The sequence below is a fragment of the Paenibacillus sp. GCM10027628 genome (assembly GCF_042676385.1).
Taxonomy (GTDB): Bacteria; Bacillota; Bacilli; order Paenibacillales; family NBRC-103111; genus Paenibacillus_E.
This window is the reverse complement of sequence record NZ_JBHTHA010000083.1, coordinates 1-43,576: the sequence shown is the minus strand read 5'-3', so window position 1 is coordinate 43,576 and position 43,576 is coordinate 1. Positions and strand designations below refer to the sequence as shown.

General features: G+C 48.8%; 43 protein-coding genes. All 43 read right to left on the bottom strand.

Features of this window, described 5'->3' with window-relative positions:
• Positions 1–258 precede the first annotated feature (258 nt).
• Entirely contained in the window at positions 259–1,755 is a 1,497-nt protein-coding gene (gene lysS, locus ACFQZT_RS33230) for a lysine--tRNA ligase (protein ID WP_379307418.1), read from the bottom strand.
• Between the two features lie 112 nt (positions 1,756–1,867).
• Complete coding sequence (gene greA / locus ACFQZT_RS33225) at positions 1,868–2,344, bottom strand: transcription elongation factor GreA (RefSeq protein WP_379307414.1); 477 nt, start codon at positions 2,342–2,344, stop codon at positions 1,868–1,870.
• A gap of 240 nt (positions 2,345–2,584) precedes the next feature.
• Positions 2,585–3,613: a tRNA dihydrouridine synthase DusB gene (gene dusB / locus ACFQZT_RS33220; protein ID WP_379307412.1), complete on the bottom strand. Its 1,029-nt coding sequence runs from the start codon at positions 3,611–3,613 to the stop codon at positions 2,585–2,587.
• Positions 3,614–3,618: 5 nt separating this feature from the next.
• Entirely contained in the window at positions 3,619–3,831 is a 213-nt protein-coding gene (locus tag ACFQZT_RS33215; RefSeq protein ID WP_367818657.1) for a helix-turn-helix domain-containing protein, read from the bottom strand.
• Entirely contained in the window at positions 3,813–4,325 is a 513-nt protein-coding gene (gene folK, locus ACFQZT_RS33210; protein WP_379307410.1) for a 2-amino-4-hydroxy-6-hydroxymethyldihydropteridine diphosphokinase, read from the bottom strand. Before folK ends, ACFQZT_RS33215 begins: the two co-directional genes overlap by 19 nt.
• Entirely contained in the window at positions 4,326–4,691 is a 366-nt protein-coding gene (gene folB, locus ACFQZT_RS33205; protein ID WP_379307409.1) for a dihydroneopterin aldolase, read from the bottom strand. It lies immediately after the preceding gene.
• Positions 4,692–4,715: 24 nt separating this feature from the next.
• Positions 4,716–5,534: a dihydropteroate synthase gene (gene folP / locus ACFQZT_RS33200; protein ID WP_379307408.1), complete on the bottom strand. Its 819-nt coding sequence runs from the start codon at positions 5,532–5,534 to the stop codon at positions 4,716–4,718.
• Positions 5,535–5,556: 22 nt separating this feature from the next.
• Positions 5,557–6,423 carry an aminodeoxychorismate lyase gene (gene pabC, locus ACFQZT_RS33195; protein WP_379307407.1) on the bottom strand — a complete coding sequence of 289 codons (867 nt, stop codon included), beginning with the start codon at positions 6,421–6,423 and terminating at the stop codon, positions 5,557–5,559.
• Positions 6,424–6,430: 7 nt separating this feature from the next.
• Positions 6,431–7,012: an aminodeoxychorismate/anthranilate synthase component II gene (gene pabA, locus ACFQZT_RS33190; RefSeq protein ID WP_379307406.1), complete on the bottom strand. Its 582-nt coding sequence runs from the start codon at positions 7,010–7,012 to the stop codon at positions 6,431–6,433.
• 37 nt (positions 7,013–7,049) lie between these two features.
• On the bottom strand, positions 7,050–8,597 hold the full coding sequence (locus ACFQZT_RS33185) for an anthranilate synthase component I family protein (protein WP_379307405.1): 1,548 nt from the start codon (positions 8,595–8,597) through the stop codon (positions 7,050–7,052).
• Between the two features lie 176 nt (positions 8,598–8,773).
• Positions 8,774–9,715 carry a cysteine synthase A gene (cysK, locus tag ACFQZT_RS33180; protein WP_379307404.1) on the bottom strand — a complete coding sequence of 314 codons (942 nt, stop codon included), beginning with the start codon at positions 9,713–9,715 and terminating at the stop codon, positions 8,774–8,776.
• 113 nt (positions 9,716–9,828) lie between these two features.
• Positions 9,829–10,779, bottom strand: coding sequence for a peptidylprolyl isomerase (locus ACFQZT_RS33175; protein ID WP_379307403.1), 951 nt, complete (start codon positions 10,777–10,779; stop codon positions 9,829–9,831).
• Between the two features lie 36 nt (positions 10,780–10,815).
• Positions 10,816–11,682 (bottom strand): Hsp33 family molecular chaperone HslO, encoded by an 867-nt coding sequence (hslO, locus tag ACFQZT_RS33170; RefSeq protein WP_379307402.1) that lies wholly within the window; start codon positions 11,680–11,682, stop codon positions 10,816–10,818.
• A gap of 23 nt (positions 11,683–11,705) precedes the next feature.
• A complete protein-coding gene (locus tag ACFQZT_RS33165) occupies positions 11,706–12,470 on the bottom strand; it encodes a type III pantothenate kinase (protein ID WP_379307401.1) in 765 nt (254 codons plus the stop codon).
• Positions 12,467–13,336 carry a carboxylating nicotinate-nucleotide diphosphorylase gene (nadC, locus tag ACFQZT_RS33160; RefSeq protein ID WP_379307400.1) on the bottom strand — a complete coding sequence of 290 codons (870 nt, stop codon included), beginning with the start codon at positions 13,334–13,336 and terminating at the stop codon, positions 12,467–12,469. The genes ACFQZT_RS33165 and nadC overlap by 4 nt, the downstream gene beginning before the upstream one ends.
• Before the next feature lies 1 nt (position 13,337).
• Positions 13,338–14,942, bottom strand: coding sequence for an L-aspartate oxidase (gene nadB / locus ACFQZT_RS33155; protein WP_379307398.1), 1,605 nt, complete (start codon positions 14,940–14,942; stop codon positions 13,338–13,340).
• A 175-nt stretch (positions 14,943–15,117) separates the two neighbouring features.
• A complete protein-coding gene (nadA, locus tag ACFQZT_RS33150) occupies positions 15,118–16,056 on the bottom strand; it encodes a quinolinate synthase NadA (protein ID WP_379307396.1) in 939 nt (312 codons plus the stop codon).
• A gap of 202 nt (positions 16,057–16,258) precedes the next feature.
• Entirely contained in the window at positions 16,259–18,223 is a 1,965-nt protein-coding gene (ftsH, locus tag ACFQZT_RS33145) for an ATP-dependent zinc metalloprotease FtsH (RefSeq protein ID WP_379307394.1), read from the bottom strand.
• Between the two features lie 96 nt (positions 18,224–18,319).
• Complete coding sequence (hpt, locus tag ACFQZT_RS33140) at positions 18,320–18,859, bottom strand: hypoxanthine phosphoribosyltransferase (RefSeq protein WP_379307392.1); 540 nt, start codon at positions 18,857–18,859, stop codon at positions 18,320–18,322.
• 92 nt (positions 18,860–18,951) lie between these two features.
• Positions 18,952–20,367 (bottom strand): tRNA lysidine(34) synthetase TilS, encoded by a 1,416-nt coding sequence (tilS, locus tag ACFQZT_RS33135; RefSeq protein ID WP_379307390.1) that lies wholly within the window; start codon positions 20,365–20,367, stop codon positions 18,952–18,954.
• Positions 20,368–20,398: 31 nt separating this feature from the next.
• Complete coding sequence (locus tag ACFQZT_RS33130; RefSeq protein ID WP_379307388.1) at positions 20,399–21,307, bottom strand: protein kinase domain-containing protein; 909 nt, start codon at positions 21,305–21,307, stop codon at positions 20,399–20,401.
• The gene (locus ACFQZT_RS33125) at positions 21,291–22,010 is read right to left on the bottom strand and encodes a vWA domain-containing protein (protein ID WP_379307416.1); all 720 of its coding nucleotides are present in this window, start codon (positions 22,008–22,010) and stop codon (positions 21,291–21,293) included. Before ACFQZT_RS33125 ends, ACFQZT_RS33130 begins: the two co-directional genes overlap by 17 nt.
• 241 nt (positions 22,011–22,251) lie before the next feature.
• Positions 22,252–24,744, bottom strand: coding sequence for a stage II sporulation protein E (gene spoIIE, locus ACFQZT_RS33120; protein ID WP_379307386.1), 2,493 nt, complete (start codon positions 24,742–24,744; stop codon positions 22,252–22,254).
• Positions 24,745–25,064: 320 nt separating this feature from the next.
• Entirely contained in the window at positions 25,065–25,640 is a 576-nt protein-coding gene (locus tag ACFQZT_RS33115; RefSeq protein ID WP_379307384.1) for a S1 domain-containing RNA-binding protein, read from the bottom strand.
• 109 nt (positions 25,641–25,749) lie between these two features.
• On the bottom strand, positions 25,750–26,070 hold the full coding sequence (locus tag ACFQZT_RS33110; RefSeq protein WP_379307382.1) for an FtsB family cell division protein: 321 nt from the start codon (positions 26,068–26,070) through the stop codon (positions 25,750–25,752).
• 16 nt (positions 26,071–26,086) lie between these two features.
• Positions 26,087–26,662, bottom strand: a complete 576-nt coding sequence (yabQ, locus tag ACFQZT_RS33105) for a spore cortex biosynthesis protein YabQ (protein WP_379307380.1) — start codon at positions 26,660–26,662, stop codon at positions 26,087–26,089.
• Positions 26,659–26,946, bottom strand: coding sequence for a sporulation protein YabP (yabP, locus tag ACFQZT_RS33100; protein ID WP_379307378.1), 288 nt, complete (start codon positions 26,944–26,946; stop codon positions 26,659–26,661). The genes yabQ and yabP overlap by 4 nt, the downstream gene beginning before the upstream one ends.
• A 156-nt stretch (positions 26,947–27,102) precedes the next feature.
• Positions 27,103–27,366, bottom strand: a complete 264-nt coding sequence (locus ACFQZT_RS33095; RefSeq protein WP_188178322.1) for an RNA-binding S4 domain-containing protein — start codon at positions 27,364–27,366, stop codon at positions 27,103–27,105.
• Entirely contained in the window at positions 27,366–27,638 is a 273-nt protein-coding gene (locus ACFQZT_RS33090) for an HU family DNA-binding protein (protein WP_163953595.1), read from the bottom strand. The genes ACFQZT_RS33095 and ACFQZT_RS33090 overlap by 1 nt, the downstream gene beginning before the upstream one ends.
• Before the next feature lie 155 nt (positions 27,639–27,793).
• The gene (gene yabN, locus ACFQZT_RS33085; protein ID WP_379307375.1) at positions 27,794–29,311 is read right to left on the bottom strand and encodes a bifunctional methyltransferase/pyrophosphohydrolase YabN; all 1,518 of its coding nucleotides are present in this window, start codon (positions 29,309–29,311) and stop codon (positions 27,794–27,796) included.
• Between the two features lie 372 nt (positions 29,312–29,683).
• A complete protein-coding gene (locus ACFQZT_RS33080) occupies positions 29,684–30,586 on the bottom strand; it encodes a lipid II flippase MurJ (protein WP_379307373.1) in 903 nt (300 codons plus the stop codon).
• A 255-nt stretch (positions 30,587–30,841) separates the two neighbouring features.
• Complete coding sequence (locus tag ACFQZT_RS33075; RefSeq protein ID WP_379307371.1) at positions 30,842–31,432, bottom strand: oligosaccharide flippase family protein; 591 nt, start codon at positions 31,430–31,432, stop codon at positions 30,842–30,844.
• Positions 31,433–31,611: 179 nt separating this feature from the next.
• Positions 31,612–32,154 (bottom strand): stage V sporulation protein T, encoded by a 543-nt coding sequence (spoVT, locus tag ACFQZT_RS33070; protein ID WP_379307369.1) that lies wholly within the window; start codon positions 32,152–32,154, stop codon positions 31,612–31,614.
• A gap of 247 nt (positions 32,155–32,401) precedes the next feature.
• A complete protein-coding gene (locus tag ACFQZT_RS33065) occupies positions 32,402–33,520 on the bottom strand; it encodes a peptidylprolyl isomerase (RefSeq protein ID WP_379307367.1) in 1,119 nt (372 codons plus the stop codon).
• Complete coding sequence (gene mfd / locus ACFQZT_RS33060) at positions 33,501–37,028, bottom strand: transcription-repair coupling factor (protein WP_379307365.1); 3,528 nt, start codon at positions 37,026–37,028, stop codon at positions 33,501–33,503. The genes ACFQZT_RS33065 and mfd overlap by 20 nt, the downstream gene beginning before the upstream one ends.
• A 109-nt stretch (positions 37,029–37,137) precedes the next feature.
• Entirely contained in the window at positions 37,138–37,365 is a 228-nt protein-coding gene (gene fin, locus ACFQZT_RS33055) for an anti-sigma-F factor Fin (RefSeq protein WP_189017083.1), read from the bottom strand.
• A gap of 132 nt (positions 37,366–37,497) precedes the next feature.
• Positions 37,498–38,058, bottom strand: coding sequence for an aminoacyl-tRNA hydrolase (pth, locus tag ACFQZT_RS33050; protein ID WP_379307363.1), 561 nt, complete (start codon positions 38,056–38,058; stop codon positions 37,498–37,500).
• A gap of 441 nt (positions 38,059–38,499) precedes the next feature.
• Positions 38,500–39,141 (bottom strand): 50S ribosomal protein L25, encoded by a 642-nt coding sequence (locus tag ACFQZT_RS33045; protein WP_379307361.1) that lies wholly within the window; start codon positions 39,139–39,141, stop codon positions 38,500–38,502.
• Positions 39,142–39,276: 135 nt separating this feature from the next.
• Complete coding sequence (gene glmU, locus ACFQZT_RS33040; protein WP_379307359.1) at positions 39,277–40,671, bottom strand: bifunctional UDP-N-acetylglucosamine diphosphorylase/glucosamine-1-phosphate N-acetyltransferase GlmU; 1,395 nt, start codon at positions 40,669–40,671, stop codon at positions 39,277–39,279.
• Positions 40,672–40,769: 98 nt separating this feature from the next.
• Positions 40,770–41,054, bottom strand: coding sequence for a septation regulator SpoVG (spoVG, locus tag ACFQZT_RS33035; protein WP_036655543.1), 285 nt, complete (start codon positions 41,052–41,054; stop codon positions 40,770–40,772).
• A 118-nt stretch (positions 41,055–41,172) separates the two neighbouring features.
• A complete protein-coding gene (locus ACFQZT_RS33030) occupies positions 41,173–41,556 on the bottom strand; it encodes a RidA family protein (RefSeq protein ID WP_379307357.1) in 384 nt (127 codons plus the stop codon).
• A 3-nt stretch (positions 41,557–41,559) separates the two neighbouring features.
• Positions 41,560–42,396, bottom strand: coding sequence for a pur operon repressor (gene purR, locus ACFQZT_RS33025; RefSeq protein ID WP_379307355.1), 837 nt, complete (start codon positions 42,394–42,396; stop codon positions 41,560–41,562).
• Between the two features lie 185 nt (positions 42,397–42,581).
• Positions 42,582–43,436, bottom strand: a complete 855-nt coding sequence (gene ispE, locus ACFQZT_RS33020; protein WP_379307353.1) for a 4-(cytidine 5'-diphospho)-2-C-methyl-D-erythritol kinase — start codon at positions 43,434–43,436, stop codon at positions 42,582–42,584.
• Positions 43,437–43,576: the final 140 nt, after the last annotated feature.

The window sequence follows — 43,576 nt, the reverse complement described above, 5'->3', positions numbered from 1 at the left end:
AGAGTCGATTGCTCGACTTGCTTCTTCACTCGTTGTTCAGTTTTCAAAGAACAATCTTGCTTGTCTACCCTGCTCTCTCTCGAAAGCCGGAAGACTAATATACCACATTCAAAAATCTTTTGCAACTTGTTTTTCTCAAGTTACTTTCGCTGCCTCTCAGCGGCGACATTTAATAAGATACCACAGACGGGATAAACAATGCAAGTGTTATTTTAAAAAAATTCGGGACGCCCTTTGGCGCCCCGAATTATAAGGATTTTACTCGCTTTGACGTTCGCGCATTAATGGGAATAACAGTACGTCTCGAATCGATGGAGCGTTCGTCAAGAGCATGACCAGACGGTCAATACCGATGCCAAGTCCGCCTGTAGGCGGCATACCGTACTCCAGTGCGCGGATGAAATCATCATCCATTTCATGAGCTTCATCATTGCCCTGCTCTTTTTCACGAAGCTGCGCTTCAAAGCGCTCTCTTTGATCAATAGGATCATTGAGCTCAGTGAAGGCATTTGCATGCTCACGCGCTACGATGAAGAGCTCGAAGCGATCCGTGAATCGTGGATCTACCGGATTCTTTTTGGCTAATGGAGAGATTTCTAATGGGTGTCCGTAAATAAAGGTCGGCTGAATCAGCGTTTCTTCAACGAAAGTCTCGAAGAACTGGTTCAAGATATGACCGAATGTCATGTGAGGCTCTACCGGAACTTTATGTTCTTTGGCCAAACGATGCGCTTCCTCATCGGACATATGGACACTAAAGTCCACGCCTGTGACTTCTTTGACTGCATCGACCATGGACACACGTCTCCAACCAACCGCTAGATTGACTTCGTGCTCGCCATATTGAATCGTTGTCTTGCCGAGAACCTCTTGAGCGATATGCGCAATAAGCTCCTCAGTGAGCTTCATAATGTCTTTGTAATCCGCATAAGCCTCGTACAACTCGATCATCGTGAATTCCGGGTTATGACGCGTGGATATCCCCTCATTGCGGTATACACGGCCGATTTCATAAACTTTTTCCAAACCGCCTACGATCAGGCGCTTTAGATGAAGTTCGATAGCGATACGCATGTATAGCTGCATGTCGAGAGCATTATGGTGGGTAATAAACGGACGCGCTGATGCACCGCCGGCAATCGCATGCAAGGTCGGCGTTTCAACTTCCAGGTACCCCAAAGAATCCAGGTAACGGCGCATCGATTGAATAATGCGGGAACGAAGAATAAATGTTTGCTGAACGTCCTGGTTCGTGATCAAATCCACGTAACGCTGGCGGTAGCGAAGCTCAACATCGCTGAGTCCGTGAAATTTATCAGGCAGCGGGATTAAGGATTTAGTCAGAACTTCAAGAGATTTCACCTTAATAGAAGTTTCACCGGTTTTGGTTTTGAATACGACACCGCGAACGCCTACCATATCGCCTAGATCAAGAAGATCAAAAGCTTGATATTTATTAGCGTCTACCGAATCTTCACGAACGTAAATTTGGATTTTGCCGGAAATGTCCTGAAGATGGGCGAAACTGGCTTTGCCCATGCCTCTTTTTTGCATGATCCGACCAGCAACGGAAACCTCTATAGGCTCCGCATCAAGTTCTTCCTTGGTTTTATCGTTATACGTATCAAGGATCTGCTTAGCCGTATGCGTTCTTTCGTATTTGCTTCCAAAAGGATCTACGCCTAATGCGCGAAGCTCGTCCAATTTGTTGCGGCGAATGACTAGCAATTCATTTAATTCTAGTTCCTGGCTCATCATTTCATCTCCTAGGTATTATTAGCAGCTTTCACGGATTATGGAATTTTACCGGGTAAAAAACCGGAAAAAGCTTCCTTCCGGAAGCTTTCCAAAGAAACGCGGCTGCAGATTACTTTTTAATATCGATAATTTGATACTGAATGACGCCTGCCGGTACGTTAACATCAACGGTCGCACCCTTTTGCTTGCCGAGAATGGCTTTGCCTACTGGGCTCTCATTAGAAATCTTGTTCTGGAACGGATCGGATTCCGCAGTGCCTACGATGTTATACTCTACGAAATCACCGAATTCCAAATCCTTCAGCGTCACAATCGATCCAACGCTTACCGTGTTGATATCTACATCATCGTTATTAATAATCCGCGCATTGCGCAGCATTTTTTCAAGAGTAATAATTCTTCCTTCAATAAAAGCTTGTTCATTCTTCGCGTCTTCATATTCGGAGTTCTCCGAGATATCGCCATAACCGATGGCTACTTTGATTCTTTCCGCGACTTCACGGCGTTTCACCGATTTCAGATGCTCAAGCTCTTCCTCCAGCTTTTTCAAGCCTTCTTGTGTAAGAATGACTTCTTTTTCACTCATTCCCAACTGATCTCCCGTCGTGTGAAAGATTTTCATATCGTTGAATCAATGCTTCCTGCTAGGAGTTTGGTCTATAAAAAGAGCTGATTCAAGTAGTATGAATTCACTATTAGTTAATATATTAGCTTCGTGCCTCAAGATGACACCGCTGTCGTTCACTATATGCGGGAACATACATTAATATTGACTGATTATATTGCAACGGTTTCAAAATGTCAATCTAAGCCAGTGCTTCATTTTTTAATGAAGTACTGCGCTTTCATGAGCCGAAGCGGACACGGAATGTGCCTCCAGATTCTCGACATATTCGTTCAAAACCCGCACCATTTCGTCCCGTTTCACAAGTTCCATAATGACGTCTTTGACACGAGCTGCGCCTTGCAAGCCTTTGAGGTACCAAGCCATGTGTTTGCGCATTTCCTTCACAGCTACATGCTCGCCCTTCAAGGCAACAAGTCGATCCATGTGGAGGATCGCGATACGGATCTTTTCCTCTGCCGTCGGTTCAGGAGGCAGTTCGCCTTTAGTCAGGTATTGCACCGTACGATACAGCATCCACGGGTTACCCAAAGCACCGCGTCCGATCATGACGCCGTCTACTCCTGTATGGTCGAGCATACGCTTCGCATCTTCCGGAGTCACGACATCGCCGTTACCAATGACAGGAATCGACAACGCCTGCTTCACATCGCGAATGATATCCCAATCAGCTTTGCCGGTGTACATTTGCTCGCGGGTACGACCATGCACGCTGACCGCGCTGCCGCCGCCTCTTTCAACGGCTTTGGCATTTTCTACAGCGTAAATGTGCTCGGAGTCCCAGCCGATACGCATTTTGACCGTGACCGGCTTGTTCACTGCCGCCACAACGGTAGCGATCATTTCTTCGATTTTGTCAGGTTGAAGAAGCCAGCGTGCGCCTGCGTCGCATTTCGTGATTTTGGGCACAGGACAGCCCATGTTGATATCTATAATATCAGCGTTCGTATGCTGATCGACGACTTTCGCCGCTTCGACAAGCGTCTCGGTATCTCCGCCGAAGATTTGAAGGCTCAGCGGTTTCTCCCGATCATCCACATACAGCATATCCATCGTACGGGAGTTGCCGTGGACGATCGCCTTATCGCTGACCATTTCTGCACAGACCAAGCCCGTGCCGAATTCCTTGGCAATCAGCCGGAACGCTGGGTTACAAACGCCAGCCATTGGCGCCAGCACCACTTTATTGGGAGCTTCGACATTACCGATTTTTAGACCCGAAGATTCCATTCTACTCACCTCGCTACCGCAGCGACCAATTCATCGGGCTCGATGTTCAGCACTTGCGAAATTTTATTAATGATTTTGCTATCCGGTTTACGTGTACCCCGTTCTATTGCGCCCAAAATCGCGATCGATACGCCGAGCATATCGGCCAATTCGTTTTGGGTATACCCTTTTAATTTGCGAAAAGCGCGGATGCGCTGAGCTACTGAGCTTTTTTCCATAAAACGACGCCTTCCTTTCCTTCCAGTTTCTCCAATTGGGCGGTGATGAATTCAAATGCTGCATCTTGCCGATTGTAGAGAACCTCTGCGAGAGGAACTAACACAAAAGCCCGCTCATGCATTCGCGGATGCGGAATGATCAAGTCGGGGGTTGAAAGCCGTTCTTCGCCGTACAGGAGCATATCCAGATCAATCGTTCTTGGGCCCCAGCGCAAATCCCTGGTTCTGCCCAACCGCTGCTCGATGGCAAGCATGGTAGTCAGCAGTTCATCAGCAGGCAACGTCGTGGAGATTTCTATAACCATATTCAAAAATGCCGATTGATCAACATAACCTACTGGGTCTGTCTCAAATATGCTTGATTGCGCGGTAACCTTGATCCCGGCATGTTCGTTTAACGCTACAATGGCTTGCTGCAGATAGAGCTCACGATCATCTATGTTCGATCCTAATGCCACATAAGCTGTTATTGCTTGTCGTTCTTCGGCTGTCATTCACTTGGCCCGCTTTCGGTTAATCTCTACCGTAACTCCATCAAATATCACAGGAAATGGCGGATGCGGCTTAATGACGCGAACCGTCACTTCATTGATACTAGTATAAGTATGCAGAAGCTCGGATGCAATATTTTCTGCTAGTGCTTCAATTATTTTGAAAGTGCGGCCCTCGACAACCTCTTTGACTTTAAAAAAGACCTCGGCATAGTTGATCGTGTCGTCGAGATGGTCCGAATGGCCCGGTTTATCAAGCGGAACAAGGAGTTCAACATCGACGTAGAACCGCTGACCGAGTTTGTTTTCTTCTGCGAAAACACCATGATTTCCGAAAAACTGCATGCGGGAGAGTGTGATTTTATCCATATAATGGAGACCTCCTGGAGTAGGTTAATTGCGAATGATAGCATCAGTCATGACCGCAACCCGCTTCATCGACCGAATATCGTGTACTCTGATGATGCCGCAGCCTTGAGCAATACCAAGCGCGACTGTGGCCGCCGTACCTTCCAACCGTTCGTTAGCGGGTACGCCTCCGAGTGCGGTACCGATCATACTTTTGCGCGACGTGCCGAGCAGGACCGGCAGACCGATATCCACGATCTTGCGGAGACGGTTCATGAGAAAAAGATTTTGTTCGTATGTTTTAGCGAAGCCGATACCGGGATCAAGGATGATGTTCTCGATGCGAACCCCAGATCGCCTTGCAAGGTGAATGGATTCCTGTAGATCGGCAAGAACGTCGGAGAGAAAATCGGTATAGTCCATGTTTATGCGATTATGTGTGATGATGAATGGACAATCGTACTGTGCGGCTACTTCGGCCATACGGGGATCAGCTTTACCGCCCCAAACGTCGTTGATGATATGAGCCCCAGCTTCCAAAGCTTGTTTGGCGACCTCTGCTTTATATGTATCTATAGAAATAGGTACGTCAATTTCTTGGCTGAGCGCTTGAATAACGGGAATAACACGTCGCAGCTCTTCCTCTTCTGTAACAAGCGCCGAGCCCGGGCGTGTGGATTCACCGCCGATATCAATGATGTCCGCGCCTTCGGCGATCATTTGACGAGCTCTTTGAACAGCGGTCTCAATGGACAGGTACTGACCGCCATCTGAAAAGGAGTCCGGCGTTACATTCAGAATTCCCATGATGATCGTGCGATCGCCGATAGGCAGCTCATGTCCTCTGCAGGATAACATTTTCATATCTGATCACTTCCTAATATGATTAACGGTTGTTATATAATTCGATAAGTCGGCGTGTTATTGGGCCTGCTTGCGGGCTTGTGCCTATTGGATGCATTTGTCCACTGGGAGTGTACAAAGTTGTGATAGGGACAATTTCCTGGATCGAATTCACGATGAACACTTCATCCGCATCAATCAGATTTTCCCACGTGTACAACCCGTCTTGGGCGCTGATATGGTTCGCTTGAGCGAGTCTTAGAACGTAAGCTCTAGTAATTCCGGGTAGAATGCCCGTATCTAGCGACGGCGTGAACAGAATGGAATCTTTGGTAAAAAAGACGTTACTGACGATGCCCTCCGCCACATAGCCATCCTCGGTAAGCATCAAACCTTCGGCACCTGCGGCCCACTCGTAGTTCTGCAGCTCCCTCTTGGCGAGAATGTTGTTCATATAATGAAACGACTTGAATCGATACAAACCTTCAGGTGTATTCCGAGGCAGTTTCAAAAGCTGCAGCGCTTTGCCTTGCTCGGATATATTTGCGTCCTTTGAAGGCAGCGCCTTGATGTATATGATTTCGTTCGGCTTCTGGTAGGCGCCGGAAGGAAGTCCAAGTACGTCCACGCCTGCAGATACTGAATAACGGATATAAGCGTCGCTAAGGTTATTTGCTTCGAGGAGCTTGAAGATGAGATGCTGTATGCTCTCGATATCAGGCTCGTAGGCAATGCCAAGTTCCTTGCATCCTTCTGTTAAGCGATGAAGATGCTGGGTAAGAAGAAATGGCTGCCCCCCGTATGTGCTAAAGGTCTCGAACAAGCCGAGTCCGTAAAGAAAACCGTGGTCGTAGACCGAGACCACGGCTTGTTGTTCCTCATATAAAGAACCATTGATGCTAATTATCATGAATGGATTACGCTCCTGTTTTTGCTGTACGGCGCAAGAAATTGCGAAGAATTTGATGTCCGTGGTCGGTAATGATCGATTCCGGATGGAACTGAACACCCTCGATCGGATATTCTTTATGTCTAATTGCCATGATCTCGCCCTCAGCGGTACGAGCGCTCACTTCCAGGCAATCCGGCAGCGTCTCGGATTTCACGATGAGCGAATGATAACGCGTTGCCGTGAATGGAGACGGCAGTCCTTCAAACAATGTTTTGCCATCGTGGAAAATTGGTGAGGTTTTGCCGTGCATCAGACGCTCTGCGCGAATTACATCGCCGCCAAACGCTTGTCCGATGGACTGATGGCCCAGACAGACGCCGAAGATTGGGATTTTGCCCTTAAAATGATCGATGAGCGACAGGCTGATGCCTGCTTCATTTGGGGTACACGGACCCGGTGATATTAAGATATGGTCGGGCTTCAGCGCCTCCACACCTGCTAAATCAATTTCGTCATTCCGGCGAACGACGACTTCTTCCCCGATCTCTCCTAAATACTGAACAAGGTTGTACGTAAATGAATCATAATTGTCGATCACTAAAATCATGCTAAGCTCCCCTTTCGTCTCGTCAGCCCTTTGGGCTTCACGCTCGGCTCATGCTCCGCTCGCTAAATTCTATGGCTTTCCACATCGCTTTGGCTTTGTTCAAAGATTCCACATATTCGCGCTCAGGTATGGAATCAATTACGATGCCTGCCCCTGCCTGAATATGCCCCATTCCTTGAACGGCTACCAGCGTGCGTATAATAATATTAAATTCCATATTGCCGTTATAGTCAATCCATCCCATGGACCCTGTATATGGGCCCCGGCGGACCGGCTCGAGTTCTTCGATAATCTCCATGGTGCGGATCTTCGGCGCGCCGGTTATGGTACCGCCCGGGAAGGTCGCGGCGATGACGTCGTAGGCATCCTTGCCTTCGGCGAGCTCGCCGACGACTTCGGAGACGATGTGCATGACATGGGAATAGTACTCGATGACCATGAAGTCCTTGACGCGTACGGATCCGAATTTGGAGATCCGTCCAAGGTCGTTGCGCTCGAGATCGACCAGCATGACGTGCTCGGCGCGCTCTTTTTCGTTGTCGATGAGCTCGCCGGCCAGGCGCAGGTCATCCTGCTCGTCCTTGCCGCGCGGGCGGGTGCCCGCGATCGGCCGCGTGCGCAGCACGCCGTCTTCGAGCTGCACGAGCAGCTCCGGCGAGCCGGACACAAGGGCGAAGTCCGCGAAGCGGAGGAGCCCCATGTACGGCGAAGGATTTACGACGCGCAGCGCCTCGTAAATCTCTTCCGGCGTCGTGTGCAGCCGGCGGCTCTGCCGCACGGAAAGGTTGACTTGGAACACGTCACCTTGCGAGATGTAAGCCTGGATGCGCTCTACCGCAGCCATGAAATCCACTTTACCGAAGGCGGGCTGGATGCCTTCGATGCGCTCTACATCGATGTGCAGCTGCTCGCGCGCCATCGCTGGCTTGTCGCCGGCGGATAGCGCTTGCGCGTCTCCGCCAGACCAGTTGCTTGCGCGAATCGCATGCCAGCGATTCAGCATTGCTTCTGCGCGCTGATGAGCTTGCTCATACAGCTGCCGCAGGTAGGCGTCGTCCCCCTTGCGATCCTCATCAAGGGGGGTATGCACCGCGATGTATAGAGCTTGATCGACGTGATCCAACGTCCATACCTCATCGTACATCGCAAAGCTGTAATCCGGAATCGGGAGATCGTCCGCCGCCCGTTCCGGCAATTTCTCTATGGAGCGAATGACATCATAGCTCCAGTAGCCGACACAGCCGCCAAGAAACTTTGGCGCTCCCTCTGCCTTAGGACTACGGTAAGGAGCCATCCATTGCTTGACGACATCGAGAGGGGATCCGGCCAATGTTTGCGCGGGAACGGATACGGATATTTCCGCCTCCATCCCCTTTCCGCGGATCACGGATATAGGGCGAAGACCGAAAAACGTATATCGTCCGCCTTTTCCGCTCTCCAGCACAAAAGAGTCCGGCGCCGCCTCCTTCCACGCTTCCTGCCAAGAATGGATCCGATCGTCCGCAAGCCCCAGTTTAATGACATAAGGAAGCATTGTATATGCAGAGGACCAAGTGCGCCACTGCTCTATTGTTGTTAGGATCAATTTATGCCCTCCTGAAAACTTTTTATTCCGATGATTCGCATACAATGCTTGCCTGCATGTGACTTATTCGCAGTTCGTATTCCATATAGTTGTCCATAAGTATACTCCAACGGTTCCCGGAAAAAAAGCCCCCAGCTGCGTCTGCGGCTGGAGGCTCTCTATGAAGCAACGAATGCTTATTGCTCTTCGAATTGATACAACGGCGTACTGAGGTAACGCTCACCATTACTAGGAATAATGGCGATGACGCGTTTGCCAGCGCCAAGTTCTTTAGCTACTTTCAACGCTGCGAAGATCGCTGCGCCGGAAGAGATACCGCCAAGGATACCTTCTTCTTTCGCTACACGGCGGGAAGTTTCGAATGCATCGTCGTTCTCAACCGCGATAATTTCATCGTAGATGCTTGTGTTCAAGATATCCGGAACGAAGCCCGCGCCGATCCCTTGAATTTTGTGAGGACCTGGCTTACCGCCGGAAAGTACCGGAGAAGCTGAAGGCTCAACCGCATAAATTTTAATGCCTGGGAAGTTTTCTTTGAGCACGCCGCCTGCACCTGTAATGGTACCGCCGGTTCCAATACCGGCCACAAATGCATCCAGCTTGCCGTCGTGGCCTTTAATCGCTTCAACGATCTCAGGACCGGTTGTTTCGCGATGAATTTTCACGTTAGCCTGGTTTTTGAACTGTTGCGGAATGAAATAGCTTGGATTCTCTGCCTGAAGCTCTTCAGCGCGGCGAATCGCACCTTTCATACCTTCCGCTCCCGGTGTAAGCACCAATTGGGCACCGTATGCGCGAAGCAGGTTGCGTCTTTCCAAACTCATCGTTTCCGGCATAACGAGAATTGCTTTATATCCTTTAGCGGCTGCAACCATAGCCAATCCGATTCCAGTGTTACCGCTAGTTGGCTCGACAATCGTATCGCCTGGCTTCAGCTTACCCTCTTGCTCAGCTACTTCAATCATAGAGATGGCAATCCGGTCTTTTACGCTTGCTCCTGGGTTCTGGTACTCAAGTTTCACATAAACTTCTGCACTGCCTTCAGGAACAACACGGTTTAAACGAACGAGCGGTGTATCCCCAATCAAATCAGTAATGCTTTGCACTAATTTTGCCATGCTCATTTCCCCTCCAGATTGAGTAAACTATGATTTCCGAGTTATTTAGTCGGTATTAATACCTACATCTTATCAATGCACCTACGGGGTTGTCAATCATTTTTCACAGCTACTTATTGAAATAAAGGGTCCACAATCTTAACATTCCATTTGTTCCGAATACTAGTGACATAATCTTTCAAAGGCGGCGCCTCCTGCAAAGCAAGCTCTCTTCTCACATTCTCACGAATAAAAGCTTTATCAGGGTTTGCCTTCTCTCGCCGATTTTTCAGCTTCACAACTGCAAAGCCTTGCTGCACCGGAACCGGCTTGCTGACTTCGCCCACTTTCAACTGCTTAGCCGCTTCTAAAACAGGTGCCGCGATAAAAGGGTCGTCTCCCTCTATCCAGCCTAAATCCCCGCCGCTGTTATTGGTGGCATCGTCCAAGGAACGATCCCTAGCCAAAATTGCAAAATCCTCTCCCTTCGCCAATTCCGCCAACACCTTATTGGCCTGCTCTTTCGTGGATACAATAATTTGCTGAATGTTATATTCCGTCTCCTGCTTGAACTCATCAGGATGGGACTTGATATATTCATCCACTTTAGCATCGGAAATGACGATATTACTCGTTGCGAGCTTTTCTAATAACAACTTATTGCTTACATCTTCTCTAATCTCTTCCTTAGACATCCCCAGTTGGCTCTTCATCGATGCATAAAACTGATCTTCGCTTTCGTACCCCTGCTGCATGCGCTTCAATTCACGTTCGATTTCGGCGTTTCCAACGGTGGTTCCCGTTTGACTTCCTTCCAGACGTATCGCTTCACGATCCAGCATCTGATTGAGCAGCTCTGTACCATAATGACGTTCCAGCGCCGTTTGCAGCTCTTGAATGGTGATTTCGCGACTTCCTATCGTGGCTACTACCCGTTCTTGGTTCTTCCCACTCGGCTGCGGCGGCTCGGTTGGATGAGATGTTTCCGGCTGGTTCGTGGAACGTGCGATCAATAAGGATGTAAGCACAAGAATACATACGGCCAAAATGCCGATGATTCCCCATAATCGCTTTACGTTCCGCATCCTGACTCCCTCTTTGCTTCCATAATCCTGCTTGCTTTACAGGTCGATCATCCGCTGCAAATCTTCACGATCGTAGCGATAAGCTTCATTGCAGAAATGGCAAACGACTTCGGCGAATCCATCATCGTCAAGAATTTCTTGCAATTCGGCTTTGCCTAAGGATATCAACGTTTGCTCCACCCGTTCACGACTGCATTTGCAGCGGAATTTGACGTCCATCTGATCCAAAATCTGTACGGAAGGAAGCACGGTCTGCAGAATTTCCTCCAAATTGAGCCCGCCATCGAGCATACTTGTGAATGAAGGGATACGCGCCAGCATATCCTCAATCTCTCCGATCTCTTCATCCGTCAATCCCGGAAGCAGTTGAATGACAAAACCGCCAGAAGCTTTAATGGAATGATCCCTATCGACGAGCACTCCGAGTGCAACGGCAGATGGCGTTTGCTCCGACTTCGCAAAATAATAAGTGAAGTCCTCCGCTAACTCACCGGAAATAATAGGTACACTGCCCTTATAAGGTTCTTTTAACCCCAAATCCTTTGTTATGTATAAAAATCCTTCCGTCCCGACAGCCGCCGAGACATCCAGCTTTCCGCTCGCCTTGAGAGGCGGATCCACAAGCGGATTATCCACATAACCACGAACCTCGCCCTTGGCATTCGCATCGACCACGATTTGGCCGATCGGCCCGTCGCCTTTCACCTGAATAATCAGATGTTCATCGCCTTTCAGCATAGCGCCCAGGAGAAGCCCGGCAGCAGCCGTTCTTCCTAAAGCTGCGGTAGCTGTGGGCGTCGTTTGGTGTCTGCGGCTAAGCTCTTCAGTAATGGCTGTCGTTTGTACTGCAAAAGCACGGACTCTTCCTTCGAGCGCCGTTCCTCGTATTAAATAATCACTCATGATGGTCCCTTTCTTGAACAGCACTAGGCATTTTTCTCATAAATCATTTGTAAACCTTGCAAGGTAAGCAATGGATTCACGATCTGAATCGTACGGGATTCGCTAGAAATCAGCTCCGCTAGTCCCCCTGTTGCAATCACGGTCGGATTAACATTGAACTCCTGCTTCACGCGCTCTACAATGCCGTCTACTTGACCGACATATCCGAAAATAATACCGGCTTGCATCGCAGCCACCGTATTGCGGCCAACGACGCTTTTCGGCTTGACAAGCTCAATTCTCGGCAGCTTAGCTGCCTTTTGATACAAGGCTTCGGTCGATATCCCGATTCCCGGCGCGATCGCGCAGCCTACGAGCTGCTGCGAAGGATCAATGTAGTCGTAGGTAGTCGCCGTACCGAAATCGACGATGATACAAGGAGCACCATACAGCTCAAGCGCAGCAACTGCATTGACGATCCGATCCGCGCCTACTTCCTTCGGATTGTCTACACGTACATTGAGCCCCGTCTTGATACCCGGACCAACAACGAATGGCGTTCTTTTTATATAGTGTAAGCAAAGGTTTTCCATTACATTCATAAGTGGCGGAACAACGGATGAGATAATTACGCCTTCCACATGTGAGAAGGTGATTCCAGAATGCTGAAACAAACTGTGCAGCAGCATCCCGTATTCATCTACCGTTGCTGAACGATTCGTGCTGATCCGCCAGTGATGAAGCAAGGTACGGTCCCGGTACAAACCGAGCACGATGTTGGTATTGCCCACGTCGACGACAAGTATCACAGCGCAGTCTCCTTCCGCTCATTCAAGTCGAGACTGATATCCAGCGCGGCCACCGAGTAAGTCAACCTTCCTACTGAGATCACGTCAACACCCGATTCAGCCATCTTTTTGATGGTCTGCAGCGTAACGGAGCCGGAGCCTTCTACTACAATATGCGGTGCTTTGTTTTTAATTATTGAAACTGCTTCTTTCATCTTCTCAGGCACCATATTATCGAGCATAATAATGTCCGCGCCTGCTGTTAACGCTTCTTGGAGCTGATCGAAGTTCTCGACTTCCACTTCAATCTTCATCGTATGCGGGATCTGCTTACGTGCTGCTTGGACGGCTTGCGTAATGCCTCCGGAGCCCTTGATATGGTTATCCTTAATCATGACCGCATCGTATAGACCAAATCTATGATTGTGTCCACCGCCTACACGCACTGCATATTTCTCCAGCAATCTGTGACCAGGGGTCGTTTTTCTCGTATCGACAAGCCGGGTTGGCAATCCTTCAAGCGCTTCGACAAATTCATGTGTCTTGGTCGCAATGCCGGATAATCGCTGCATGAGGTTTAGGCTTAATCTTTCACCCAACAAAATGCTTCGCGTGTTTCCTTCAACCACAGCTAGTACAGTCCCTTTCTTAACAGACGATCCTTCCACGGCTTTCGGTTCAAATTGAAGAGCCGGGTCTACGACGCTAAAAACTTCTTTGGCAATGGGCAAACCGCAGAGTATCCCGTCTTCTTTGACGTGGATAATCCCTTTGGACTCATGCTCCAAAGGGATTGTTGTTAGGGTCGTCACATCGCCTGTACCGATATCTTCTTCTAACCATTGCCGTATGTTTTTACGAATAAGCTCCATGTTCAAATCCAGCATGTCAAATCCACTCCTCAACCCTATCTTCCCCGCGCTTGAAGACAATATGCTTCTTCCAGTGGGAGTCGTCTCGTTCCGGGAAATCTTCGCGGTAATGGCCGCCGCGGCTTTCTTCGCGCTGCAAAGCAGCTGTCGTTGTCAGCAGTGCGCAATTGAGCAAATTCGCAAACTCATAATCTTCGCGTTTTGTCATTTGCGTATCATAGATCGTCAACTGTCGCGCTAATTCATCGTAACCTTTTTGCAAGCCCTTGGCTGTGCGGTATATTCCTGCATAACGGAGCATCGTTTTTTGCAATTTCAGCTTCTTCTCGACAACAGCTTGCTTCGGACTCTCGGTTCTTGGCGACTCCGTCCGCAAAACGGGATTACCTTGCAATGGCGACAACTCTTGAATACGCTCAATAATGCGTCTGCCAAAAACGATAGCCTCGGAGAGCGAATTACTGGCCAAACGATTGGCTCCGTGAACGCCTGTCGAAGATACCTCGCCGCATGCAAATAGCCTACGCACGGCTGTTTCTCCGTGAAGGTCTGTTTTCACACCGCCCATCATGTAATGCGCGGCGGGCGCTACCGGAATCCAGTCCGTGGTCATATCCAAACCGTAATTTAAACAATATTCATAGATCGTTGGAAACCGATGTTTGATCAGTTCTTCCGTTTCGTGCGTAATGTCCAGATATACAAAAGTAGATTTATTGATCTCCATCTCGTCAACAATGGCACGAGCAACTACATCCCTAGGCGCTAGTTCCAATTGGGGATGGTACTTCTCCATAAAACGCTCACCTTTGATGTTGCGCAAATAGGCGCCCTCGCCGCGCACCGCTTCGGAAATGAGAAAGCGCGGAGCGCCCGGATAACACAGCGCCGTAGGGTGGAATTGGATGAATTCCACATCCTGAATGTGCGCGCCGGCGCGATAAGCAATAGCAATACCATCGCCCGTGGCGATGTCGGGGTTGGTCGTGTAGCGGAACAGCTGTCCCGCCCCGCCGGAGCAAAGAATCGTTGCGCTGCCGCGGACAAACACTCGCTGGCCGTCCGGCTTCTGTACAAGTGCGCCGTAACACTCGCCGTCCTGCGTAATGAGGTCGATCACGAAGTGATCGTCCCAAATCTCAATGTTCGGATCCAGCTTCGTACGCTTCGAAAGAGCTCGTACAATCTCAGCTCCTGTAGCGTCGCCGTGAGCATGCAAAATACGGCGCTGACTGTGAGCGCCTTCCTTCGTCAATGCAAACTCCCCATTTTCAAGGTCAAATTGGGTGCCCATGCGAATTAAATCCTGGACGCCGTTTGGTCCTTCATGGACCAGTACATCGACAGCTTCAGGTGAACAAAGTCCTGCCCCGGCAATTAGTGTATCCTCTTTATGGTATTCCGGCGAATCCTCGTCGGAGATCACGGCAGCAATCCCCCCTTGGGAGTACCGCGTATTGCTATCGAGGAGCGACTTTTTAGTAATCATCATCACTTTTTTGCTTTCACTTGCGCGAAGGGCGGTGAATAATCCAGCGATCCCTGCGCCAATAACGATCACATCTGTATGTACGTGAGGAATGGAATCTAAGTCTACATCTACAAGGTATCTAGGAAACATGCCGCTTCACCTGTTTCTAACAAAATTACCCCACAAAGGAGGAATGCCTCTGAAGCCTATTCCGGGTACTTTGCGGGGACCCCCAAACATTACCCCACAAAGTGAAGAATGCCTCCGATGACTAATCCGAATACTTTGCGGGGACCCCAAAACTTTAACAAGAGAGTAGCGCATGCTACTTAACTTGTAACATGCGCTCTAAGGACAATCTTGCTTTTTCAGCTACATCTTCAGGTACATAGATTTCTGGCTGCATCGTTTCCAAGGCTTTAACAATCTTCTTCAAATTGTTGACCTTCATATTCGGACAGACCAAGTATTTCGTAGCAAAATGGAACTGCTTGTTCGGGCTGTCTTTACGCAACTGATATCCGGTACCATCTTCTGTGCCGACAATGAACTCTTGGCAATCAGATTCGCGGCAGTATTTGATAATCGCCGTTGTACTGCCAACAAAATCTCCTAATTTCACAACCTCTGGGCGGCATTCCGGATGTACGACAAATTGTGCATTCGGGTACTGTGCACGCATTTCTTCCACATCTTTAACTGTCAGCATATCATGCGTGTTACAATAACCTTCCCAGATGATGATCTTTTTGTTTGTGAATTTTGATACATAGTCGCCCAAATTTTTATCCGGTACCCAGATAATTTCATCTGAATCGACGGATTCGATAACTTTAATCGCATTCGCAGACGTACAGCAAATATCCGTTTCGGACTTCACCTCAGCCGAAGTGTTAATATAAGCTACAACTTTGGCATTCGGATGTTGGCGCTTCAAGGCGCGAAGGCCCTCCACATTAACCATATCAGCCATCGGACAACCGGCACGCTCGTCTGGAATAATAACGGTCTTGTTTGGAGCCAGAATTTTGGCGCTTTCCCCCATAAAATGCACACCGCAGAATACAATCACGTCTGCGTCAGTTTCAGCCGCCTTCTGCGCAAGCAAGAAGGAATCCCCCCGGAAATCGGCAACCTCTTGAACTTCATCTCTTTGATAATAGTGAGCAAGAATAATGGCATTTCGTTCTTTCTTCAGCTTCAACAGCCGCTCTTTGAGCTCGCGGTTCTGCTCGGCTTTTCTTTCTAAAGCTAGAGCTTCCATGAAAGGTTCCTCCCCTATGTGGGACGTAAAATATACTCGCTGTCTATCTCATGATTAGTATGATCAAATGGCTCTAAAATTAGAGATTTACAACTAATTTACACATATCCGCATCCCCTGTCAATGCGCAAATCTACCGAAAAAACCAGAAAATCCGGGTACACCTGACGTGTACACCGGATTTACGACCTGCCCTTGCATGTTACTCTTCGGATTGATCCGGATTGTCGTTCGGATCCTTCTCTTTATCTTTATCAAACTCCAGCTTATTGCTTTCGTTTTCTTGGCTTTGCCCTTGAATGTTCACTTTGACTTCTTCGTCGTCAGCGCCTGCATCCAATCTGCCTTTTTCCAACAGCGCGATAATTTCGTCTTTGTCGAGTGTCTCTTTCTCGAGCAGCGTCTTCGCAATCAAATGAACCTTGTCGGCATGCTCCGTCAAAATCTCACGAGCGCGTTCATAACAGCCGCGGATCATGCTTTGCATTTCTTGGTCGATCTCATAGGCAATCGCATCACTATAGTTCTGCTCATGTCCGATATCACGGCCCAAGAACACTTGACCTTGGGTGTTCCCAAATTGCATCGGTCCAAGCTTATCGCTCATTCCGAATTCCATAATCATGCGGCGAATGATGCCAGTAGCTTTACGGAAGTCATCGTAAGCGCCCGTTCCGATTTCGCCGATGTACAGTTCCTCGGAAACACGACCGCCCAATAGTCCGGTAACTTTATCAAGCAGTTCTTTCTTCGTTTGAACGAGACGGTCTTCGCCCTCTTTGGGCAGCATCATCACATAACCGCCAGCGCGTCCGCGCGGAACGATTGTAACTTTGTGCACCATATCCGCATTCTCGGCATAGTAACCGATGATTGCGTGTCCGGATTCGTGGTAAGCGACAATGCGCTTCTCACGATCGCTAATAATGCGACTTTTCTTCTGCGTACCGACAATAACGCGGTCGAACGCTTCTTCGATCTCGGACATCGAAATATCTTTGCGGTTGCGGCGAGCCGCGATCAAAGCGGCTTCATTCAGCAGATTTTCGAGGTCTGCGCCTGTAAATCCAGTTGTATAGCGGGATAATGCTTCCAGCTTCACATCTTTCGCCAAAGGCTTGTTGCGTGCATGTACTTTCAGTACTGCCTCGCGGCCTTTCACATCCGGACGGTCAACTGTTATCTGACGGTCAAAACGTCCCGGACGCAGCAAGGCAGGGTCCAAAATATCCGGGCGGTTCGTTGCTGCGACAATGATAATTCCTTCGTTCGCGCCAAAGCCGTCCATTTCTACGAGCAATTGGTTGAGCGTTTGTTCACGCTCGTCATGTCCGCCGCCTAAACCGGCGCCGCGTTGACGACCCACTGCATCGATCTCATCGATAAAAATAATACAAGGCGAGTTCTTCTTCGCATTCTCGAACAGGTCGCGCACACGGGATGCACCGACACCGACGAACATTTCAACGAAATCAGAACCGGAAATGCTGAAGAACGGCACGCCAGCTTCGCCGGCGACAGCTCTTGCGAGCAGCGTTTTACCGGTACCCGGAGGCCCGTTAAGCAGAACCCCCTTCGGAATTCTAGCGCCTACGGCTGCAAACTTGCGCGGGTCCTTGAGGAATTCAACGACTTCAACCAGTTCCTGCTTCTCTTCGTCAGCCCCAGCTACGTCCTCGAAGGTTACGCGTTTTTTCTCTTCATTATATAAGCGAGCACGGCTCTTGCCAAAATTCATGACTTTGCCGCCGCCACCTTGCGCCTGATTCAACAAAAAGAAGAACAGGATGAAGATGATGACAAAAGGAATAATGGAAGTGAGGAAGCTAATCCACACGCTATCCCTTTGCATAGTCTCATAAACTTCAGTAGGCACCCCATTTGCCTCAATTAATTGAACCACAAGCGGTTCATAAGGGGCATGGGTTTCGAAGCTTTTCTTATCAGCACCACTAGGCGGGTTAATGTATTTACCTTTAATCAAATACGTATATCCATCAAATTGCAGGTTAACGGATTCCACGTTTTTGTTAATCACCGCTTGGCGGAACTTATCGTAAGTAATTTGCTCCTTTTGGTCGTTTTGGGTACTTATAAAATGAACGATACCCACCGTAACCAAAAATATAAGCAAATAAAAACCAGTATTCCGGATAATCCGATTCATCCCCAACCTCCTCTCGAACGGCACACTTTTATTATTTTACCACATCCCGGTAAAGCACTACAACAAAGCAGTGCGGACAAGCCTAGGGGATATGACTTAGCTGGTATAGATCTCTGGCTTCAATATGCCGATAAATGGTAGGTTCCGATATTTTTCCGCATAATCCAAACCATAACCGACAACGAATTCATCCGGAAGCTCGTAACCGGAATAGTCAGGCTCCAGCTCCACTGTTCTTCGAGCCGGCTTATTAAACAAAGCAACGACTGAAATCGATTTGGCATTGCGTCTTTCTAATACATCTATCAGATAACTCAGCGTTAAACCGCTATCGATAATATCCTCCACAATAAGGATATGACGGCCTTCCACCGGAACGTCCAGATCTTTGATAATCTTCACGACACCTGAGGACTTCGTGGATTGACCATAGCTGGATACCGCCATGAAATCGAGTTCCAAAGGCACTCTAATCTGCTTCACCAAGTCGGCCATAAAAATGAATGCTCCTTTGAGCACACAGATCACGAGTGGGTTTTTCCCTTCATAATCGCTGGAAAGCTGCTCCCCTAATTCCTTGATTTTGTTCTGAATTTGCTCTTCGCTGTAAAGTACTTCTTGAATGTCGCTGTACAAGGATGAACCCCCTAGATTATATTATGAAACCTTATAAATTTACATTCTATAGGTCGTTTAAAATCGCATCTATACGAACGAAATTTACACTGCTAGTTCAGCACCAGCTTCATATGAAGCACTCGTTCTGCTGCCGGCCCTACTAAAGCATGTCTAGACCTGCGAAAGCCGGCAATCCAGAGAATATGATCGGACGCATCGACTATCATAGGAATAACTTCACGCTGACTTATGGGCATCTTGGCATCAATGAACATATCTTTTACTTTTTTGGACCCGTTTAAACCATGAGGTTCCAATCGATCTCCCGCTTTGCGACTTCTTACAAATAGCGGCAATTGAAGCTGGTCCAGATCGAAATAGGCATCCACCGCTGTGGAAGAATGGGTGGACTTTTGATCAGGCGCCGGTTGGATTACCGAGTATTCAAAATGGGCTCCTGCTTCCGGTACGTTCAAATTGTTAGCATTCAACTCGACCTGATGCTGATAAGGCCTGAAAGTCGGAGCGAACAACTGAAATCGAACGGCTTCATATTCTCTCACCATATAAAGCTGTTCATCCACCTCAAGAACTTGATTGGAAACCTGAGCCTGCAAGATTAACTCGCGAATCGACTCGACCTTAGCGAAATCCAGCCTATCCATTCCCAAACAAAGACAGTTTAATATTAGTTTAATCAAACGCCTTTGTAAAGCAACGTGCAGTTCGGTGAAATCCGCCCTCTTCAACCGGCAAATATCCTGCTGCTGAGTGACGATTTGGCGGTAATGCCTCATGGCTTCCTTTTCCAAATAGTCATCCTCTGCCCGCATCAACTCGGTCAATCGGTTCAGCGACTCCGGGAGCTGCTCGTTATACTGCTTCAGCATCGGCAGCACATCCAATCGAACCTGATTGCGAAAGTACTTCCGCAGCTCGTTGCTGCTGTCTTGGCAATAGGCGATTGCGTGCCGGGCACAATACTGCACAAGTTCTGATTTGTATATACGTAGGAAAGGACGAATCAGTTCCACTTTTTTTTCGCGCCTTCTTTCCGGCATGCCAACCAGTCCCGAAGGACCCGTTCCGCGAAGAAGTCGCATTAACACCGTTTCCGCTTGATCGTCGGCATGATGCGCAAAAGCAATGCGCTGAGCACCGTACCGATTCGCCACCTCATGTAAAAAAGCATAGCGCTTCTCGCGGGCCGCCGCTTGCCCGTTAAGCGAAGTTTCTTCTATATAGGCGGGCACATCGATATCGCCAATTTCACACGGCAAATCCAGGCGAGCCGCAAGATCCGCTACGAAAGCAGCTTCAGCATCCGATTCCTCTCCGCGAAATTGATGATTTACGTGTGCCACAATCAGCTTCCAGCGATAACGCTCTGAAAGCGCAAAAAGGACATGGAGCAGCGCAACAGAATCAGGACCTCCTGACACTGCAACGACTACTCCATCTCCTGGATCGATGAGCTGATCTTGGTTGATTCTTTGTTCCACCTTGGCAACAAGGTTATCTTCCATCTGCCAATTCCTTTCTCTTGCCCCAACCTTTTTATTTCCAGTATATATAGACTGTTGCTCCGAAAATAAACAATGAAGCGGCGAAGCATATTTTGAGCCATGGCAGCTGATACGATGCCGGGGCCAGCCTTTTACCTGCGACGAGGCTCCTCCAATAGGGATAGGCTTCTCGGGAGGCTTTCAGCTGCCCGTTTAATGCTTGATGAAGAAATGGCTCAATGCGGGCCGTCGCCGGATTCTCCTTAATAATGGCGTACAGTTGTTCAATTTCCCGGTTTTGCGGCAACGACTGTGAGAAAGCGGCGAACCGGTCTTTTTGATCCAACGCTTTTAACAATAAAATGGCAAATGAAAACAAATCATAGCTTTCTTCCGCAACCCGCTCCCCCGCATTCCAAAAGCCCCGATCGTAAACCTCGGTCAATTGCTTGATGGCTCTGCCTTTGGGCGTTACACCGCCAAAATCTATCAAGTCCACATCACCGTAATTGGAAACAATCATATTCTCTATCTTCAAATCGCCGAAAACGTAGCCGCTTTTATGCAGCTCGGTCAGCTTCTTGAGCAGGTTAGAGCCAATGACATAGATCCAATCCTTGCCCCGCTTATGTAAAAATTCAGAAATAGTCATTCCTTCAATGTATCGCATAACAAAAAAAGGAATTTCTTTGCCCTGTACAACCATATCGTCCACGTCAATCAAGAAGCCCTTAAACGACGTAGCTGTGAGCGATAGCGCGTGCAGCGAATTAATTTCGGATTGATGATCTACGGTTTCATGCCCTGCCTTGAGCGCAAATCTGACAGCTCCTCTACGTACAAGTGCGACAACTCCGTTAGAACCAGCACCTAATAAACGTTCGACCACATAAACGCGACCGTTCCATTTTCCTTGGATTTCTGATCCCGGACGAAATGCGTCCTCATACCACGTAGTCACTCAGCATCCCATCCTCGGCCGGTTCTGAGAAAGGCTTATCCGCCACAAACTGCAGCGTCTGCAGCAAGGCTGGACCTGTCGGTGTTGTACCCTTCATGTTTATTTTATAGAACATCTTGTCCAGATTTGCAAGCTCATTCGTCCAATTGAGATCCATCTCCAGCTCAGAGTCGCGATTCTTAGTCGATGGAAAATGGAAAACGGCCAGTTCGCTCTTGCCCGAGCGGGCCCGGAGACTGAGCAGCAAATCATGAATAGCCTCTCGTACTGCCGCCAGTTTAGGTTTCATGCTTGCGCTTGCATCTATCAATAATGCGACCCTCAAAGAAGAAGTTTCGCTCAAATCATCAATCACTTGAACGACCTCAGCACGTTGCCCGGGCGGCAGTTGTTCAAGTTGCGCATGCCCCAGTATGCTTTGCAATTCTTTGCCGACTGCATGTTGAATGGTAGTGGTTACGGTTTTGCGCGTCATCATCTGAACGGTCTGCGATAGCTGACCAGAATTTACGACCCGGCTCATACCGCCTCCGGCAGCGGCAATCTCTCTAATTTCTTCAGACCCTAGCATTCCTAATTCACCTTGATCAATAACACCAATGACGTTCACAGTGATACCTTCTGCATGCGCTTGAGCCGCTGCAATCACCGGACTTACACCTACATTTGAACACCCATCTGTAATCAGCAAAATTTGTTTCATCATGAAATTAGCCTCCCTGAAACCCGACAAGTTTAACTTTCTAGCAGCTACCTTCCTAGTATTCCCATTTGGAAGAGCGTCTAATCATAGGTTGGGTGGCGGCGAAACGCGACCGCAATTACTGCAGACAAAGCTTGGACTATGCTAGAGATAGATGTTCAGGTGAAAGCGATCCGCTAATATGAATCACTTACACAAAAAAGCTGTAACAGCACCCTGCTGTTACAGCTTTTTCTCTAAGCTAACTGACCGTCTTCGGACGCTCCATGCGGGTAATGCCAGGCCAGCGGAACGTAGCCCATTCCGGATGATGCTTCTCCACGCGTGCCACGACAACGGTCATGTCGTCTTGGACTTCGCCGTGGTGGTAGCGGAAAATCCGCTCCAACAAGCAGTCTGCGAAGTCCTGCGGCTGTGTCGTATCGATCTCGTGGATCATCCGCTTCATCCACATCTCCTTATTAACCGCAGGGCCCGGCGCATCGTAGATGCCATCCGTCATCATAATAAGGATATCCCCGGACTGAAGCGGAATCGAAACGAGATCGACGTCAATATCTTGCAAGATGCCCACCGGCAAGTTGTTGGCTGAGATCGAGATCACCTCGCTGCCTCGTTTGATAAAGCTCGGCGTCGAACCGATTTTCATAAACGTCGTGTTCGCGCTGTACATGTCGATCAAAGCCATATCGACAGTTGCATACATCTCGTCGGAAGAGCGCAGATTCAGCACGGAATTGAGCGACTTGATCGCGAGCTTCTCGTCCATGCCCGACTGCAGCAGCTGCTGCAAAATGTTAAGCGCCGTCGAGCTCTCCGCCCGCGCGCGCTCGCCGTTGCCCATGCCGTCGCTAAGCGCAACGGCAAACTTGCCATTGCCCAGCTCGACCGTGGAGAAGCTGTCGCCCGACAGGAAGTCGCCTCCCTTAGCAGCTCCGGCGACGCCGGTCTCCACCTCGTATTCCTTGGCGGAGCCGAAAACGACCGTGCTGTAGCCCTCGCCGCGCTCGTGCATCTCCTCCCGCTTCACGGCGACGTTCTCGCCGAGAATTTCGCTGAGGAGCGGCGCAATGATTTTACGGCATTCATCAAATCCCTTCGTATACTGATGAATGATTTCGATCTCGACATTGCCTTCGTCCAAGGAAATAATGTCGATGGTATGAATAGACAAGCCCAGCTCCTCCAGTGCGCTGCGGATTTGTTCCTCCTGGAAGTACAGCTCCTGCCCTTCGCGTTTGATCTCCTTGGCCAGATCCTCCATGACCTGCGATACGCCTGAAAGTTGATCCGCTACCAACTGGCGGCTGTCCAGAATTTGTTTTTTCCAATGCATATCATTCTTATAGAGACCGTATTGATGTTTCATGACCTCCAGCACTTGATCCGTACGGGCACACACCTTTTTCCATTCTTGCGGAATCTCTTTCTTCGTCATATCCTCCTTCGATTCGATACTCGTCATCATATCCGTCATAAACGTATACGTCTGGTAAAACTTCTGATCCCAGCACTGGTTTTTCTTCCAGCACGTATCACAGGTTTTATGTGCCACGGCATTCATAAAATGCCCCACATCCTCCTCCCTGCGGCTTTCCATATTCTCCGTCGTTAATTGTTTGAAGCTGCGGGCCAACTGACGAAACACCTCAGAGAATTGTTCAACGCGCCCAGCCGTCACATCTCTTACACGCTTGGCGTAATCTTGTTGAGACTTCAGATTTTCCTGTGTGCCCGGCACATATTTAGCCAAGGTTTGAACCAGGCTTCGCGGCGTCAACAAGAAGAGCGTCACGGCTGCAAGCGATTCCCATGTAGAATTGATCACATCCACGCTGTTTCCCATGTAGAAGGAGAGAATCGAGGAGCCAAGCAGCATGCCAAATGCGACAGCGAGTCGGTTGCCTTCCTTCAAAAGCCCTGCCAGCATGCCTGAAAACGCCAACAAACTCATCTGATATACGGCATTGCTGTTCGCCAGACTCAAGATGAGTCCTGTAATCACCCCGACCGAAGCACCGAATGGGGCGCCGCCGACCAGAGCGAAGAGCAGAATCAAGTAACGGGACAGGACATGTTCCACGGTAACCGGGCCAACGAACCAACTCACTGTCCCAGTCATCACGGAAGCCAGCAGAATGATCAGACAGATGATTTCTTCATGTTTCAAATGATAATTTTTGCGGTTTAGCGTAAAGACAGGTACCGCTTGAATGAAAATCAACGTAAGCACGAGAGAAAGGAGTGATTCTACAGCAATCATCATCACCGAATACCAGCTAAGGTTAGAAACAACGAGCGCCGAGAACAATTGCACCAGGAACGTGGCGCTGAACACCTGAAGAGGAGCCAACGATACATCTGTCCGTTCAAACTTCTCACAAGCTTTTTGTATTAGCAAAAAGACGATCATCTCTGTCACAATGTAGCCTGTATGTGCATGCAACGATAACAAACTGCCCGCAAATACAGCAACGCCGACCCAATGCAGCAGATCTCTTCTTGTAAAATAAATAACGGCGAAAAACGCAAGCGCGAAGGGAGACAGCTGCTCGAGAATCATAGCTCGTCCAAGCAAAAAGCCCATCAAGATAAGCAGCAACGCCCATTTCTTGGCGACAAATGCTTGTACGAATCGATTTTCCACTGCTGCGCTATGCGCGCCCGTCTTCGCTTTTTGCCAAAATCCCGCCCATTGCCCGCCGATCGCCGTGACTACGCTTCTTCTTTGCATCTTCTCCAACACCTTCCATTCGTCCATATTGTTTCTCTAGTATAGAGACAATCTAGCAGAAAGTTTGTCAGAATCAGTTGGTAGATTCAAAGAAATTTCCGACAAGAAATAGTGGCCTTGTCATCAAGCCTGAACCCTTGCCTAGTCTTGTCTCGCAGAGATCGGAGGCTCCTGAAAAGTCTGATTGACCCGAACTTTCGCCCCTCGTATGAGGGAGATACCCGTAAATTGATGTCGATTGATACGGACTGTACCACCACGGTGGTTTGCAAATACAAAAAAACCACACACGCCTAAGCGAATGTGGTTCATACTTTATATTAATCTCTTCTTCCGCCTCGGCCACCGCGTTTGGACTCGGTGTTCTTCTTGAGAGACGAAATCCGCTCTTCACTGTCTTTTAAAAAACGGGACATTTTATCTTCGAACGAAAATGGTCTAGCTCCGCCTTGCTGCTTGTTAAAGCCGCCGCGTCCACCGCCACCGCCGCCACGGTTGAATCCACCGCCGCCTGGTCGGCCGCCGCCAGAACCACCGCTTGGAGGACCACTGCGTTCTCCGCCACCTGGTCGACCTTGGAAACCTGGACGATCTCCGCTTGGACGCCCTTGATAGCTGCCACCTTGTCGTTCAGGACGAGCTGGTCTTTCCTCAACTGGCTTATCAATCGTCTGCTTGATTGACAGTCCGATCTTGCCATCCTTGTCCACGTTAATCACTTTGACCGTTACTTTGTCATCCAGCTTTAAATGGTCATTAACGTCTTTCACATAATTGTCCGCGATCTCTGAGATGTGAACAAGACCGGTAACTCCTTCAGCAAGCTCGACGAATGCTCCAAAGTGAGTAATCCCCGTCACTCTTCCCTCTAACTTGGTGCCCACTTCAATTGCCATAAAGTAAAATGTTCCTCCCTTAAAATGTTGAAAACACTGGCTACGCCGATTATAACCGATGCAGAAAGCACGGTCAACAAGGCAATTGCCCGCTTCTACAACCTAACTATTATTGCGACTTCGAGACATTTAGCGGCGTCTCTCCGTTCTTCGTATAATGGAAATCCCTGCGAATGATTTGCCCCAAATATTCATCGTCATGAAGCCGTGACAATTCTTTCTTCGTTTGATCATTCAGTTTGCCTGCATCCGCAAGCTGCTGTTCCAAGTTGGCCACGACGGTACTCTTTTCATGCAGCTTGGCAAATTGACCCCAGATGTTAACCCCTGCCCAGCTCATAAAACACAATACAAAGATCATCAAAAAACGAAGTCTTCGCTTGGAACCTTTGCTACTGCTTTTAGAAGGATTGTTTGCTTGAGCTTGCATGAATAAGTATGCCCTCCTACTTTAAGAATAGCCTGCGATAGATCGCGACGATCTTCCCGGTCAACTTCTTGAACCAAGCAGGCATCACGAAATATTTATGCAAAGGCCGAGTCATCCAGAAGAGTAATCTCCACACAGGATACAGCAATTGTAGCACAATTTTATACAGGAATATAGCTACAGCTACCAAAAAACCTAAAATTATCACCGTTAGACGATATAAGCCAATAATCGGTTTAATGATGAAAAGTTCGACAACCCTGCGGAAGAAGCGGTATAACGCAATGACAATCGAGATCACCAGCAGCGTCAACCGGATCACCCAAATGCTGAGCAACGCAAAATAAAAACAGATGCCAATCCCAATTCCTAAAAAAACAAACACGCGAAGCTGCCCTTCATTGCTGTAAATTAGCAGTCGAAACACAAGGATTGTCGCCACAATCCAATACACCATATCGATGAGGGGAATCGTCCAACGAGGCAGTCTCATCTTGCCCGAAAGCACGCGAAATATATCGAACATCGAGCCTAGCGCGATTCCGCTCAGGATCATCATGAAAATCGTTTGAAATTGGACATTTAGAGTCACTTGAATAGCTTACCTAAGAATCCCTTGGATTTCTCCTGGGAGTTCCCGTCCACGTAAGATAGTTCATTAACCAATCCTTCAATGGCGACTAATCCTTGTTCCAAGCTCAAATTCTTGATGTGCAAATTCTGCCCTCTGATCATCAAGTAGCCCATTTCAGTCTCCAGGAGGAACTCTTCACTGTCAAAGCTCTCTACGTTCAAAACTCCGGAGATCTCCAAGAGCTTCCGATTCAACATTTTGATTTCCTGCCGCTTGTTACTGTTTTTTACGGGATCAACCATGGCCTGTACCCCTCCTTCATCTATCACTACGATATGGAGGGATGTCCACTTTTAGAACCGTAACAGTCCCCCAAAAGTGGCGATAAACAAAATAATATAAAAATAGCCCGAGAACCCTTTTTCAAGGGATCCCGAGCTATTGGATTAACCTGTGTGTTATTCCGGTTGAAAAGCCTCTTCCTTCAGCAAAGTGTACATTTGCGCAGCGTCTTCCTTACGGGTTGACTCGGCGAGTGCCTCTACGCGAACGGTCACTTTTTTCTGGCCAAATTGAATGGCGAGTTCGTCTCCAACCTTCACGGTTGTACTGGCTTTTGCATCTCTGCCGTTGATCCAGACGCGTCCTTGGTCGGATACATCTTTGGCTACGGTGCGGCGCTTGATCAGGCGAGATACTTTAAGAAACTTATCGAGGCGCATTATTTTACAGCGTCTTTAAGTTTGTTACCAGCTTTGAAAGCAGGAACCTTGGATTCTGCAATCACGATCGGGCTTCCTGTTTGCGGGTTGCGGCCTGTACGACCGGAACGTTTGCGAGTTTCGAATGTACCAAAACCGATCAATTGTACTTTATCTCCGGATGAAAGCGCATCAGTAACTTCACCAAGGAATCCGTTAAGTACAGCTTCTACGTCTTTCTTAGTAAGTCCGCTTTTCTCTGCGATGTTGTTGATCAAATCTGTTTTGTTCATGGGTTTTCTTTACCTCCTAAAAATGTTTGAAGATCGAGTTTTCTATACGACATAGGGATCTTTGAACGTAGTTCAAAGTCTCTCCGCTTGCCATATTACCATATTCAACCTGACACCCAACTAAGTATTCTTCTTTTTTCGGCAAAATCCTGCTGTCAGCGCTCAAGTTTTGTAACTTTTTTTGCTTCCTGCCAGTAATTTTCCATCTCTGATAAATCAGTTTGCTCAAAAGAAAGTCCTCTTAAACGTAGCTGATCCTCAATATAGGAAAATCTTTGCACGAATTTACGGTTCGTCTGCGCGATCGCTTCTTCCGGGTCTACTTTCAAGAATCGGGCCAAATTCACGATGGAAAAAAGCAAATCGCCGAGCTCTTCCTGCTTTTCCTGCGCACCTTGGCTCTCCATCGCTTGGCGCAGCTCGCCGAGTTCTTCATCTACCTTATTCAGTACCTCACGCGCCTCTGACCAATCAAAGCCGACTGTAGCTGCTTTTTTCTGCAGCTTCCACGCTTTCATTAATCCTGGCAAATCACGAGGAACACCATCGAGCACAGACTGCTTCGTGACGTCGATGCCTTTTTTGCGCTTTTCTTCGGCTTTCATCGCATTCCAGTTCACAAGCGCCTCGTCTGCATCCTCGGCCTTATTCTCGCCAAAGACGTGCGGATGGCGGCGGATGAGCTTCTCGTTCAGCGTTGCAATCACATCGTACACCGTAAACGTACCGATCTCTTCCTCCATCTGCGCATGCAGCATCACTTGCAGCAGCAAATCGCCGAGTTCCTCGCACATATGATCAGGATCGTCTTCGTCGATCGTTTCGAGCACCTCGTAAGCTTCTTCGATCAAGTTCTTTCGGAGACTCGCATGCGTCTGTTCGCGATCCCAAGGGCAGCCTTCCGGGCTGCGAAGGATGCTGACGATTTCGTGCAATCGGCCGAAGGAACGGTAGTGGACTTGGTCTTGTTCGCTTTTTGGCACCCAGACGAGAGACAAATTGCCGTAGCCTTTGATGTGATCCAGCTCGTAGAGCGGTACTTCCACCATCTCTTCAGCACCTGCCACACCTAGAGAATGACCGACAACGACTCGATAGTCGTCCGGATAAGCTTCCATAAGGCTAATTTTCAGATCAGAAGCGGTATATGTATCATAAACTTGCCCGATGACCGTATGCAGCTGAGGATTGAGTGTGTAGCGGCTCAGGCTTGTCGCATCAAGCAGTTGAAATCCGTCGATTGGGTCAAAGCCGAAACGCAGAAACGCCTGATCGAGGAAGCTTTCGCCGCCGAGAAGGTTTAAGGCGATGCCTGCTTCCGGGCAGCGCTGTTTCAGCAGTTGGACGGTGTATTCCGCCACCATCGGATGGCCGGGAACCGCATAAATGATTTCCGTAGTAGAATGCTGCTGCGCCTGCCGGATCAGTTCATCAGCAATGGACTCGTACACTTGTTCGAAGCTTTGATGCGCTTCATAATTGGCGTCGAAAGTTGTATAAGGAATTTGATTGTCATCAAGCATACGTACCATCGGATGATCGTTGGTGCGTAAGTAAAGCCTTGCCTGCGACATGGAGGCAAGCTGCATTTTCTTCCAAACGCCAAGCGTTAGCTGATCTTCGTCGCCGGTTCCTAGACCGACGATCGTGATTGTTGAGCTTTGAGCGGACATATGAGTAGCACCTCCTGGGTGATCGTATTGTGAAAATGCTCGGCGACCTTTGGTCGCACCTCTAGACTGACTATTCAACTGCGAAAAGTGCAGGTAGATCCTCGAAATTCGGTTAAAATTGACAATTTACCTGCAAAAAGCGCAGGTAGATCAAAAAGTTAAGGCAAAAAAAGTGAATTTGGCTCGATTCAGCTGTAAGAAATGCAGGTTTTATGCCAAATCGGGCAGATTAGTGCGATTTAACTGCATGAATTGCAGGTTGTTAAATGGAACCTGGTTCATAGCGAGTAGTGTACGCAAAACCAATATACAGCTAGAGGTTGCGGAGTTACCTTTCGTTATGACAAACAGCCAACACAGCTGCCTCGGCAGCTAGCGCTTGTCCGCCTCGGCGCCAGCGCGCGGCTCCACTGGCGGCTGCAGTTTCGCGAGGACCGGCGCGAGCTTCCGGTCCAGCTCCGGCATCAGCCGCAGCTCCTCGCGGCTGACGCCGCCGCTGCGCAGCAGCGCAAACGCGTAGACGGCTGCGCCGCCGGCTACGCTCAAGAGAGCGATTGCGCTATAGCCCAATCGCTCGGGCACGTGCCAAGCCGCCATGGCCGGCTTGGCCAAGAGCTGCAGCGCTGCGAGGCAGACGCCCATCCCCACCACGCCCAGCGTGGGGCTTACGGCGTACGGCCGCAGCGCGAAGCGCGCCCCGGTGCAGCGGGCGAGCTGCACCAGGTTCAGCCCCGCCGCAGCGGCGTAGGCGATCACCGCGCTGAGCGCGGCGCCGTCGATGCCCCAGCGGGGCATGAGCCAGACGTTGCCGAGTGCTTTCAGCACGATGGCAACGAGCAGGGCGTTCGCCGGCGTGCGGATCGCGCCGGCGCCTTGCAGCACGCTGGCCGTGACAGCGTTCAGCGTGCTGAATAAGGCCGTGAAGGCAAGCACGGCCATCGTCCAGCTGGCTTCGCTGCTTTTGTACAGCATCACATTGATCGGCACAGCTGCAAAGGCAAGCCCAGATGAAGCCCCCAGCCCAATAAACCAAGAGAGCCGCACCGCCATCTCTGAACGGGATTGAATGAGCCCGGCTTGCCCTTGTACCTTAGCCTCTGCAATCGCCGGGACAAGGACCGCCGACATCGAAGACGCAATCATGACCACCAATTGAACAAGCGGTAGCCCCCGGTTGTAGAGTCCGAATTGCCGCATTGCCTCGGCCTCGCTTCCTTGCGAGATTTCGAGCAGTCGAGGCATGGTGAACGTGTCGACCAGCGTCAATAGCGGCACAACAATGGCGCCTAGACAGACAGGTATCGCGTATGCGGTAATTCGTACCGCCCACTACCAATAGGTGATTGGCGCTACGCCTGAACCCTTACCTTCACTATAATCCTTATCTTTATCCACTCGAGCAGCGCCGGTCCCTGCATCACTTACTCCCCTTTGCCGCCGCTTCCTCTGATCCTTTCGCCAATACACGAGCATCACAGCTAAACCCGCGCCAGCCCCAGTGACCGATCCGAACGTCGCACCAGCGGCGATCTACGATTCATCATAGTCGAGCGCAACCAAATACAGCAGCAAAGCGACCATCGTGATGACGCGGATCAGTTGTTCAATGACTTGTGAAACAGCAGTCGGCACCATGTTCTGATAACCCTGGAAATAACCTCGCAGAACCGCCAGAACAGGCGATAATAGCAACGCAAAGGAAACACTTCGAATGGCTCGCTCCGTTCTGCCGATCCCGATCCACTTCGCAATTTCTCCGGCCCCGAAATAAAGAAATAAGAAAAGTACGATACCTGTACCCATCAATATCGTTATGGAGACATAGACAATCCGCCTAGCGCCCCTATCATCGCCAAGAACATCTCGTTCGGCGATAAACTTGGATACGGCTACAGGGAATCCCGCTGTTGCCGCGAACAAAATGAGTATATATAGCGGATAAACCGCATTATACAGACCAAACGCCGTATCGCCCGCCACATTTTGCAGTGGAATTTTTTGCAGAGTACCCAGCAATTTAGAGAGAACAGCCGCTACGCCTAATATGGCAGCTCCTTTGAGCAACTTCGAATTCGACTTGCCTGTTTTCGTCTGGGGTTCTCGATTGCGGGCTTCCCCCATCAACCCACGCCTCCCCCTTATCAGTAATGCTTCTAGGAGTATTATATCTGAATCCGCCGGCGCCCACAAAATAATCTCCAAAGCACTTACACCCACACACCTCCTCCAGACACAAAAAAGCTTCGCTTACAGAGGATCGCCATCTCGGTAAGGAAGCTTGTGCGTTCAATCTTCTTTTGTCACTGTTCCATCTGCTTCGCCAGAAATCCGGCAGCCGTCTCCACCATTTTCATTTCCATTTGACCCATCTTCACATTCTCATCTTTGCTCACCAGGATGACTGACCCGATAGGATCGCCCCCCGCGACGATCGGCGCTGCGACATACGAAGAAAAAGTTTCGCTCGCGTCTTTAATGATTTCGTACTGTCCCGCTCCGCTTTCTAAAACGGCTTTACGGTTTTCCATACAGGCTTCCACGACAGACCCGATCGACTTTTCAAAATAATCCTTTTTCGAACCGCCTGCCATCGCAATAATGGTATCACGATCGGAAATCATGGCTACATGGTTCGTACTCTCAAAGAGCGATTCCGCATACTCTTTGGCAAAATCCCCAAGTTCACCGATGGGTGAATATTTCTTGAGAATGACTTCTCCATCGCGATCCACAAATATTTCGAGCGGATCACCTTCGCGGATGCGAAGTGTGCGTCGTATTTCCTTAGGAATCACGACTCTCCCTAAATCATCTATCCGACGGACAATTCCAGTTGCTTTCATACCTCTAGATGCCTCACTTTCCTCTGAAGAATTAGATACGACTGGAGCACGAAATCTTGGTTTCGGGATTTGGAGGAAACTCGAATTCTATCCATAGTATTCTTCACTTCCCATTCTTCTATGCAGACGCTTCACCGAGGAACTTTTCTTAAATGCTGTTCATTTTATGTAGCTGCTGCTGACGTTATCTTGTCCAAAAATAACAAATAAAAACAGGATGTCCCTGTTGGGACATCCTGGTAAGTTCTTACTTTGCTGCCGGGCTTGCAGCTGGGCTAGCTGCTGGACTTGCAGCAGGACTTGCCGCCGGGCTGGCTCCTGGAGCTGGGCTTGGTGAAGGTTTCGGCAAGTTGTTCGTTTCAATGAGGTTCGGATATTCTTTTTCAGCAAATTCCGAAAGCGACTTTTCTGCCAATTGAGACTTGATTTGCGTTTTAAGCGTATCATCGAGCGGCTTGGTGCTTCTGGATTCCACTTTCATCACATGATAACCGAATGAGGATTCAACCGGATCGCTGATGGTGTTCAAAGGCAGCGTGCTAGTCGCCTGCTTGAACTCAGGCACCCATTGGTTGATGTCCGCATCTTTGTAAGTACCGCCATTATCTTTGGAACCCGGATCATCGGAATACTCTTTAGCTAACGCCGCGAAATCGCCGCCTTTATCCAGCTTAGCTTTAACTTCTTTAGCTCTAGCCAAAGCTTCATCCTTGGTGCGAAGATCTTTTTGTGTCGCTGCATCCTTTAAAGAAATGAGAATGTGGCTGACCGTCGCGATATCGAATGCATGCGCAGCAGCTTGTTCATTGTAAGAATCTTGAACTTGCTTATCCGTGATCTTGCTTTCCATGCTGCCCATCGTATAGAAGCTCATTTTCATCAAAGACTCGATGTCTTTCAGCTCGATGTTGTTATCTTTGAGCTGCTTGTCCATTCCGCCTTCTTGTTTGCCGAAGTAGTCGGTGATGGCTTTCATTTGATCCGTCACTTGTTTATCCGCATCGGCTTTCACTTTATCGTCTGCTTTTGCCGACAGCACTCGGAACGTAACCAATTGTTTCAACATGTCTTGTTGAAAAGAAGGATCCGTCATAAACTGCGCGAGTTGTGGCGAAAACATTTTGTTCACGTTGGTGAATGCGTCAAACTCGGCACGCGTAATTTTCCCGCCGTCTTTGTAAGTGGCGATGATATCCGTCGGCTTGCCGGTCGTTGCCGCGGTAGCGGAAGGCGAAGCGCTTGCTGCGCCTCCCTGATTCTTTTTACCGCACGCGCTTAATACGGAAAAGGCAAGAAGCAGCGCCACCATCGATAAAATCCATTTTTTTGAGTAAATCGGTCGTTTGTTAGTATGTTTTGGCGACATCTTGTAATTCTCCCTTCGTTTTCAGAACCTCCTTGTATTGCCCCAGGAATTTCTCCACCAATTCGATGGCATCTTCCGGTTTAAGCCCCTTGCAGCGGACAAGGATGTTGATTTGCGGCCCCGCTACAAGCTTGATACGGCCTTCAAAGCGGTTTGACAGAGAGAACAGCTTCTGCCCGTCAAGTTTGTCGTTCTGATCGGCATGCACCTTGATCTGGTAATCATCCCCTTTTTGGCTGATCGTTTCAATGCGGTACTCCGAACCGTATGCTTTCAAACGAGCCACTGCCAGTAGGTTGAATACAGCTTGCGGCAAATCCCCGAACCGATCGACGAGCTCATCATGCAGATCTGCAGCTTCCTCCAACGTGCGAATGGCAGCCACTTTTTTGTAAATTTCGATTTTTTGCATGCTGTCGTAGATGTAGTCAGATGGCAGGTACGCATCCAATTGAATATCGATGGCGGTGTTCCATTCCGGTTCCGGCACGGCAGCTTCGCCTTCCATCTCCTGCTTGAGCTTAGCGATTTCTTCCGCAAGCATTTGCGAATATAAATCAAACCCTACAGAAGCTATGAAGCCGTGTTGTTCGGCACCCAACAAATTGCCTGCGCCCCGAATGGACAAATCCCTCATGGCAATTTTAAAGCCTGAACCTAGTTCTGTAAACTCTTTAATCGCTTGCAGTCGTTTCTCCGCTACTTCGGTCAGCACTTTATCGCGCTGATAAGTAAAGTAAGCATAGGCTATCCGGTTGGAGCGCCCGACGCGTCCGCGAAGCTGATACAGTTGGGAAAGCCCCATTTTATCCGCGTCATGAACGATTAGCGTATTCACATTCGGGATATCGACGCCGGTCTCGATAATGCTTGTGCTGACGAGAACATCGTACTCGCCATCGAGGAAATCGAGAATGGTTTTCTCTAATTCTTGCTCGCCCATCTGCCCATGCGCTACGGTAACCCGGGCGTCCGGGATCATCATGGCTATTTGATCGGCCATCTGAGTAATGCCTTGAACCCGATTGTATAAGTAATACACCTGGCCTTCACGCGCCAGTTCCCGCTCAATGGCCTCTCGTACGAGAGATGGGCCATATTCCACGACATAGGTTTGTACAGGGAACCGATTCTCCGGCGGCGTCTCAATAACGGACAGGTCTCGTACCCCAAGCATAGACATGTGCAGCGTCCTTGGAATCGGCGTCGCAGTTAACGTCAATACGTCCACATTTGTTTTGAGCCGCTTTATCTTCTCTTTGTGGGACACGCCGAAACGCTGCTCCTCATCGACGATAAGCAAGCCCAGATCCTTGAACTGAACGTCTTGCGAAAGCAATCGATGCGTACCGATGACGACATCGACCGTACCTTTTTTGACGCCTTTCATTACTTCGGTCTGTTCCTTCTTCGAGCGGAAGCGGCTAAGCACTTGCACGTTGAATGGATAACCGGAGAAACGTTCACGGAATGTTTCGTAATGCTGCTGGGCCAAAATCGTTGTGGGCACCAGCACCGCTACTTGCTTGCCGTCGATAGCTGCCTTGAAGGCGGCCCGAACCGCCACTTCCGTTTTTCCATAGCCCACGTCGCCGCAAAGCAAGCGGTCCATCGGACGCGATTTCTCCATGTCCTGCTTAATTTCTTCAATCGCGCGAAGCTGATCACGCGTTTCGTCGTAAGGGAACATCGCTTCAAACTCATTTTGATAAGAACTGTCCTTACTAAATCCATAGCCTGTAGTAGCCTGACGTTCGGCATAGAGTTTGATCAGTTCGTCGGCAATGTCTTTGACCGATGCCCGAGCCTTGCTCTTCGCTCTTGCCCAATCGGCACCGCCGAGTTTATATACTTTAGGCTCCTTTTCTTCCGCACCCACGTACTTTTGGATCAGATCGATCTGGTCAATCGGTACCGACAGTTTATCGCCGCCCGCATACATGATGTGAAGGTAATCCTTGTGGATCCCGCCAACTTCCAGCGTACCGATCCCGACATATTTCCCGATGCCATGATTCACATGAACGACGTAATCGCCGACCTTAAGCTCTTGGTAGCTCTTGATGCGCTCTGCGTTCTCCAGCTTCTTCTCAACCTTACGGGCCTTACGCTGCTTCTGGGTGAAGATCTCTCCTTCGGTGATGACGACCAGATGAATCGAAGGCATCTCAAAGCCTGTCTGCAGATTACCGTCCACAATCTCAGGCTCTTCAATCTGATAGTCGTGCAGCACCCGCTTCACGCGATCGGACCGTTCTTCCCCATTGGCCAGCAAAATGACTTTGCTGCCGTTCTTCTTCCAGCGCTCCATCTCCGCTTTCAGGAGATTCATTTGTCCATGGAAATTTTGCATGACACGGCAGACGAAATTTACGATATTTTGCGGTTGAATCCCCGGCACTTGACGCAAGAACAGGGACAAATACAGCGTCGGAAACGGCCTGCGATGCAGCAAGGATTCATAGGATTTGGACAGCACAAAAGCCGGCAAGCTCTTTCCCTCTTGAAGTGCATGCATCATCCATTCCGCTTCGTCGCGCTCCAGCTGCTTCGCCGTCTCCAGCAAACGCGCCGGCTCGTCGATAATCAGCACCGCATCCTTGGGCATGAAGTCCATGAGGGTCTGTCTTTCCGTATATAAGAGCGAAATATATTTATAAATACCCGGAAACATCTGCCCTTCGCGGAGCAGTTCGATATCATGACCGATGCCTTCCAGCAGCTTATCCTTGGCCGCTCGGTCCGTCATCTTCTCCAATTGCCCTTGAAGAAGCTCATAAGCGTGCTGGGCGGCAGCTTGTAATCGCTTTCGATCTGCTTGAATTTCCCGGCATGGCGGAATCGTAATTCTCTGTAATTTATCAATTGACCTTTGGTCACTCACATCAAAGGTTCGAATAGAATCCACTTCTACGTCAAAAAATTCAATCCGGATCGCATTGGCGCTCGTCAGCGGAAATATATCCAAAATACCGCCCCGTACGCTCATCTCGCCTTTGGACTCGACCCGTTCCACGCGCTCGTACCCTAAATTCGTCAAACTGAGCAGCAGTTCGTCCAGCTGGACCGTGTCTCCCACTTGAACCGTAATCCGTGATTCCTCGAATACCTGCTTGACGGGCAACAGTCTGCGTACGCCGGCGTAGGGAGCAATCACTACTCCGCGATAGCCGCCTGCCAGCTTGGTCAGCACATCAATGCGCTGCGCTAGCATCTCGGGACTGGCCGCAGCCTCTTCAGTAGCCAGAAGCTCTTGGGATGGATACAACAGCACTTCATCTTCAGATAAACACTCTAGTAGATCCTCTGAGATTTTCTGGGCTGCGAACATATTGTGGGTCACAATGAATAGCGGTCGCGAGATCTCTCGCGCAAGAGTCGCAATCATCACTTGTCGAGAGGAGCCGGTCAGTCCGGCAACGAGCTGCTCTTTCATCTCGGATCGAATACCTGTGACGATCGTTTGAAAGTCGGTATCCGCAGAAAAAGCTTGAATTAAAGCTTGCAAACAAGTACACTCCTCTCACAAAAAGAAGCCTCGGCACACTTGCCTAGGCTATTAAAACTTAACCCCACAATTGCGGGGGCCCCAAAAACATATTAATCATCAACAAACGTTACTGCAGCGGACTCGCCAGCAGCGATAACTCCGGATTCGCCTCAAGCGCTTCACGGCAATAATCGCAAACAACTCTGACGGTAACATCCCCATTCGTATTATACGATATTATATCTCTACGCTCATCGGGGGTCAAGAAATGGAAGCCTAACTGCTGCTCCGTAATTTCATGCTGATTAATTTCCCCGACAAAGGTGTGGCAATGCCTGCAAATGTATTTGATCATATATGTATGCCTCCTTCAAATATCCGATTACATGCTAGTATGACCATTCGCCGGAGAAATTAGCCAACTCCGCCATTGTCATTTTCGGATACCTGAATTGCATACAAATCATCTGAACGCGACAGTGAAACCTTACTTGTTGAACTTCGCCATCGTCTTCTCGAACGATTCGCTAAGGCTGAATTCCATGGCTTCACATGTGAGGTCGAGCACCTGATCCATCGATTTCATTTCTTCTTTGGAGAAATTAGACAGCACATAATCGGCGATATTGTAGCCGGGCGCAGGTCGGTTTATCCCCATTCGAATCCGGTTAAAACTTTGTGTCCCCGCATGCTGAATAATCGACTTGATCCCGTTATGACCGCCGGAACTGCCTTGATAGCGCAGACGGATCTGTCCGAACGGCGTATCCATATCGTCATAAATAATCGTGATATCCGCCAAGTCAGCTTTATAAAAATCAAGGAAAGCCCGCATCGCTTCACCGGACAGATTCATATAAGTCATTGGCTTTAGCAGGTACACTTTCGTACCGTTAACAACACCTTCTCCCAAAAGACCTTTTCCTTTATTTTGAAAAGAACGAATTCCCCATTTCGCGGCAAAATGATCAATGGCCATGAAGCCGATATTATGGCGATTCTGCTCATATTGCTTGCCAGGATTTCCTAAACCTATGAAACATTTCATCTTTTTTATTCACCCTCCTGATGATGCAACCGCAACTTTATCAAATTTTAATAATATTAATTATAGATCAATTATTTTAAGAAAAAATTCCCAATTTGTATATGTCTACCTATTGGGTTAACAAAAGTTACCACCAAAATTCATAGTTGCAGGTGAGCCAGCGCTTATGTATCTACACGGTCAACAACTTTCCACCGATATTCAATTTCAAGATCATATAGATGCCGGTATTCCCGTCCAAGTATACTATCAAAACCTGCACAAGGATATAGGCTTTGTAGAAGTTTACACTTCTCATTTTGTTAAAGTCAACAACTCCTTCTATAACCGCAGCATGCATGTTTTCATCTCAAGACCAGGCTATTAAACAACGGCTCCTAAAGTGAAAACAGAGGATACCCTCCAATTCGGAGCAAGGGCACCCTCTGCTTTATCACGTCTTTACACCGTCTGTTCTTCCTTTGCAGCCTCATTTGCTGCCTCAGCTTGCCCAGCTTTCTCTTCCTGCGCCGGCTCTTCCTCTTGCACTTCTTTCTGAGGGGCAAGTATCGTTAGAATGAGATCGTTCATATCGGACTTGACCTCAATTCCTGCCGGAACTGAAATCTGATGGACCAGCATATTTTCACCCAGCCCCAAATGTGAGATATCTACACGGATGGAACCCGGTATCTGGTTCGGCAAACACCGAATCTCCAGCTCATGAAGTTGTATTTGCAAAATGCCGCCCTCTTTGACACCTTCCGCTTCGCCCGTGAATTCGAGCGTTACGACGGTTTTCACAGGCTCGTCCATATTAATCTGGTGAAAATCTACATGAAGCAGTTCCCGATGGACCTTACCGCGTTGTAATTCGTTAATCATCACGGGCTGCTTACCTCCGCCTTCCGGCATATCCATCTCGATAATGGCATGCGGATTCGATCGCAGCAGCGCCATCAGCTCTTTTTGATCGATCGAAATGACTGTCGATTGAATTTTTTTGCCATAAACTACGCCCGGTATCTTACCTTGGGAACGAAGCTGCTTGATGTCTGACTTGGTCGTTTCCTTGCGAGCTTCTGCCTTTAACGTCAATGCCATACGAAAAAAACCTCCTAAGAGTTGGTTAAACGCTAGTTCATAGCGTACCCAACCTCAGGAGGTTCCATCCAACGCTTTAGCGCGGTTTTTCCGCGTTAAAGTCTTCCCAGTAACCCGCCCCACAGAAAAGCCGCATTAGCCCTTGTTGTTCTTCTTCGCCTTCATGCGCGCTTTAATCTTATCTGCATAGCCTGGTTTGTTCGTCTGTCTTTCTCTCGCAATCGCCAGATCCCCGTCATTTACCGCATGTGTAATCGTTGAGCCCGCTACCACGTAAGCGCCCTTGCCGATTCGCACAGGAGCAATCAGGTTCACGTTGCTGCCGACAAAAGCGTCATCCTCGATCTCAGTCAAACTTTTGTTAAATCCGTCGTAGTTAACCGTAATCGCGCCACAGCCGATGTTAACGTTTGTACCGACAACAGCATCGCCTACATAGCTCAGATGGGATACTTTTGTACCCTCGCCGAGGGTCGCATTTTTAATTTCAACGAAATCGCCGACTTTAACGTGCTTGCCGATCTTCGCTCCTGGTCTCAAATAAGCAAAAGGCCCCACACTCGCATCGCTATCCACATATGCATCCTGCAGAACAGATTGCTTAATGGTCACTTCATCCATAATCGTTGAATCGATAATTTCCGTTTGCGGTCCAATCGTACAGTTATCTCCAATCACGGTCCTGCCACGCAAAATCGTTCCCGGCAATAGTACGGTATCCATTCCAATCGTAACGTCGGATTCAATATACGTATTGGCGGGATCGATGATCGTAACACCGTTCAACATATGCTGACGGTTAATACGTTCCTTGAACAAACGCTCGGCCTCCGCCAGTCCGACCCTGTCGTTCACACCGATTGACTCCGCAACATCCGCCATGCAATAACCCTGTACAACCTCTCCCCGCCCAGCCAAAATACCAATGACGTCCGTCAGGTAATACTCGTTTTGAACATTATTGTTCGTAACAGAAGCAAGCGCTTCGAAAAGTTTATGATTATCAAAGATATAAGTGCCTGTATTCATCTCTTGAACAGCCGCTTCTTCCGGCGTGCAGTCCTTTTGCTCCACGATGCGTGTGACACGATCGTCTTCCCCGCGAATGATGCGGCCGTATCCGAACGGATTATCCAGCTTTGCTGTAAGAATCGTAGCAGATGCGCCCGACTCCTGATGCAGCCCGATCATATTCTTAAGGGTCTCTTCCGAGATTAGTGGTGTATCGCCACAGATCACGATCGTCATCCCTTCTTCAGAGCCAAGAGCATCCTTCGCCTGAAGAACCGCATGTCCCGTTCCCAGTTGCTGCTCTTGAAGCGCGTATTCCACGCGATCCCCCAAATAAGCTTGAACCGCTTCCGCACCATATCCTACAATTACCAAAGTTCTAGACGTTTCTATATGCTGGAGCGTATCCACAACGTGACCCACCATCGGCTTGCCAACTACCGGATGAAGCACCTTGTACAGCTTCGATTTCATTCGTTTTCCTTGTCCTGCTGCCAGTACAATAGCCATGAGTTTCAACTTACAATCAACTCCTTGTAATCAAATTACTTCACCCAATATAGCTCAATTCCCGCAAAAAGAAAAGAGAGCCTCGCGGGCTCTCTAGGTAAACAGATTTAAGCGCCTTCCTCTATAACTTCTTCTTCAGCTGCTGCACGATCGTATTCAGCTAATACCGCAGCTTGAATCTTTTCGCGAGTTGTTGAAGAAATAGGATGAGCGATGTCACGGAACTCACCGTCTGGAGTTCGTTTGCTAGGCATAGCCACGAACATGCCGTTGTTGCCGTCTATGACACGAATGTCATGAACAACAAACTCGTTGTCAATGGTAATGGAAGCAATCGCCTTCATTCTCCCCTCGGAGTTGACCCGGCGGAGTCTTACATCTGTAATTTGCACTTGTGTTCACCACCTTTTTCCATCGCTAAGACTTGGGTGTATAATTCCACATTTTGGGGCAAATTCCTTCTTCTTTTTTTGAAATTTTCTATAAATTTATATGTTCTTAATGTTTCTGTTAAAATTCGACAGGAATCTCAGCAATTAACTCAATTTCGACAAAAACATCGCGGGGCAAACGCGCCACTTCGACAGTCGATCGAGCCGGTTTATGATCGCCAAAATACGAAGCGTAGATGTCATTCAGCTCTGCGAACTGATTCATATCTTTTAGAAAAACCGTTGCTTTGACCACATGAGCAAAATCGGTTCCCGCTTCTTCCAGAACACCCTTCAAATTAGCAAATACTTGATGTGCCTGTTCCTTGATTCCACCTTGAACAATTTGTCCGTCTAGACCAAGAGGAATCTGTCCGGAAGTGTAGAGCATGTTGCCTAACTTCACCGCTTGTGAGTAAGGCCCAATAGCCGCAGGGGCTGCTTTCGTTGAAATGAACTCCATCGTTTACGAATCTCCTTTTTTACCGTCAAAATAGTTGCCCGGCTCTGCAGTGATTTGCTTTGTTTTGGAATCAACACCGTACAAGCGGGCCAGCGATACATAATCGTCAACTAAATGCTCTTCCACTTCGCAGGACTCCATAAACACGCCTACCCCTTGGACGGAAGCCTTGAATTCAGCCAATAAATCCATCATGCCGTGAATCGTCCCGCCTACATGCATGAAATCGTCGATGATTAACACTTTCGATTCTTCTTTCAGCGCACGTCTGGCAAGCGACATCGTTTGAATGCGCTTGTTGGAGCCGGACACATAGTTAATGCTTACCGCCGACCCTTCGGTCACCTTCGTGTCCCGACGTACTACAACGACCGGAAGGTTCATATAAGTCGCCGTTGCATAGGCAAGAGGAATGCCTTTCGTTTCAACAGTCATAATGACATCGATGTCCCGTCCTGCAAAAGCGGATGCAAACGTTTTACCGATTTCATTCAAATTATGGGGCTGCCCCATAATATCAGACATATACAAATAGCCGCCTGGAAGAATTCTTTCTGGCTGCTGCAGCTGTGCACATAAATCTTGAATGAACTTCAACGACGCTTCCTTCGGCATCTTTGGCGTAAATTTCACGCCTCCTGCTGCTCCTGCCAGCGTATGCAGCTCACCCAAACCTTCTTCTTCAAATACTTCCTTGATGATGGCCAAATCTTCACTGATCGAGGATTTAGCTGAGTTGTAACGCTCGGCAAAAGTCGTTAAAGGAATTAACGAATGGGGGCGAAATAACAAGTACTGCGTCATTTCCACCAGCCTAGCGCTCCTTTTCAACTTTTTCATCGCCCTACCCCCCTAAATCCGAATAATATAATGAAAATATACCATTTTTATACGTATTTATTCAAGTTCCCCATGAAAATTATATTGACATAAACTTGACACCGAATTGACACGAAGTCCGGTAATGAAAACGCCTTCCATCCTCCGGCAAAAAAGAGCCCTCTAAGGGCCCTCCTAACCATTCATTACGTTAACATCCGCACCGCATATACATCCTTGCAAAATCCCCGCAGCCCATTGTATATACGGGGCACTTTCGCTTCCTTGGAGACAAGACCGAACACCGTCGGCCCGCTGCCTGACATCAGCACACCGTCGGCCCCCAGCTTCTGCATGCACTCTTTCAGATGCCGCACCTCCGGGTATAACTCTAAAGTCACTTCCTCAAGTACATTTCCCAGCTCGTCACAGAGCCGGTCGAACTGTTTCTCTTGGATTGCCTCCAGCACGCTGGCCGTCGATGGATGCTTCTTGATTCCCCGGGCATTCAATTTCCCATAAATCTCCGATGTAGATACATTGATGGGGGGCTTGGCCAATACGACCCAGCATTGAGGAGGTGAAGCAATCGGCTCCAATTTCTCTCCACGCCCTCTGGCTACTGCCGTCCCGCCCGTCACACAGAAGGGCACATCCGAGCCAAGCTCGGCTCCGAGCTTCTGAAGCTCCTCCACCGGGATGTTCAGCTGCCAAAGCCGGTTAAGCCCTCTCAAGGTCGCTGCCGCGTCACTGCTGCCGCCTGCCAGACCTGCGGCGACCGGGATCTTTTTATCCAGATGGATGTACACGCCCTGTTTGACGTCATATCGATCTTTAATGAGTCTAGCTGCTTGAAACGCCAAATTCTTCTCATCGAGCGGAATATAGCCCGCCTGACTGGAAATGATGATCGTATCTCTGGGCAGCTCTTGCATTTCGATGCGATCCGCCAGATCCACCATCGTCATGACCATCTCAACTTCATGGTAACCATCTTCTCTTTTATGTAAAACATCAAGGGATAAGTTAATTTTGGCCGGTGCTTTTTCAAAAATCTTCATCGGATCACCTTCTTTTGCTCGTTTGCCGTTAAAATATTATAACAAAAGCGCAAAAGAAAAGCTAAAGCATTCGCTTTAGCTCAGCCTGTTGAGAAACCTCAGCAGGCTTTTCTTCATTCCAATTCTTTATCCATTCACCG

What these genes read in the sequence shown, in the direction of transcription:
- greA (WP_379307414.1), bottom strand. Translation starts at nt 2,344, where the DNA reads ATGAGTGAAAAAGAAGTCATTCTTACACAAGAAGGCTTGAAAAAGCTG.
- yabP (WP_379307378.1), bottom strand. Translation starts at nt 26,946, where the DNA reads ATGGTTGATCCCGTAAAAAACAGTAACAAGCGGCAGGAAATCAAAATG.
- ACFQZT_RS33030 (WP_379307357.1), bottom strand. Translation starts at nt 41,556, where the DNA reads ATGGAGTTCATTTCAACGAAAGCAGCCCCTGCGGCTATTGGGCCTTAC.
- ACFQZT_RS33115 (WP_379307384.1), bottom strand. Translation starts at nt 25,640, where the DNA reads ATGGCAATTGAAGTGGGCACCAAGTTAGAGGGAAGAGTGACGGGGATT.
- fin (WP_189017083.1), bottom strand. Translation starts at nt 37,365, where the DNA reads ATGATCAAATACATTTGCAGGCATTGCCACACCTTTGTCGGGGAAATT.
- dusB (WP_379307412.1), bottom strand. Translation starts at nt 3,613, where the DNA reads ATGGAATCTTCGGGTCTAAAAATCGGTAATGTCGAAGCTCCCAATAAA.
- ACFQZT_RS33045 (WP_379307361.1), bottom strand. Translation starts at nt 39,141, where the DNA reads ATGGCATTGACGTTAAAGGCAGAAGCTCGCAAGGAAACGACCAAGTCA.
- tilS (WP_379307390.1), bottom strand. Translation starts at nt 20,367, where the DNA reads ATGGAAGATAACCTTGTTGCCAAGGTGGAACAAAGAATCAACCAAGAT.
- folK (WP_379307410.1), bottom strand. Translation starts at nt 4,325, where the DNA reads ATGACAGCCGAAGAACGACAAGCAATAACAGCTTATGTGGCATTAGGA.
- hslO (WP_379307402.1), bottom strand. Translation starts at nt 11,682, where the DNA reads ATGAGTGATTATTTAATACGAGGAACGGCGCTCGAAGGAAGAGTCCGT.
- pth (WP_379307363.1), bottom strand. Translation starts at nt 38,058, where the DNA reads ATGAAATGTTTCATAGGTTTAGGAAATCCTGGCAAGCAATATGAGCAG.
- pabA (WP_379307406.1), bottom strand. Translation starts at nt 7,012, where the DNA reads ATGATTTTAGTGATCGACAATTATGATTCATTTACGTACAACCTTGTT.
- ispE (WP_379307353.1), bottom strand. Translation starts at nt 43,436, where the DNA reads ATGAAGATTTTTGAAAAAGCACCGGCCAAAATTAACTTATCCCTTGAT.
- ACFQZT_RS33110 (WP_379307382.1), bottom strand. Translation starts at nt 26,070, where the DNA reads ATGCAAGCTCAAGCAAACAATCCTTCTAAAAGCAGTAGCAAAGGTTCC.
- ACFQZT_RS33065 (WP_379307367.1), bottom strand. Translation starts at nt 33,520, where the DNA reads ATGTCGCCAAAACATACTAACAAACGACCGATTTACTCAAAAAAATGG.
- spoIIE (WP_379307386.1), bottom strand. Translation starts at nt 24,744, where the DNA reads ATGCAAAGAAGAAGCGTAGTCACGGCGATCGGCGGGCAATGGGCGGGA.
- ACFQZT_RS33175 (WP_379307403.1), bottom strand. Translation starts at nt 10,779, where the DNA reads ATGCGGAACGTAAAGCGATTATGGGGAATCATCGGCATTTTGGCCGTA.
- ACFQZT_RS33215 (WP_367818657.1), bottom strand. Translation starts at nt 3,831, where the DNA reads ATGGAAAAAAGCTCAGTAGCTCAGCGCATCCGCGCTTTTCGCAAATTA.
- cysK (WP_379307404.1), bottom strand. Translation starts at nt 9,715, where the DNA reads ATGGCAAAATTAGTGCAAAGCATTACTGATTTGATTGGGGATACACCG.
- ACFQZT_RS33090 (WP_163953595.1), bottom strand. Translation starts at nt 27,638, where the DNA reads ATGAACAAAACAGATTTGATCAACAACATCGCAGAGAAAAGCGGACTT.
- folB (WP_379307409.1), bottom strand. Translation starts at nt 4,691, where the DNA reads ATGGATAAAATCACACTCTCCCGCATGCAGTTTTTCGGAAATCATGGT.
- folP (WP_379307408.1), bottom strand. Translation starts at nt 5,534, where the DNA reads ATGAAAATGTTATCCTGCAGAGGACATGAGCTGCCTATCGGCGATCGC.
- nadA (WP_379307396.1), bottom strand. Translation starts at nt 16,056, where the DNA reads ATGGAAGCTCTAGCTTTAGAAAGAAAAGCCGAGCAGAACCGCGAGCTC.
- purR (WP_379307355.1), bottom strand. Translation starts at nt 42,396, where the DNA reads ATGAAAAAGTTGAAAAGGAGCGCTAGGCTGGTGGAAATGACGCAGTAC.
- ACFQZT_RS33125 (WP_379307416.1), bottom strand. Translation starts at nt 22,010, where the DNA reads ATGAAACAAATTTTGCTGATTACAGATGGGTGTTCAAATGTAGGTGTA.
- ACFQZT_RS33075 (WP_379307371.1), bottom strand. Translation starts at nt 31,432, where the DNA reads ATGGGGGAAGCCCGCAATCGAGAACCCCAGACGAAAACAGGCAAGTCG.
- pabC (WP_379307407.1), bottom strand. Translation starts at nt 6,423, where the DNA reads ATGATAATTAGCATCAATGGTTCTTTATATGAGGAACAACAAGCCGTG.
- ftsH (WP_379307394.1), bottom strand. Translation starts at nt 18,223, where the DNA reads ATGAATCGGATTATCCGGAATACTGGTTTTTATTTGCTTATATTTTTG.
- spoVT (WP_379307369.1), bottom strand. Translation starts at nt 32,154, where the DNA reads ATGAAAGCAACTGGAATTGTCCGTCGGATAGATGATTTAGGGAGAGTC.
- ACFQZT_RS33095 (WP_188178322.1), bottom strand. Translation starts at nt 27,366, where the DNA reads ATGCGCCTCGATAAGTTTCTTAAAGTATCTCGCCTGATCAAGCGCCGC.
- nadB (WP_379307398.1), bottom strand. Translation starts at nt 14,942, where the DNA reads ATGTTTCCTAGATACCTTGTAGATGTAGACTTAGATTCCATTCCTCAC.
- lysS (WP_379307418.1), bottom strand. Translation starts at nt 1,755, where the DNA reads ATGAGCCAGGAACTAGAATTAAATGAATTGCTAGTCATTCGCCGCAAC.
- nadC (WP_379307400.1), bottom strand. Translation starts at nt 13,336, where the DNA reads ATGCTGGATTTGAACATGGAGCTTATTCGTAAAAACATACGGCAATGG.
- yabN (WP_379307375.1), bottom strand. Translation starts at nt 29,311, where the DNA reads ATGTCCGCTCAAAGCTCAACAATCACGATCGTCGGTCTAGGAACCGGC.